General features: G+C 70.1%; 43 protein-coding genes, 1 tRNA gene and 1 rRNA gene. 24 read left to right on the top strand and 21 right to left on the bottom strand.

The window, feature by feature from the left end; genetic code table 11:
• Positions 1 to 46: 46 nt before the first annotated feature.
• From OU415_RS28110 to OU415_RS28100, 3 genes are read left to right on the top strand one after another with little or no spacing between them, the layout of a single operon-like run.
• Positions 47 to 2737 carry a hypothetical protein gene (locus OU415_RS28110; RefSeq protein WP_270952328.1) on the top strand — a complete coding sequence of 897 codons (2691 nt, stop codon included), beginning with the start codon at positions 47 to 49 and terminating at the stop codon, positions 2735 to 2737.
• Between the two features lie 11 nt (positions 2738 to 2748).
• Positions 2749 to 3567, top strand: coding sequence for a hypothetical protein (locus OU415_RS28105; RefSeq protein ID WP_270952327.1), 819 nt, complete (start codon positions 2749 to 2751; stop codon positions 3565 to 3567).
• Positions 3564 to 6575 (top strand): AAA family ATPase, encoded by a 3012-nt coding sequence (locus OU415_RS28100; RefSeq protein WP_270952326.1) that lies wholly within the window; start codon positions 3564 to 3566, stop codon positions 6573 to 6575. The genes OU415_RS28105 and OU415_RS28100 overlap by 4 nt, the downstream gene beginning before the upstream one ends.
• Before the next feature lie 316 nt (positions 6576 to 6891).
• Here OU415_RS28100 and OU415_RS28095 read toward each other — a convergent pair whose 3' ends face one another.
• Positions 6892 to 7134, bottom strand: a complete 243-nt coding sequence (locus OU415_RS28095) for a zinc finger protein (RefSeq protein ID WP_270952324.1) — start codon at positions 7132 to 7134, stop codon at positions 6892 to 6894.
• A 187-nt stretch (positions 7135 to 7321) separates the two neighbouring features.
• On the opposite strand from OU415_RS28095, the gene OU415_RS28090 reads away from it, so the two are divergent.
• Both OU415_RS28090 and OU415_RS28085 read left to right on the top strand, forming a co-directional pair.
• Positions 7322 to 8188, top strand: a complete 867-nt coding sequence (locus OU415_RS28090) for a helix-turn-helix domain-containing protein (RefSeq protein ID WP_270952323.1) — start codon at positions 7322 to 7324, stop codon at positions 8186 to 8188.
• A gap of 13 nt (positions 8189 to 8201) precedes the next feature.
• A complete protein-coding gene (locus tag OU415_RS28085) occupies positions 8202 to 8405 on the top strand; it encodes a DUF397 domain-containing protein (RefSeq protein WP_270952322.1) in 204 nt (67 codons plus the stop codon).
• Positions 8406 to 8732: 327 nt separating this feature from the next.
• Here the strand turns inward: OU415_RS28085 and OU415_RS28080 are convergent, their stop codons facing one another.
• The 3 genes from OU415_RS28080 to OU415_RS28070 all read right to left on the bottom strand — a co-directional run bounded on the left by OU415_RS28080 (position 8733) and on the right by OU415_RS28070 (position 11868).
• Positions 8733 to 9245, bottom strand: a complete 513-nt coding sequence (locus OU415_RS28080; RefSeq protein ID WP_270952321.1) for a GNAT family N-acetyltransferase — start codon at positions 9243 to 9245, stop codon at positions 8733 to 8735.
• A gap of 195 nt (positions 9246 to 9440) precedes the next feature.
• Positions 9441 to 9953, bottom strand: a complete 513-nt coding sequence (locus OU415_RS28075; protein ID WP_270952320.1) for a sigma-70 family RNA polymerase sigma factor — start codon at positions 9951 to 9953, stop codon at positions 9441 to 9443.
• A gap of 121 nt (positions 9954 to 10074) precedes the next feature.
• Positions 10075 to 11868: an Hsp70 family protein gene (locus OU415_RS28070; protein ID WP_270952319.1), complete on the bottom strand. Its 1794-nt coding sequence runs from the start codon at positions 11866 to 11868 to the stop codon at positions 10075 to 10077.
• A gap of 209 nt (positions 11869 to 12077) precedes the next feature.
• Between OU415_RS28070 and OU415_RS28065 the strand changes: the two genes are divergently transcribed.
• From OU415_RS28065 to OU415_RS28055, 3 genes are read left to right on the top strand one after another with little or no spacing between them, the layout of a single operon-like run.
• Positions 12078 to 12626: a histidine kinase gene (locus tag OU415_RS28065; protein ID WP_270952318.1), complete on the top strand. Its 549-nt coding sequence runs from the start codon at positions 12078 to 12080 to the stop codon at positions 12624 to 12626.
• On the top strand, positions 12617 to 13291 hold the full coding sequence (locus OU415_RS28060) for a response regulator transcription factor (protein ID WP_270952317.1): 675 nt from the start codon (positions 12617 to 12619) through the stop codon (positions 13289 to 13291). The genes OU415_RS28065 and OU415_RS28060 overlap by 10 nt, the downstream gene beginning before the upstream one ends.
• A 14-nt stretch (positions 13292 to 13305) precedes the next feature.
• Positions 13306 to 14769 carry a hypothetical protein gene (locus tag OU415_RS28055; protein ID WP_270952316.1) on the top strand — a complete coding sequence of 488 codons (1464 nt, stop codon included), beginning with the start codon at positions 13306 to 13308 and terminating at the stop codon, positions 14767 to 14769.
• A 4-nt stretch (positions 14770 to 14773) separates the two neighbouring features.
• Here OU415_RS28055 and OU415_RS28050 read toward each other — a convergent pair whose 3' ends face one another.
• Together OU415_RS28050 and OU415_RS28045 are read right to left on the bottom strand one after the other, a co-directional pair.
• A complete protein-coding gene (locus OU415_RS28050; RefSeq protein ID WP_270952331.1) occupies positions 14774 to 15709 on the bottom strand; it encodes a sensor histidine kinase in 936 nt (311 codons plus the stop codon).
• Positions 15709 to 16077 (bottom strand): MerR family transcriptional regulator, encoded by a 369-nt coding sequence (locus tag OU415_RS28045; protein ID WP_270952315.1) that lies wholly within the window; start codon positions 16075 to 16077, stop codon positions 15709 to 15711. Before OU415_RS28045 ends, OU415_RS28050 begins: the two co-directional genes overlap by 1 nt.
• Before the next feature lie 62 nt (positions 16078 to 16139).
• On the opposite strand from OU415_RS28045, the gene OU415_RS28040 reads away from it, so the two are divergent.
• From OU415_RS28040 to OU415_RS28025, 4 genes are all read left to right on the top strand, one after another.
• On the top strand, positions 16140 to 17021 hold the full coding sequence (locus OU415_RS28040) for a polysaccharide deacetylase family protein (RefSeq protein WP_270952314.1): 882 nt from the start codon (positions 16140 to 16142) through the stop codon (positions 17019 to 17021).
• 87 nt (positions 17022 to 17108) lie between these two features.
• Positions 17109 to 17552 (top strand): hypothetical protein, encoded by a 444-nt coding sequence (locus OU415_RS28035; protein WP_270952313.1) that lies wholly within the window; start codon positions 17109 to 17111, stop codon positions 17550 to 17552.
• Positions 17553 to 17766: 214 nt separating this feature from the next.
• Positions 17767 to 18030 (top strand): type II toxin-antitoxin system Phd/YefM family antitoxin, encoded by a 264-nt coding sequence (locus tag OU415_RS28030; RefSeq protein WP_270952312.1) that lies wholly within the window; start codon positions 17767 to 17769, stop codon positions 18028 to 18030.
• Positions 18027 to 18407, top strand: coding sequence for a type II toxin-antitoxin system VapC family toxin (locus OU415_RS28025; protein ID WP_270952311.1), 381 nt, complete (start codon positions 18027 to 18029; stop codon positions 18405 to 18407). Before OU415_RS28030 ends, OU415_RS28025 begins: the two co-directional genes overlap by 4 nt.
• 153 nt (positions 18408 to 18560) lie before the next feature.
• Here OU415_RS28025 and OU415_RS28020 read toward each other — a convergent pair.
• Positions 18561 to 18634, bottom strand: a tRNA-Leu gene (locus tag OU415_RS28020).
• 151 nt (positions 18635 to 18785) lie between these two features.
• Here OU415_RS28020 and OU415_RS28015 point away from each other — a divergent pair.
• Positions 18786 to 19007, top strand: coding sequence for a DUF3618 domain-containing protein (locus OU415_RS28015; RefSeq protein ID WP_270952310.1), 222 nt, complete (start codon positions 18786 to 18788; stop codon positions 19005 to 19007).
• 81 nt (positions 19008 to 19088) lie between these two features.
• Here OU415_RS28015 and OU415_RS28010 read toward each other — a convergent pair whose 3' ends face one another.
• The 10 genes from OU415_RS28010 to OU415_RS27965 all read right to left on the bottom strand — a co-directional run bounded on the left by OU415_RS28010 (position 19089) and on the right by OU415_RS27965 (position 29482).
• Positions 19089 to 19805: an MOSC domain-containing protein gene (locus OU415_RS28010; RefSeq protein WP_270952309.1), complete on the bottom strand. Its 717-nt coding sequence runs from the start codon at positions 19803 to 19805 to the stop codon at positions 19089 to 19091.
• Between the two features lie 54 nt (positions 19806 to 19859).
• The gene (locus tag OU415_RS28005) at positions 19860 to 20510 is read right to left on the bottom strand and encodes a TetR/AcrR family transcriptional regulator (protein ID WP_270952308.1); all 651 of its coding nucleotides are present in this window, start codon (positions 20508 to 20510) and stop codon (positions 19860 to 19862) included.
• Between the two features lie 108 nt (positions 20511 to 20618).
• Positions 20619 to 20900 carry a hypothetical protein gene (locus OU415_RS28000; RefSeq protein WP_270952307.1) on the bottom strand — a complete coding sequence of 94 codons (282 nt, stop codon included), beginning with the start codon at positions 20898 to 20900 and terminating at the stop codon, positions 20619 to 20621.
• A 100-nt stretch (positions 20901 to 21000) separates the two neighbouring features.
• Positions 21001 to 21576 (bottom strand): nucleotidyltransferase family protein, encoded by a 576-nt coding sequence (locus OU415_RS27995; RefSeq protein WP_270952306.1) that lies wholly within the window; start codon positions 21574 to 21576, stop codon positions 21001 to 21003.
• A gap of 106 nt (positions 21577 to 21682) precedes the next feature.
• Positions 21683 to 23125: an NCS2 family permease gene (locus OU415_RS27990; RefSeq protein WP_270952305.1), complete on the bottom strand. Its 1443-nt coding sequence runs from the start codon at positions 23123 to 23125 to the stop codon at positions 21683 to 21685.
• A 332-nt stretch (positions 23126 to 23457) separates the two neighbouring features.
• Complete coding sequence (locus OU415_RS27985; RefSeq protein ID WP_270952304.1) at positions 23458 to 23946, bottom strand: nucleoside deaminase; 489 nt, start codon at positions 23944 to 23946, stop codon at positions 23458 to 23460.
• A gap of 176 nt (positions 23947 to 24122) precedes the next feature.
• Positions 24123 to 26426 (bottom strand): xanthine dehydrogenase subunit D, encoded by a 2304-nt coding sequence (pucD, locus tag OU415_RS27980; protein ID WP_270952303.1) that lies wholly within the window; start codon positions 26424 to 26426, stop codon positions 24123 to 24125.
• Between the two features lie 253 nt (positions 26427 to 26679).
• Positions 26680 to 28071: an 8-oxoguanine deaminase gene (locus OU415_RS27975; protein ID WP_408641926.1), complete on the bottom strand. Its 1392-nt coding sequence runs from the start codon at positions 28069 to 28071 to the stop codon at positions 26680 to 26682.
• Positions 28072 to 28151: 80 nt separating this feature from the next.
• Entirely contained in the window at positions 28152 to 28622 is a 471-nt protein-coding gene (locus OU415_RS27970) for a (2Fe-2S)-binding protein (protein ID WP_270952302.1), read from the bottom strand.
• Complete coding sequence (locus OU415_RS27965; protein WP_270952301.1) at positions 28613 to 29482, bottom strand: FAD binding domain-containing protein; 870 nt, start codon at positions 29480 to 29482, stop codon at positions 28613 to 28615. The genes OU415_RS27970 and OU415_RS27965 overlap by 10 nt, the downstream gene beginning before the upstream one ends.
• Before the next feature lie 185 nt (positions 29483 to 29667).
• On the opposite strand from OU415_RS27965, the gene OU415_RS27960 reads away from it, so the two are divergent.
• The 4 genes from OU415_RS27960 (at position 29668) to OU415_RS27945 (ending at position 34495) form a co-directional block, all read left to right on the top strand.
• Positions 29668 to 31176, top strand: coding sequence for a PucR family transcriptional regulator (locus OU415_RS27960; protein ID WP_270952300.1), 1509 nt, complete (start codon positions 29668 to 29670; stop codon positions 31174 to 31176).
• 397 nt (positions 31177 to 31573) lie between these two features.
• Complete coding sequence (locus OU415_RS27955; RefSeq protein ID WP_270952298.1) at positions 31574 to 32788, top strand: type III PLP-dependent enzyme; 1215 nt, start codon at positions 31574 to 31576, stop codon at positions 32786 to 32788.
• A gap of 77 nt (positions 32789 to 32865) precedes the next feature.
• The gene (speD, locus tag OU415_RS27950; protein WP_270952296.1) at positions 32866 to 33258 is read left to right on the top strand and encodes an adenosylmethionine decarboxylase; all 393 of its coding nucleotides are present in this window, start codon (positions 32866 to 32868) and stop codon (positions 33256 to 33258) included.
• A gap of 364 nt (positions 33259 to 33622) precedes the next feature.
• A complete protein-coding gene (locus tag OU415_RS27945) occupies positions 33623 to 34495 on the top strand; it encodes a spermine/spermidine synthase domain-containing protein (protein ID WP_270952294.1) in 873 nt (290 codons plus the stop codon).
• A 53-nt stretch (positions 34496 to 34548) separates the two neighbouring features.
• Here OU415_RS27945 and map read toward each other — a convergent pair whose 3' ends face one another.
• Entirely contained in the window at positions 34549 to 35370 is an 822-nt protein-coding gene (gene map, locus OU415_RS27940; RefSeq protein WP_270952293.1) for a type I methionyl aminopeptidase, read from the bottom strand.
• Positions 35371 to 35481: 111 nt separating this feature from the next.
• Positions 35482 to 36552 (bottom strand): hypothetical protein, encoded by a 1071-nt coding sequence (locus OU415_RS27935; RefSeq protein WP_270952291.1) that lies wholly within the window; start codon positions 36550 to 36552, stop codon positions 35482 to 35484.
• 103 nt (positions 36553 to 36655) lie between these two features.
• On the opposite strand from OU415_RS27935, the gene rbsK reads away from it, so the two are divergent.
• Positions 36656 to 37555 (top strand): ribokinase, encoded by a 900-nt coding sequence (gene rbsK, locus OU415_RS27930; RefSeq protein ID WP_270952290.1) that lies wholly within the window; start codon positions 36656 to 36658, stop codon positions 37553 to 37555.
• A 109-nt stretch (positions 37556 to 37664) separates the two neighbouring features.
• Here the strand turns inward: rbsK and OU415_RS27925 are convergent, their stop codons facing one another.
• Positions 37665 to 38009: a histone-like nucleoid-structuring protein Lsr2 gene (locus OU415_RS27925; RefSeq protein ID WP_270952289.1), complete on the bottom strand. Its 345-nt coding sequence runs from the start codon at positions 38007 to 38009 to the stop codon at positions 37665 to 37667.
• Between the two features lie 363 nt (positions 38010 to 38372).
• Here OU415_RS27925 and OU415_RS27920 point away from each other — a divergent pair, with 363 nt between their 5' ends.
• From OU415_RS27920 to OU415_RS27900, 5 genes are all read left to right on the top strand, one after another.
• Positions 38373 to 38819, top strand: a complete 447-nt coding sequence (locus tag OU415_RS27920; protein WP_270952288.1) for an Lsr2 family protein — start codon at positions 38373 to 38375, stop codon at positions 38817 to 38819.
• 137 nt (positions 38820 to 38956) lie between these two features.
• Positions 38957 to 40570, top strand: coding sequence for an ABC transporter substrate-binding protein (locus OU415_RS27915; protein ID WP_270952287.1), 1614 nt, complete (start codon positions 38957 to 38959; stop codon positions 40568 to 40570).
• Between the two features lies 1 nt (position 40571).
• Positions 40572 to 41531 (top strand): ABC transporter permease, encoded by a 960-nt coding sequence (locus OU415_RS27910; RefSeq protein WP_270952286.1) that lies wholly within the window; start codon positions 40572 to 40574, stop codon positions 41529 to 41531.
• Complete coding sequence (locus OU415_RS27905) at positions 41528 to 42397, top strand: ABC transporter permease (RefSeq protein ID WP_270952285.1); 870 nt, start codon at positions 41528 to 41530, stop codon at positions 42395 to 42397. The genes OU415_RS27910 and OU415_RS27905 overlap by 4 nt, the downstream gene beginning before the upstream one ends.
• The gene (locus OU415_RS27900; protein ID WP_270952283.1) at positions 42394 to 43980 is read left to right on the top strand and encodes an ABC transporter ATP-binding protein; all 1587 of its coding nucleotides are present in this window, start codon (positions 42394 to 42396) and stop codon (positions 43978 to 43980) included. The genes OU415_RS27905 and OU415_RS27900 overlap by 4 nt, the downstream gene beginning before the upstream one ends.
• An 8-nt stretch (positions 43981 to 43988) precedes the next feature.
• Here OU415_RS27900 and OU415_RS27895 read toward each other — a convergent pair whose 3' ends face one another.
• Entirely contained in the window at positions 43989 to 44189 is a 201-nt protein-coding gene (locus OU415_RS27895) for a hypothetical protein (protein WP_270952281.1), read from the bottom strand.
• A gap of 680 nt (positions 44190 to 44869) precedes the next feature.
• On the opposite strand from OU415_RS27895, the gene OU415_RS27890 reads away from it, so the two are divergent.
• Positions 44870 to 45193 (top strand): 16S ribosomal RNA (locus OU415_RS27890); the annotation flags it as partial.

Below are 45193 nucleotides of genomic sequence, written 5' to 3'. Positions count from 1 at the left end.
TTCGAGGGGGGTGGGGACGTGTCTTCCGGGGAACGGAGGAGGCGGAGTGGACGAGTCGATCACCGTGCAGCGCGTTCGGCACGCGCTGGTCGTGGGCCAGCTCGACGCGGATGGTGCCGCCGTCCTGCTGGCGGCGAACCTGCCGCCGAAGCGGGACCGCACCTACGTGGTGGTCGGCGCCTCCGCGCTCGACGGGATGACCAGGCTCGACCCGTGGGTGGTCGCTGATCTCGCCGACGAGGCGCGCGGTGTTCTCTGCGTGGTGGCACCGAACTGCGGCTCGATGGGTCGTAACGGCGCGCTGCCGCCCGCGAAGCGGCGCGCCGAACGCCTCGGCGTGGAGGTGACGGCACCGGACGGTGACCCGGTTGCGCTCGCCGACGGCAGCTTGTTCGTTCCCGGCTCGACGGCGGGCTGGGTGTCGTACCGCCCGGACGGCGCGCGGATACCGATCGGCGCGCGGTTCCCCGCACCGTGGTGGCAGGACGGGCTGCCGGACGCGGCAGACATCACCCACGTGCCCGCAGGTCTCTGGGTGCGCCATCCCGGCGCCCCGACCCGGCCCGACGACCGCCTCCTGCGGCAGGCACCCGACCGCGACCGGATGTACGTGGTGCTCGGCGCCCCGGGAGAGCCGCCACCTGCGGCGACGTCCGTGGCCGGAGTGCTGCGCGCGCTTCCCGACGAGGGCCGGGACCGGGCGGTCCTCGCCTGCTACGGCTTCGGCGGCGACCGGCTGGTCCGCGAGGTGGCCGGCGAGCTGGGCGCACCCGTGCGGGTGGCGCACGGCGTGCCCGATGACGACGGAATCGTGCAGGTCGACGAGACGGGCGAGATCCGCTGGCGGCCGTTCGCCGTGGAGAGCGTGTACCGGCACGATGGCGCGCCGGTGCTGGATCGTTGGGCCGCGCCCGCGTCCCTGGCGATGGTCGAGCCGGGCTCGTACCGGTTGACCGACGGTTGGCGCGTCGACGTGGTGCCGCGTGGACTCGCGGTGCGGCCCGATGAAGCGCCTCGCCCCGAAACCGCCGCGGAGGCAGGGCCGACCGCCGACATCGTTTTCGCAGCCGAGGCTGCTGTGCCGTCGGGTGTGCTGGCCGCGTTCAACCGCCTGGTGCGCGATCTGCCGACTGACGCGCGCGAGAACCTGCGGATCCTCCCGCAGGGCGATCCGTCGGCGCTGACCGGAATCGAGGCATCGGACCGCATCGCGCAGGCCCCCGCACCCGCGCCGATCAGCGCGCAGGAACGCGTGCCGCCGCCGAAGGGCGCGGTGATGGTGGCAACCGACGGTCGAGTTCTGCCCGTCGCACCGATCCTCCCTGTGCCCGGGAAGCACGATCAGTGGAAAGACGTCCGGGAAAGCGCTGGAGCCAGCACCGAAGCCGAGCCCGTGAGCAGCGGAATCCCGAGCGTGGCAGCCGCGAGCGTCGCCCCGGCGGTCGTCCCCGCACCGCCGGTGGTCCCGATGCCGAGCCCGGCTCAGCCCCAGCGAGTCCGGCAGCAAGTGCGCCCGGAACTCCCAGCCGACCCGGTGACACCTGCTCAACCACTGCCCCCGGCCCCGGTGTGGCCGGCGAGCCAGACGGGTCCCATCCCGATGGCTCAGGTGCAGCAGGCGGTTTCGGCTCTGCCGTCGGCAAATCCGCCGCTGTGGGGACATCCGAGGGCAGCCCCGCCGAACGGCCAGCCGCCATGGATCAGCGCCTCCGCCCCACCGGCCGCCGGGCCCGTCGCATCGACCGAGGTGACCATGCCGGGGACGTTGCCCGCCGTGGCCCCGGTGCACCGAGCGCCGGTCAGGGAGTCACCACAGGCGGTCAGCACCGAGTCGGCAGGTGCAACGGCGGTTCGATCGGTCGGTGGCACGGCGGTCAGGGCGGCGACCGCAATGGAATCAGAACCATCGCCGCAGGTCAGCGCGGCAACAAAGCAGGCCGCGGCGCCCAGCCCGGCAGCTGCAGGGCTACCGTCCACAGTGGCGTCCAGCGCTATGGCAGCCCCCGCTAAAGCGGAACCCGAAGCCAAGTCCACAGTGGAACAACCAGTGACCGGACTCCTCCCCGAGCGGCCGCGAGCGGTGGAGGTACCGGAAGACGCGCGCAGCACGGCCACCCAGCGGCGAGCCATGCGAGCAACCCTCGGCTCGCGCTACGACGTCGCCACCAGGGCGGTCACCAAGCTGCTCTCCGAGCGGCCGGGCATGCGCTTCGCCGCCGAGGACCGTGCCGCGCTGCTGGCCGAACTCGCCGTGGTGCGGGTCTTCGCCGACGACCCCACCGGCGAGTACGACGCCGACTTCTACGTCTGCCTGGCCGACGGGCTTCGGCGGTTGCCGACGGTGCGAACCGTCGTGGTGCGCGGAATCCCCGCGGACACCGCGGTCCAGCCGGAAGCACTGCTGCGCCTGCCCACCCCGGTCGTCGCGGCCCCGGCCGCAGGCGCAGGCCCGGTCGGACCCGCCGAGGCCCTGATCTGGACGACCAGCGGCCGCCGCCTGGACGGCCTGCTCGACGACGAGCCCGCCCACCGCGACGACGTCGTGCTCTCCGGCCACACCCGCCTGCGCGTGCTGGCCGTCGAGTCCGCGCCGGTGCCGCGGATCCTCCTCGCCGAGGACGGGACCGCCGGCGACGCCGCGTTGACCAGGTTGCGCGCGGCTGCTGCCGCCCGGTCCGAAGTTCCGGCACGACAGCCCGACACCGACCGGTGGTTCGGCCCGCTTCCCGTGGTGTGAGAGGAGAAACCGTGGAGCACCATGAGCTGCTCGCGCTGGCCGGCCGCGTACCGGACGGCTGGCTGGCCATCGCCCGGGAGGCGCTCGCGGCTGGAGACACCGCCAGGCTCGCCGCTCTGGTCGCCACGCTCGGCGAACCGAAACCTCAAGCGGCCCAGCACAGTTTCACCCCGGAACCGCACGGCCACGAGCAGGCCGACAGCGCGGCGCTCGCTGCGGTCCGAAACGCTGCGCAGGCGTGCTGGGCAACCACGAGGAACGGCGCGGACCGCGTCTACCTGGTCCAAACCGAGGCCGACCCGTCGACCGTGACCGCCGCAGCTCACCGCGCCCTGGCCGGCCTGGTGGACTCCCCGCGGGTGGAGGTCTTCGCCCCCGACCAGCCCCTGCCCGCCTACCACGAACAGGCGCTGCTGGCCGCGACGCTGCTGTGGTCGGAGACCCCGAAACCGCAGGTCAGAGTGGCCCGCGCGTTCGACGGCGCCACCGCCGCCGGGCCGTGGTTCGCCCCCGACCGCGAGCTGGTCGTCGACCCCGCCGAACGCAGGCGGCTGCTGGACTTCCTCACCGCAGGCGAGGTCGTGCTGACCGCGGACGTGCTGATGGCGGACGTGTTCACCGGCGCGACCGCCGTCCCGGCCGACCTGCGCTCCGACGGCACCTGGGTGTGGTCGGACGCCACCAAGTACTACCTCGACCGCTACCAGCTGGCGCCCGACGCGGAGCTGGCCGGGCACGCGCTGGCCCACGCACCGCGCGGCCGTCTGTGCCCGCTCACCCGCCACCACGTGCGCGCGGCCTTGACCCCGAACCAGGGAGGCACTTCGTGACGAGCAGGATGACCGGAGTCCGGTCGGTGCTCGGCGTTTCACCGACCGAGCCCGACTGCTTCCGCACCGTCGGCGACGCGATCAGCTCGGCCCGCGACGGCGACGTGATCGCCGTCCGGCCCGGCGTGTACCCGGAGTCGATCGTGCTGGACCGCAACGTCACGCTGTCCGGCTCCGGCTCGCCGGGAGACGTGCGGATCGAGGCCGCGGGCGAGCCGGTGCTGCGCGTGACCACCGAGCACGCCGAGGTGTCCGGCATCGAGTTCGCGCATTCCGGCGGTGCGGTCGCGGTCGACCTGCAGTCCGGCGAGCTGCACCTGGACGAGTGCGTGGTCGCGGCGAACTCGGAGGTGGCGGTCGTGGCCCGCCGAGGCGTCCAGCTCCGGGTCGACGCCACGACCGTGCGCAACCCCGGGGGCGCCGGGGTGCTGGTCTTCGACGGGGGATCGGCCCAGCTGACCGGCTGCACGCTCACCTCGCTCGGCACGACCGCGGTGGTCGCCCGCTCCGGCGGGGCTCCGGTCCTGGTCGACTGCGCGGTGACCGACGCGAAGGGTGCGGTGCTCGCCGCCGATCGGGGCCGCGGTGAGCTGCGCGGATGCCGGATCAGCGACATCACCGGCACCGCGATCGTCGTCGAGGAGCGCAGCGAGCTGACTGTCTCCGGAACCGAAGTGTCCGTTGTGGACGGTGTGGGAATGCTGTCGGCGAGCGGGTCCCGGCCGGTGCTGCGCGACTGCCGGATCAGCGACACCACCGCGCAGGCCGTCGTCGTGGTGCAGGAATCCGCCGCCGAACTGGAACGGGTCACCGTCGACGGAGCGCGCGGGCACGCCGTGCAGGTGCTGGAGGGATCGTCCGCCGACCTGTCCGAGTGCGTGCTCACCAGCGCAGGCCACGACGCGGTGGTCGCGGGTGCCGACGGCGCGCTTCGACTGGCCGGCTGCGAGATCACCGGCGGATCGGGCAACGGCGTGCTGGTCGAGAGCCGGGCCTCGGCGACGGTGCGGGACACCCGCGTCGTCGGCGCGGCCGAGGCGGGCCTGCTTGCCCAGGACCAGGCGAGACTCGCGGTCGACGGCGGTGAAGTGCGCGAATGCCGGACCGGCGTGGTGTGGCGCGGCCAAGCCGAAGGTTCGATCACCGGCTGCGCGGTGCGGGACAACCTCGGCGACGGCATCGCGGTGCAGTCCGAGCAGCCGGTGGAAGTGACCGGCTGCACCGCCGAACGCAACCTCGGCACGGACATCCGGCTGCCCGGCGGGGAGATCCCGGCGCTGAACGAATCCGCTGAGGACGATCCGCGACCGGAGCCCGCCGACACCGGGGACACCGAGGAACTCGACGACCTGCTCGCGGAACTGGCCGAACTGGTCGGCCTGGACGGCGTGAAGCGCGAGGTGGAGACGCTGGTGCGGTTGCACCAGATGTCCGAGCGCCGCGCCGCCGCCGGACTCCCGTCGCCGCCGCTGTCCCGGCACCTGGTCTTCACCGGCGCACCCGGCACCGGCAAGACCACGGTGGCCAGGCTCTACGGCCGGATCCTCACCGCGCTCGGAGTCCTGCGCTCCGGCCAGCTGGTCGAGGTGGCGCGGCCGGACCTGGTCGCCTCGGTGGTCGGCGGCACCGCGATCAAGACCACCGAGATGTTCAACAAGGCGATCGGCGGCGTGCTGTTCATCGACGAGGCCTACACCCTGTCGGCGGGCAGCAGCGGCGGTGGCCCGGACTTCGGGCAGGAGGCGATCGACACGCTGGTGAAGCTGATGGAGGACCACCGCGACGAGGTCGTGGTGATCGTCGCGGGCTACACCAACGACATGCGCTCGTTCCTGGCCGCGAACCCGGGCCTGTCCTCGCGCTTCTCCCGCACCATCGAGTTCGCGGACTACTCGTCGGCGGAGCTGGTCACCATCGTCGAGGGCCTGTGCCGCAGCCACGACTACCGGCTGGAGTTCGAAACCAGGTCGGCGCTGCACGCGTACTTCACGAACCTGCCGCGCGACGCGGCGTTCGGCAACGGCCGCACGGCCCGCAAGGTGTTCGAGGAGATGCTCGGCAGGCAGGCCTACCGCCTGGCCGACGACCCGACCGCCGGCCACGTCGCGCTGACCAGGCTCCTCCCGGACGACCTCGGCCCGCTGCCCGGCTCGTCGGTCGGCGCGGGCGCCGGCCGGGTGGACGAGGAACGCATCGAGCAGCTGCTCGGAACGTTGCAGGGCCTGGTCGGGCTGGACGAGGTGAAGTCCGAGGTGTCGGCCATGGTCGACCTGCTCACGTCGGCGCGGCGCAGGCAGGCGGCGGGCCTCCCGGTCCCGTCGGTGAGCCGGCACCTGATCTTCGCGGGCCCGCCCGGTACCGGTAAGACGACCGTGGCACGCCTCTACGGCTCACTGCTCGCGGCGCTCGGCGTCCTCGCGCAGGGGCAGGTCACCGAGGTCGCGCGCGCGGACCTGGTCGGCGAGTACGTCGGCCACACCGCCCGCCGGACCACCGAGGCGTTCGACCGGGCCCGAGGCGGTGTGCTGTTCATCGACGAGGCCTACACGTTGTCGTCGAGCCAGGGCAGCGGCCACGACTTCGGGCGGGAAGCGATCGACACGCTGGTGAAGCTGATGGAGGACCACCGCGACGAGGTCGTGGTCATCGCGGCCGGCTACGAGCGGGAGATGCAGGGCTTCCTAGCCGCGAACCCCGGCCTCTCGTCCCGCTTCTCGCACCGGGTCCGCTTCGCCGACTACACCCCGGACGAACTGGTCACCATCGTCAACCAGCACGCCACCGACACCGGCTACGAGTGCACCGGCCCAGCGGTAGCGGCCCTGCGAACCCACTTCGCGACGATGACCCGAGGCGATTCCTTCGGAAACGGCCGCTACGCCCGCCAAGTCCTCGACGAGGCGATCGCCAACCACGCCCGCCGAACCCGCGCCCTCACCAACCCGACGATGGACGACCTCTGCCTCCTCCACCCAGAAGACGTCCCCACCCCGGTCGTGAGTGCGTAACAGTGTTCGAACACTGTTACGCACTCACGACCGCACTCTCACGCCCGCGGCAACAGCCAATGACGACCGACGTAGTCCTCCGTTGGCCACTCGATGGATTCCGGGGGATGGGAGTCGGGAGGCTCGGGATCTCGGGGTTCGGGCGCTGCCGCGTCGACGAGTTGCCACACCATCAAGGATCCCGGTCCTGAACCCGAGTGCTGGCCCTGACCACCGCGCACCGGCAGCAGCGCGACCACTGCGAACGCAGCTGCGGCAACTCCCAGAAACGCCAACAGGTTTCCTGCTGCGTGCACCAAGACGAGAACGGTTGCAATCACTGGGCATCCGCCTCCCGTTCCACTGCGTCGCGGCGCGCCCGGGCTTCGTCCCAGCAGGTTGCGCAGGTCGGGGAGAGCCAGTCCAGCTCGGTCGGCATCATGATGGTTACCGTTGTGCCGCAAAGGGTTTCCCGTTCTTGACCGGGATACGGAGGTTCGGTGTGCGACAACCCGTGCCGCACACCGTCGACCGGCCGCCAGTACGCAACCAACCCCGCGGGCTGGAACATGTCGCGCATCGCTTCTCCTGACTGTCGAAGGAGGGAGAAGCGGTGGCCTCGGGTCGGGGAGGGGGAACCACCGAGGCCACCGCCACGTGATGACGGACAGTGCTGATACCGTCACCGACAGCAGCAACGCTAGCGACATTGGAAGCTATATAGCTAGCTCGTAAACCCAAAGGTGTGATCAGCAAGGAGTCCCGAAATGCCGCCAAACTCCCCGACGGTCGCCAGCTGGGCTTTGGGTCGCCGTCTTCGGGAAGTCCGCGAGGAGAACGGTCTGACCAGCGGCGCAGCATCCAAGCTCATCGGCGTGACCTCGGCGTACCTATCCGAGGCCGAGCACGGGAAGAAGACGCTGGCGCCGGAAAAACTCGACGCACTGATGGTGGAGTACGGCATCGAGGATTCCGAAGCCCAGGAGCTTCGCGTGTTGCGGGAGCAAGCGGTCCAACGCGGATGGTGGGCCAAGTACTCCGGCATCTTCGGCAACGATCTGCTGCGCTTCTTCGGTTTCGAGTACGGCGCGGAAGAAGTGCACGCCTACGACAGCGGAGTCATGAACGGCTTGCTGCAGACCGAGGACTACGCCAGAGCGATTAGCGAGGCGAGCACCGGGAATCTCCGCCTGGCCGAAGTCGACCGACGGGTCACTTGCCGGATGACGAGGCAGCGGAGGCTTACCGGTGACGACCCGCTTCGGCTCAACATCGTCATGTCGGAAGCCGTGCTGCGCCAGGAGATCGGTGGGCCGGATGTGCTCAAAGCTCAACTCGAGCACATCCTCGCTCTCATCGACGAACACTCCGACACGTTGGATCTGCGCATCGTTCCGTTCTCGGCCAGAGGGCACGAGGCAATGGGCGGATCGGCCTTCTATCTCATGACCTTCCCGAACGGCAGGCTGCCCACCGTTCTCTGGCAGGAGACCGTGACCTCAACGAACCTGATCATCGATGCCATGACGGTGAGGGAGTACGCCATCGCGCACACCGCTGCTACGCAGGCTGCGCTCGATCGCGAGGAGTCCCAAGCGGTCATCAAGAAGATCTCGACAGAGGTGTCGCGCTAGCTAGAGTTGATTCATGAACACTTTCCGTACCTCGAAGCCTTTAGGTGGGGCGAGCTGGCGGAAGTCCAGCCGTAGCGCCAGTAACACGCACTGCGTGGAGGTGGCGCTGTTGACGGATGTCGTCGGTGTGCGCGACACGAAGGACCGCGATGGCGGCACGCTCGTTTTCACGCCCGGGCAGTGGGCGTCGTTCACCGCCGGTTTGAAGCGGGGCTGAGTTCCCGTGAGTCTTTTGGGCCGCTATAGCAGCCCAAAGTACTCACGGTTCCCACTCGGCGGCCAAGCTGCATTTGGGCTGTTCAACAAGGCTTTGCATGAGGCAGGGCTGCGGCGTTCACTGCCGGTTTGAAGCTGGGCTGGGTCTCGTGAGTGGTTTGGGGTGCTATGGCGCCCCAAAGTGCTCACGAACGGAAGCCGCTGGTCAGGCCGCGGTCGGTTCGCTCCAAACGGGGAGCACGACCTGGGTGGGGCAGTTGCGGAGCATCGATCGCGGCTCATGGGTCCTGATCTGCTCAGGCAGGTTCATTTCGTGCGGCGGTAGTCGTCATTCGCCGACCGGCCGTCCAACGAAGACGACGTCTTGGACCACACCGTCGAGGTCGGCCACGCGTGGGAGTCGGCCCCATTCCTCGAACCCGTGGGCCCGGAAGAGCCGGATGCTGGGCTCGTTGCTGGCGAAGATCGTTGTGGCGATGTTCCGGATTCCGAGCTTCGGGGCGTGGGCGATCGCTTCGCGCAGCAGGTACGTGCCCTGCCCTCGACCACGGTGATCGCGGTGCAGGTACACGGCCAAGTCGGCTGTTGTGTCGTATCCCCGGCGTCCGTTCAGAAACGGTTCGAAGGACAGGTATCCGGTCACCGTGTGCGGGGCGTCCGTTTCGTGGCCAACCCAGATGGGCCGCCGTCGGGGGTCCGAGGCTTCGAACCATTCCTTCCGGGAGGCCACGGTCACCGGTTCGATATCGCAGGTTGCCGCTTTGCTCGGGATCGCGGAGTTGTAGATTTCGACGATCGCGGGCAGGTCTTCCGACGTGGCCAGGCGATGGCTGTACGCCAAGATCTCACTCCCGTCTTCCGGCGAGGCTGCGCATCTCCGGCTCTGAGCGCGCTTTAGCGGTCAGCCTGCCACGGCACGCGCGTTTTCACGGCCGGGCAGTGGGCGTCGTTCACCGCCGGTTTGGAGCGGGGCTGGGTTCGTGAGTGGTTTGGGGTGCCACGACGCCCCAAACCACTCACGAAGCGGTAGCCGCGGTCAGGCTGCGATGGGTTGGGTCGGGACGGTTTCCCGGAGGGTTCGGAGGGCGTTGTGGAGGCGGCTCTTCACCGTGCCCGGGGGGACTCCGAGGGCCTTGGCCGCTGAGGCCGCCGTTCGGTCCGCGTAGTAGACCTCGACGACGGTCGCCCGGTGGACGGGGGAGAGGTTCTCGAGCATTTGCCGGACGACGAGCTTCGTCTCGACCTGGTCGTTGGCGCTGGGCGCGATCGCCGCGTACTCCAGGTCCCGTTCTGGGAGGCCGACTTCGGTGGGGCGGGCGCGGCGGCTCCGGTGCTGGTCGACGGCGATGTTGTGCGCGACCCGCAGGAGCCAGCCGCGGACCGAGCCCAGGTTCTCGGTGAGGCGGTCGAGGTTCCGCCAGGCCCGCACCCACGTCTCCTGCACGACGTCCTCCGCGGCGAACCGATCGCCGTTGGTGAGCCGTGTGACGTACGAGTGCAGGGCATCGCCGTGGGCGCGCATCACGTCTTCGAGCTGAACACTGGGCATTTCCGCTCCCGCCGATTCGCCTGCTGCCTACGACGGCAAGCCTCGCGTTCGGGAGCGCAGCGGTCTGTGGGCTTATCCCTCCACTTCGGGGGATGCCCCGCGTTCCGGGGTAGGGATGTCCCTACGACAGCGCCGAGCAGGGCGTCACGTCCGGGCCGTTGGCCGCGCCGGGGACCCAGGCGATGTTGCGGAACGTGGCGTCGAACGGGCCCTGCGCGTAGACCAGGAACGAGGTGTTGACCCGCTTCGGGTCGAGGCCCTTCTCGGTGAAGCAGCGCAGCGGGATGGCGACCTTCGACTGCTGGCCGACCGGCAGGCCGCGGAACAGCTCGCTGGCCTCCAGCGAAGCGCCGCACGGGTAGCCGCAGTGCGTGGCGATCGTGGCCGAGCCGGCCAGCGGCCGGTTCACCACCACGTCGAACACCAGCGCACCCTGGCTGTCCACGTAGGACGACAGGTCGCGGGTGTTGTTGCCGGTCTGCAGGTAGACCTGGGCGGGGGACTCGTCCTTCCAGTCCACGCGCAGCCCGTCGCCGGTGCTGGCGGTGATCGCCGAGTGCTTCGCGTTGTGCCCGACGACCTCGGTGCCGTCCCACTTGTCCTGCGACGCGATGTAGGCGTGGTACGGATCGACGGTGTCGTCGTCGAGCACCATGAGCGGGCCGGGCGCCTGAGCCGCAGCACCGTCCGAAAGGGACGAGGCCGGGGCTTCCGCCGCGGTGTTCGCCTCGTTCCCGCCGCCGAACAGGAACAGCCCGCCGGCCACCGCGGCGACGCCCACGACTGCGGCCGCGACGGCCGGAACCAGCCACCGTCGGCGCTTCGGTTCAGGAGCCGGAGGTTCCGGAACCGAAGCGGGCGGCTGGGCGAGCGCGCGCGTCCCGATCGTGGCCGCGCCGAGCGCGACGGTGAACTTCGGGTGGTGCGCCATCCGCACCGGCTTGTCGAACTGCTCGAAGACCATCTGCGTGACCAGCGGAACCCGCGACGACCCGCCCGCCAGCAGCACCGCCGACAGGTCGTCACCGCGGAGCCCGGCCGAGGCCACGGTGCGGCGCAGCGCGTCGACCGCGACCTCCACCGACGGCCGGATCGCCGCGTCGAACTCCCGGCGCGTGACCGTCAGCTCGCGCGGCCCCGACGGCAGCGGCACGGTCAGCGCCACGTCCGGCTCGGTGGACAGGTCGATCTTCGCGCGCACGCACAAGGCCCGGATCTGCCCGAGAACGTCGGCCGCAGCGGGGTCCAACCGGCTGATCTCGCCGTCGAGCCGCTCGTCGACGAGAGCCAGCATCGCGTCGTCGAAGTCCATGCCGCCGAGGTGCTCGACGCCCTCCGGCGTGCCGAGGATCTCCATGCCGTCGGCGCACATCCGCAGCACCGTGGTGTCCAGCGTGCCGCCGCCGAGGTCGAACACCGCGACGACCTCGCCCTCGCCGAGCGTGCGCTCGCGGCTGTAGTGCGTGGCCGCGGCCTCCGGCTCGGTGATGACCCGCACGTCGTCGATGCCGGCGAGCCTCGGCACCTCGGCGAACTGCTCGCGGCGGTAGGGGCCCCAGATCGCCGGGCAGGTCAGCACCACCGATCCGGGCGGCCCGCCCATGTCGGCGCGGACCCGGTCCAGGACGTCCCGCAGCTGCGCGGCCATCAACGCGCTCGGCGAGTAGGTGGACCCGCCGAGGACCAGGGGCGTCGGGTCGCCGAGCCGGCGCTTGAAACCGCGGCCGAGCCGCGCCGGGTCGGCTTCGCTCTCCGCCGCGGCGAGGCCGGTCAGCAGCGTGCCGTCCGGCGCGCGGTAGGCCAGCGACGGGACGACGATCTCCCGCGACAACGGCACCATTCGCGTCCCCGCAGCGTCACCGACGGCCGCGGATGTGAACGTCGTGCCAAGGTCGATCCCGATCGCGTACGACACGCCACCTCCTGTGAAACCCGGTGCTGCTTACCAATCAACCACACGCAGGTTGGACGATCCGACCCGAATCTAGGTTGTCCGCGCAAGCCGCAGGTTGATCCATCGAGGCGACTTGGTTGCAGTTCGGGACACGGGGGTAGGGATATCCCTACCCCCGCCGAGGGGTCGCACCCTTGTCGTCGCGGCGGTCGTCGACAACGCTGGCAACGGTGCACCGCTTCGTTCGTTGGATCCGCCGGTCGGGGGCAGTGCTGCCGACACCGCTCCGGCCGCCCGACCGCGCCACTGCGCGGCAGCGCTACCGGCTGGAGCGGATGCTGCACGACGGCGCGGTCGCCGAGATCTCCGCGCTGGCCCTGGAACTCGGGATGATCTACGACACAACGCGCGACGAAGCGGTGGCCGGGCAGGTCGAGACGGCGCAGCGCCGGGTCAACGGGATCCTGGACGACCTGCGCAGCGTCGAGTCGTGGATCTACCCGCCGGTGCTGGCCAGCGCCGGCCTCGGCCCCGGGCTGCGGGCCGTCGCCGAGCGGTGCGACCTGCGGCTCCTCCTCGACTTGCCGCAGGTCGAACTCGGTTCCCAGACCAGGGCGCGGGTCGGGCTGCTCATCGCCGACCACTTCCATACCTTGCCGCCCGGTAGCGTGGTGCGGGTGCGCGTGAAGGGACGTCGGATCATCCGGGTGAGCATCACCGACCAGAAACCAGGCGGCGAGGCCCGCCGCGCCCACCGGGCGGTGCTGCGGTGCGCGTAGCGATCGCCGAGGACGGCGCCCTGTTCCGGGAAGGCCTGGTGCTGCTGCTGGAAGCCGCCGGGCACGAGGTCGCGGGCTGCTTCAGCGACGGCGAGCAGCTGATCGCCGCGGTGGCCACCGATCCGGTCGACGTCGCGATCCTGGACATCCGGATGCCGCCGGGCCCCAACGGCGGGCTCGTCGCGGCCGAACGCGTGCGCGCGCTGCACCCGGACATCGGCCTGCTGCTGCTGTCGCACTACGCGGAGACGCACTACCTGATGCGCGTGCTGGAGATCGGCGCCGAGCGGATCGGCTACCGGCTCAAGGAGCGCGTCGCCGGGGTGCAGGTCCTCGGCGACACGCTGGACCGGATCGCCGCAGGTGAGATCGTCATCGAACCCGCGCTCGCCCGGCGGTTGGTGCAGGGCAGCGCGGGTCAGGACGACGGCGCGATCGGCAAGCTCACCGAGCGGGAGACCGACGTGCTGCGGCTGATGGCCGAGGGCCGCGCCAACAACGCGATCGCGCAGGAGCTGTTCATCTCGGCCAAGGCCGTGGAGAAGAACATCGCCTCGATCTTCACCAAGCTCGGCCTGCCCGGTGACGCGACCGTGCACCACCGCCGCGTGCTCGCCGTGCTGGCCTACCTCCAGGCGCAGCGGATCGACGGGTCGGTGCGTTGAGGGTTCGGCGTTGGTTGTCCTCCGCGGGACGGCCGCCGCACGAGGTCGCCGCCGCCGAACCACCGGAGCGGCTGGCCGCGGCCCTGGTCCGCAACCTGGCGGAAAGCACTGGTGGGAAGGCTGTTCACGCGGTCCCGACCGAGCGCAGCCACGTCGTCGTCGAGTCCTGGCCTGCCGGGTTGTCCGGTGTCGCCGACGCGGTGGGGGAGGAGCCGGTCGGATCGACGGGCGGTTCGCTGTTCCTCATCGCGCCGACCAAGTGGGACGACGCGGCGCGCTCGTTGCTGCGCGACACGGCGGCCTGGCTCGGGGTGGCGGTCCAGCTGTCGCGCCTGCACGTCGACCACTCCGCAGCGGACCTGCGGGCACAACGCCTGAGCGCGGAGCTGAGCAACGCCCGCGCGCGCCTCGCGCAGGTCCGCGACCTGGAACGGCACCGGCTGGTCCGGGCGATCACCGAGACGACCCTGCGCGATCTCGACGAGGTGCGCACGTCGCTGCGGGCCGCCGATGAAGGCCGGGGGCTCGCCGGGGCCGAGAACGCGCTGGAGGAGCTGATCGACGACTTCCGGTCGGTGGTGCGCGGGGTGTTCCCGTCGATGCTGCCCGACCGCGGTCCGCGCGCGGCGCTGGAGGAGCTGGCGGCGACCCTGCCGCGCCCGGTGACCTTCGCCGGCGACCTCGGCCGTCGAGCCGGCTGGCAGCTGGAATCCGGCTTCTACCACGCGGTTTCGGCTGTGCTGAACCTCATGGCCGACCACCCGGTGACGGTCACCTTCAGCCGGGACGACGCGCTGCGGGCCAGGATCGAGGCACCTGCCGAAGTGGACCTGCGGCTCAGCCAGGACGTGGAACGGCTCGCGGTGCTCGGCGGCGAGATGGAAGCGGTCGTCGACGGCACGACCGTCGTCGCGGTGCGGCTCCCGGAGCGGGTCGAGCCGGTCACGCCCGCGGTCGACCCCGCTGAGCTGGAGCGCAGCGCGATCTACCGGAAGGTGCGCGACCTGGTGCGGCGCGGCCAGGACGGGTCGCCGGAGTGGGACGCGATCGCGGAGCAGCTGACCGCGCCACCGCCCGCCGCGAACGCCCCGGTGATCGCCGCGCGCCGGGCGATGGTCGCGATGCGCGACCTCGTCGGCAAGCTGCCCGCCGACCACGAGCTGCGCTGGGCCGTCGAGCAGGTGGCCGCCGACGCGCACGAGTTCGCCGAACTGGACCTGCTCGACGAGCTCGAGAGCGGCCGAGTGCTGCGCGGCGTGAGCGGTGCTGCGGCCCGGCTGCTCGGTGCCGACGGCATCGACCCGCGCAGCCGCCTGGGCCTGCCCGCCGACGCAACCGATGAGGACGTGCTGGTCGCGGCCCGCGCAGCGGTGTCCGGCTGGCGCGCGCACGCCGAGCACCCGGTGGTCGGGAGACGCGATCGCGCAGCCTGCGAGGTGCTCGTCCGCACCGCGGAAGGCCTGCTCGTCCCGTCCTGACCAGTCAGAACGGGACGACGCCGCGGACGGCGGTGCCCGCGCCGGGAGCGGAGCGGACCTCCACGACACCGCCGACCGACTCGGCCCGCGCGGTGAGGTTGGGCAGGCCCAGCGATGCGTCGAAGCCCGGCCCGTCGTCGGCGACGGAGAACATCAGGCCCTCGTAGCTGTCCCACGCGGTCACGGTGATGCGCGCGCCCGTCGCGTGCTTGCGCGCGTTGTTCACGGCTTCGAGGAGGATGTAGTAGACGGCCGATTCGACCGGCGTCGGATAGCGGCGCCGCAGCCCCGAGAGGTCGAGCGCGACGGTGTCGTGCCGGTCCAGCTCGGTGCGCAGCGCCGCTGCGAGGCCTTCGGAGGCGAGGACGTCGGGCAGGATCCCGGCGGCGGTCTCGACCAGCACCCGCTCGGCGTCGTCCAACTGCGCCATCAGCTTCGCGACGTGCTCGCTCCCGGCGCCCGCGTGCTCGGCGAGCGCCAAGGACATGCGCAGCGCGACCAGCTGGTGCTGCGCGCCGTCGTGCAGATCGCGCTCCAGCCCGCGGCGCTCGGCTTCCATCTCGGCGGCGGCCCGCCACCGGTCGTCGACCAGCGCACGAGCGGCCCGGTCGCCGACGCGGCGCAGGCGATCGGTCTCCCGAGCGAGCCCGATCATCGCGACCGGTGCGCCGAGCACGGCAGCGACGCCGGGCAGCGGCCCGACGGATTCCGGTGCCAGGGCGAGCTTTCCGCACACCGAGCCGCCGTGTTCGACGTCCTGCTCCACCCACGACTCGCCGTCGCCCCACTGGAACCGCTGCTCCCCGATGACGAGCGCACAACCGGTTGCGCCCACGGCGCCACCCACGGCTTCGGCGAGCGCACGCGGGTCCGGAGGTCCGCCTCGGGCCAGCTGAGCGGTGATCGCCTCGGCTGCCCGCCGCTCGCGGTTCCGCAGCATCACGCGCCCGTCTGCTCCGAGGCGGCCTCGATCACCTCGTCGAGGACGTCGCGGGAGTTGTTCAGCTCGCCGATCATCCGCTCGATGCGATCCCGCTCGGCGGAGAGCTCGGCGACCAGCTTCGGCGTGGCGATCTCGGACGGCCTGCCGTCGGCGTCCCGCATGCACGGCAGCAGCTGCGCGATCTTCTTGCTGTGCAGGCCCGCCGCGAACAGCTCCTGGATGCGGATCACCCGGTCCACGGCCCGCTCCGGGTAGTCGCGCTGGCCGCCGGGCGTGCGGTCCGCCGCGAGCAGTCCCTGCTGCTCGTAGTAGCGCAGCGACCGCTCGCTGACCCCGGTGCGCCGGGCGAGCTCACCGATCCGCATCTCGACCCCCGCGTGAATCCGGACTTGAACCTGACATCGATGTTAACTCTTACCGTGCCGGCATGACGAACACCGAGAGCATCCCCTTCGACTACAGCCCGATCACCGAGCGCCCGAAGATCACCTGGCCCGGTGGCGCCAGGGTCGCCGCCTACGTCGGGCTCAACATCGAGCACTTCCTCGTCGGCCGCCCGTCCACCAGCATCTGGCCCGGCGCGGCGAACCTGGTCCCCGACGCCCTCAACCACGGCTGGCGCGACTACGGCGTCCGGGTCGGCATCTGGCGCACCATCGAGAGCCTGGACCGCCACGGCATCCGGGCGAGCGCGCTGCTGAACTCCGACGTCGCCGAGCACTACCCGCAGATCATCAAGGCTGGTCTGGAGCGGAACTGGGCCTGGCTCGCGCACGGGCGGACCAACTCGATCCTGCACACCGACATGGGCCTGGACGAAGAACGCGACGTCCTCACCGACATCGTCGACACCATCCGCGCGGCGACGGGCCAGCAGCCGCGCGGCTGGATGGGGCCTGGGCTGACCGAGACCTTCAACACCCCGTCGCTGCTCGCCGAGCTCGGCCTGGACTACGTCCTGGACTGGACGAACGACGACCAGCCGTACCGCCTGAACGTGCCCGGCATGCTCAGCGTCCCGTACTCGGTCGAGCTCAACGACCTGATCCTGTTCGGCCGGGGCCTCACCGGCCCGGACTTCCTGCAGATGGTCAAGGACCAGTACGAGCAGCTGCGCGACGACTCCGAGCACAGCGGCCGGGTGATGGCGCTGGCCCTGCACCCGTTCGTGATCGGCCAGCCGTTCCGCCACAAGTACCTGGACCAGGCCCTGGAGTACCTCGCCGCGCAGCCCGACGTCTGGCTGACCACCAGCGACGAGATCGCCGAGCACTACCTGCGCGCGGATTCCCAGGTTCGTCCCAGCTAGGCCGCACGAACCTCCCAGCCGGCGTGGGCAGCCTGCGATCACCGGTCACCGACGGACCGGTCACCCCGAAGATCGGAGAGGAAATCCATGATCAGCAAGACTGCCCGCCGCGCCGGACTCGTCGCAGGCATCGCACTGCTCCCCGCCGTGGCCTTCGGCTCCGCCGCCAACGCGGCGACGACCGACGCCCCGCAGCAGCCCGCCGCCCAGCAGCAGGCCCAGCACCCGCACGAGGGCCAGCACGACAGGCACAAGGGCCAGCACGTCGAGCTCACCGGCACGATCACGAAGGTCGGGACGAAGAAGGTCCGGGGCCACGACGTCCAGCTCATCACCGTGGCGGGCAAGGCCAAGGACGGCAAGCAGCAGGAGATCACCTTCGCGGTCCCGAAGAAGGCGACCGTGCGGGACGAGGCGGGCAAGCCGGTCGCGGCTGACCAGCTCACCCAGGGCAAGAAGGTGACCGTCAAGGGAATGCAGCTGCCCGAGAAGCACGAGGGCATCGCCCACCACATCACGATCAACGCCTGACCAAAACCGTGCGCGGGCGGCCGCCCGAACGACCGCCCGCGCACGTCTCCCTGCAGGAGCGATGCTCGAAATCCTGCAGATGTGCTGGTCAGGCGCAAGCAGAAGGTTCGATGCTTGGCGTCGGCCTATGGATAGCGCCTCGTCGGCAGGTGTCAGGATCGGGCCGGCCCGCTACCCGAGACGCTGATGTAGCACTTGCGCTACCATGGAACTCATGACAGCAGACGCCACAACGGTCGGACTGCGTGAACTGCGGCAACACGCCTCTGACCTCGTCCGCCAAGTCGAAGCGGGCGACGAGATCACCATCACCGTCGCCGGTCGTCCGAGTGCGCGACTGGTGCCGATCGCAGGCCCCCGGCGTTGGCAGAGCTTCGATGAGATTGCCGACATCTTCGTGGGCGCCCCGGATCGTGGCTGGGAAACGGACCGCGATCTCATTGACCAGCAGCTTCGCGACCCATGGGGCGAAACGTGAGGGCAATCCTTGACACCAGCATCGTCATCGCCACCGACGCGGCGCCCATCCCCGGCAAATTGGCGATCAGCGCCGCGACTATGGCCGAGCTCCATTTCGGTGTGCTGATCGCCAAGGACGAGCAGGCGAGAGCCGACCGGCTCCGTCGTCTGTCCGCTCTCGCCAAACGATTTGATCCGCTGCCGGTCGACGACGCGGTTGCGGCGAGTTACGGCGAACTCGCCGCCGCAGTAGCTAGATCGGGCAGAAAACCGCGCGCTCGCACAATGGATCTTTTGATCGCGGCAACCGCCCATGCCCACGACGCCCGCCTCTACACCCGAAACATCAAGGACTTCATCCCTCTCCAAGACTTCATCGAGATCGACGAAGCCTGAGGTCCGGGAGCAGGTCGGGAACGAACGACGGGTGCGGAGCCGACGAAAGGCGACCACCGCGCCGTGGGGGTCTGCGGGGGCTCGGCCCCCGCAATGAAAAGGCGGGCACCGGCGAAATCGACCGCAGGTCGATGAGCAGCGTGAGCCGCCTCGTGGGGCCGGAGGGACTCGAACCCTCACTGGCTAGGACCTAAACCTAGTGCCTCTGCCAATTGGGCTACGGCCCCCGTCGTGCTGCCCAGCCTAACGCGTGGTGCGATCTTGGTCGGCGGGGTGTGTCCGTTCCAGCACCGCGCGCGACACGCCAACCGCTGGTGCGGTGCCGGTTCGCCGGTGCTCTACGGTGGTCAGCAGCCAGGTGAAGGGTGAGGAGGACACGTGGCTCGTGATCCGGACGCCATCGAGCGCGACATCGAGCAGGCGCGTGAAGCGCTGGCCAACACTCTGGACGAGCTGAGCGTCAAGGCGAACCCGCAGCGGTTCGTCGAGGCCGGCAAGGCCAGCGTGCAGGAGAAGCTCAACGATCCGCGGGTGCGCTACGCGTTGATCGGGGTTGGTGCCCTGGTCGCCGTCGTGGTGGTGCGCAAGCTGTTCCGGTGAGACCCGTGGGCCTTCTTCGCCGAGGGCCCGCGGGTTTCCACCGCACTTCCCCCGAACCCTGCCAGGTGTTCCCGGCAGGGTTCATCTCGTCGTGACCGGGTCGCCGAGGCGGATCTCGCCGGGCTTGGTGACTCGCATGATGACGCCGAACTTGTTGTCGTGGCGGTCGATCAGGTGGGTTTGCAGGTCTCGCCAGCGTTCCCGGCCTTCGGCGTCCCAGCTCGGCACCGCGCAGCGGATGCACGGCCCGGCGTTCTCGCCGGTGACTTCCAGTTCCACGTCGCCCGCGGTGATCGTCGCTCCGGTTTCCCACTGCTCTTCGGCGAAGGCGGGCAGGTCCGCGTCGATGTGCAGGTTCGTGCGGAACCGGCGCAGGTCGACTTCGACGCCCAGTTCTTCGCCGAGTCCGGTGCGCGATGCTTCGAAGGTGACGAGCACTGTCGGGCCGCGGTCCTGCTGGCCGTCGGCGGCCCGCAGGCTCAGCGGGATGCCGAAGGAGTCGGCGAGCACGTCGCCGAGTTTCGGGTCTTCCCAGGTCCAGGTCGTGCCGTCCGGACCGCGCAGCTGCGGTGGTTCCGACGGGTCGGTGGTCTCGCCGTAGGTGGCGCCCCAGCTGAGCATGCCCGGGTTCTGCCGGACGGTCAGCACCTTGCCCGCGCGCTTCGGGCGTTCGTCGCGCAGGGCGTAAGCCCGGTCTCCCGCCATGCCGCGGTCGTCGAACCGGGCGGCCCGGACCGGTTCGCCGCGCAACGACTTCACCGGCCACCGTGTGAGCTCTGAAACCGTTCCCCGCGCCACGCGATCCTCCGTTCCCGAGTCCGGGCTTCACCCTATCTCGCGACGGGGAGTGGATCAGCCGTGCAGGAGGGGCATCAGGGCTTCGGTGACCAGGCGGTCCACGAATCCGGTGTCGAGGGGCTCGTCGGTGAGCATCAGCCGGTAGATCAGGCAGGCCCCGGTGATCTCGACGACCGTGTCGATGGGGGCGTCCGGGCGGATCTCGCCGCGCTGCACTCCGCGTTCGATGAGGCGGCGCAGGACGTCGCGCTGCGGCAGCAGGAAGGACTCGCGGAACGCGGCGGCCAGCTCCGGCTCGTGCGGCAGCTCGCCGACCAGCGCCTGGGCGGCCTTGCCGACCGGGCCGGTGAGGAACGAGGCGAAGCTGCGCAGGAAGTCGCCGAGGTCGTCCCGGATGGAGCCCCGGTCCGGTTCCGGGATGTTGCGCTGGACCAGCTGGGTGCAGGTGTCGATGACCAGGTCCAGCTTGGAGTCCCAGCGCCGGTAGATGGTGGCCTTGCCGGCCCGCGCGTGCGCGGCGACGGCATCCATGGTCAGCGCCCGGTAGCCGACCTGGGAGAGGACTTCCATCGCGGCTTGGCGCAGCGCGGCGTCGCGGGAGGCGTCCCGCGGCCGTCCCCGGCCGCTGGTCGGCCGGGCCTGCTCAGCGCTGGACACCTGCTCCTCCTCGCGGGCACTGCTCGTCGGCGCGTTCACGACCGCCATCTTAAGCTCCGAGCCGGGTCGTCGTTTTGGTTCACGATCTGCGCGTGCCCTGGTGAGCGGGCCGAGCTGTGGGTCCACTGTGCACGGGTCCGGATCGTCCCGCGAGCCTCAGCCGCTCCGCTTCGCCGTGCCGGCGGCCGGTTCGGCGGACACCCCGTGCCGGGCCTGCAGGTATGCGGTGGTGAAGGCGAAGCCGTCGCCGTCGAGCAGGTGGATCACGATCCGGCCGACCGCGCTGGGCGCGAGCTGCTCGATGAGCTGGTCGGCCTGGTCGCGCGCGGCGATGAGGCCCGGCGCGCGGGCGCTGCGCTCGTCGGTGCCGGTGGTGACGGTGACCAGCCAGTCGTCACCTTCGGGCAGGTAGTTGGCGGTGATGTGTCCGCTTGCCATGGACGCCTCCGGCTCTGGCTCTCGTGGGCGCTGGTGTGACGTCGAGGTCCGGGAGCGATGACGGAGGTTTCCGGACCGGTCACGCGTGGGGCCGTCGACTCTACGTGCCGTCGGCGGGCAGGTCCTCGGGACGGTCCACGTCGAATCCGGCGGACACGTCGTCGCACGGGACCAGCACCACCTCGCGGTCCCGCAGGTATCCGCGGGCCCCGGCGTCCCCGGTCGCGGAGGCCCGGGCCCCGGCCCAGTGCTCCCGCCCGAGCAGCACCGGGTGGCTCCGCCTCCCGTCGTGCGCGGCGGCGGCGAGGGCGGACGGTACGGCCAGCTCGGCGACCCGCCTCACGGCCTCGGCCCCGATCCCCGGCATGTCGACCGGGAGCACCACGGCCGCATCTGCATCAGTGCTGGTCAGCGCATCGATTCCGACCCGCAGCGAGGACCCCATCCCGCTGTCCCAGTCGGGGTTCACCACCACCGAGACCCCGGCCAGCTCAGCCTGCTCGCGCACCTCGTCCGCGGCGGCACCGAGCACCACGACGACCGGTGAGCACCCGCCCTCGGCGAGCACCCGAGCGGCCCGATCCACCAGCAGCGAACCCCGGTGCTCGACCAGCGCCTTGGGCATCCCGAACCGCCGCCCGGCCCCAGCCGCCAGAACCACGCCCGCAACCCTCATCGCACCCACGCTACCCACCCCACCAGAACACCCGATTCCACCTGATCCGGTGAACGACGAAGGACGCCTCCAGGCTTCCTGAAGGCGTCCTGCATCGCGGAACGGATCACTCGACGAGGGCTTCGATCCCTTCGATTCCGAAGTAGGCGGCGAAGACCAGGGCGAGGCCGCCGACCAGCCAGCCGATCTCGCGGACCTTGCCCCGGGCCACCTTGATCAGGGCGTAGGCGATCAGACCGGCGCCGATGCCGTTGGTGATCATGTAGGTGAACGGGATGACCGCGATGGTCAGGAACGCCGGGATGACGTACTCCGGGTCGTCCCAGGGGATGTGGCGGACCTGGGACATCATCAGCGCGCCGACGATCACCAGCGCGGGCGCGGCGGCCTGGGCGGGCACCACGGCGGCGAGCGGGGTGAACAGCAGCGTCGCGCAGAACAGGAGACCCGTGACGACGCTGGCCAGCCCGGTGCGCGCGCCTTCGGCGACACCGGTGGCCGACTCCAGGAACACGGTGTTCGGCGACGCACCGGTCAGACCACCGGCCGCGGCGGCGATGCCGTCGACGGCCAGGATCCGGCCCATGCCCTCGACCTTGCCGTTCTTCACCAGCCCGGCCTCCGAGGAGACGCTGGTGATGGTGCCCATGGCGTCGAAGAACCCGGACAGCACCAGGGTGAACAGGAAGACGGTGGCCGCGATGCCACCGGCCGCGGCGAACCCGCCGAACAGGTCGACCTGGCCGAACATGCTGAAGTCCGGACTGCCGATGACGTGGTCGGGCAGCTCCGGCACGATCGTGCCCCACTGCTTCGGCGCGATGCCGAAGGCGGCGTTGGCCGCGATCGCGACGACGGTGCTGACGGCGATGCCGATCAGGATCGCGCCGGGGACCTTGCGGGCCAGCAGCACCAGCATCAGCAGCAGGCTCAGGCAGAAGATCGCGATGGGCAGGCCGACCAGGTGCCCCTCGGTTCCCTGGCCCATCTGGACCGGCACGGTGGTTTCGGCCGCGTCCGGCTTGCGGGTCACGAACCCGGCGCTGACCAGGCCGATCAGCGCGATGTAGAGGCCGATGCCGACGGTCAGCGCGGTCTTGAGCGGCGCCGGGATGGCGTTGATGATCTTCTCCCGGATGCCGCTGACCGCCAGGACGATGATGACGATGCCCTCGAGCACCACCAGCCCGAACGCTTGGGCCCAGGTCATCGCCGGGGCGATGGTGAAGGCGACCACCGCGTTGACGCCGAGCCCGGAGGCCAGGGCCAGCGGGGCGTTGCCGACCAGGCCCATCACGATGGTCATCACGCCGGCGGTCGCCGCCGTGGCGGTGGTCAGCTGCTCTGAGGTGAGCTGTGCTCCGGTGGCGTCGGCGGACGAGCCGAGGATGAGCGGGTTGAGCATCACGATGTAGGCCATCGCGACGAACGTGGTGAGACCGCCGCGCAGTTCGCGGGAGATCGTGGAGCCGCGGATGCCGATGCGGAAAAATCTGTCCACTATGGACGGGTCCGGATCGGTTCTTTCCGGTTGCAGCTGCTGGGTCATATGAGTCCTCCCATGCCGGTGGGCGCCCCCGTGCGGCGCGTGTGCGCCGCCCGGACTGTTTCCTTCGGCGGGGTTTTCCGGGCAGGGGAAGGCCCGACGGGAATGCCGCCGAATTAGCTGTGGGGCGTTTGTCGAATGGTTTCCGCTGTCGCGGTGGTGTTTTCAACGGCGGGTCGGCTGAGCTGACCCGCGGGGTTCCGGAGCGACCCGGTCGTCGCGATCGGAACCGCAGGGCTGGTGGTGCCAGGAACTAGCGGAATTCCCGGGAAATCGGGCGGAATTCCGGGAGGCCGCAGTGGGGTTCCGAATTCAGACCACCGCGGCGGGAGCGGTCAGTAGTCGATGCGGTCGGTCTTGCCGCGCCAGGCGTCGAAGGCCGCGTTGCGGTTGGGCATCACCACCCGGTCCACCGGGGCCGGCGATGCGGTGCCCGAATCCTCGAACACGTCGTAGAAGGCCCGGTCGTCGAATCCCGCGTCGGCGGCGTCGTCGCGGTCGGCGGCGAACAGCACCCGGTCCACCCGCGCCCACAGCGCGGAGGCCAAGCACATCGGGCACGGCTCGCAGGAGGTCACCAGCACGCAGCCGTCCAGCTTGAAGGTGCCCAGCGCGCGGCAGGCGTTGCGGATCGCGGTGACCTCGGCGTGCGCGGTCGGATCGAGGTCGACGGTCACCTTGTTGGTCCCGGTGGCGATGACCTCGCCGTCCCGCACGACCAGCGCGCCGAACGGCCCGCCACCAGCGGCGACGTTGGTGGTGGCCAGATCGATGGCCTGCGCCATCCAGTCCTGCTCGGCGCTCGTCGCGACGTCCACGGACATTGTCGTACTCCTAGATCTCTGTGTGCTTGCCTTTGACTTCTTGTTTTGATTCGCCGCCAGGCGAATAGCCCACCCCCGGTGCTTGCACCGCTATGCAAAACGACCACCGGAGACAGTTCTGGAGGGGGTGCTGCGGCGGCGGGCCCGGCCCCGCCGCCGCAGCGGCTTCTGGGTGTTCAGATGATGTGTTCTGGTGCCACCGGGGTGTGCGGCAGTTCCTTGCCGGTGGCCGCTCGGATCGCGGCGACCACCGCCGGGGTGGTGGAGATCGTCGGCGGCTCGCCGACACCGCGGACCCCGTAGGCCGCGTTCGGGTCGGCGCGCTCGACGACGTCGATCTCCATGGGCGGGGTGTCGAGGATGGTCGGGATCAGGTAGTCGGTGAAGGACGGGTTGCGGATCCGGCCGTCGACGACCTTGATCTCCTCCATCACCGCCAAACCCATGCCCTGCGTGGAGCCGCCCTGGATCTGGCCGATCACCGCGTCCGGGTTGATCGCCTTGCCGACGTCCTGGGAGCAGGCCAGCTGCACCACCTTGACCAGCCCGAGGTCCAGGTCGACGTCGACCACCGCGCGGTGCGCGGAGAACGCGTGCTGGACGTGCACCCGATCGCTGCGGCCCTGCTCGTCCAGCGGGAACGTCTCGCGGTGGTGGTACTCGCGGGTCTGCTCGACGACGTCGTCGCCGAGCACCTCCACGAGATCGGCCAGCACCCCGCGGGTCTCCGAGGTGATCTTCCCGCCGTGCAGCGACAGCTCCGCCGGATCCACGTCGTAGCGCTGCGCGGCCAGCGCGAACACCTCGTCGCGCACCGCCTCGCAGGCGGCCTTGACCGCGCTGCCGGTCACCAGCGTCTGCCGCGAGGCGGAGCTGGAGCCGGCCGGGCCGACGCTGGTGTCGTTCGGGTGGATGGTGACCCGCTCGACGCCGAGCTCGGACCGCGCGATCTGCTGCTGCACGGTCACCAGGCCCTGGCCGACCTCGGCGGCCGCGGTGTGCACCATCGCGGCCGGTTCACCACCGATGACCTGCAGCCGGACCCGCGCGGTGGAGAAGTCGTCGGCGCCTTCGGCGTAGCAGATGTTCTTGATCGTCACGCCGTAGCCGACGCCGCGCACCACGCCTTCGCCGTGCGTGGTGTTCGACGCGCCGCCCGGCAGGTTCCGGATGTCGACCGGCCCGGTGCGCTCCTCCGGCATCGGCAGCGCGCGCACCCGTTCCAGCAGCTCGGCGACCGGAGCCGGGTAGTCCAGCACCTGCCCGGTCGGGATCGAGTCGCCCTGCTCGATGGCGTTGCGGATGCGCAGGTCGACGGGGTCCATGCCGAGCGCGTCGGCGAGCTTGTCCATCTGGGACTCGTAGGCGAAAGTCGGCTGCACCGCGCCCAGTCCGCGCATCGCACCGCACGGCGGGTTGTTGGTGTAGACGCCCCAGCCCTCGACGTCGACGTTGGGCACCTTGTACGGCCCGGCGCCGAGCGTGGTGCCGTTTCCGACGACGACCGGCGTCTTCGAGGCGTACGCGCCGCCGTCGAAGTACTGCCGCGCCTTGACGTAGACGAGCTCGCCGTCGCGGGTCGCGCCGTGCTCGTAGTACATCTTGGCCGGGTGCCGGTGCACGTGGCCGTAGAACGACTCCTCGCGGTTGTAGACCATCTTCACCGGTTTGCCCAGGTGCAGCGCCAGCATGCAGACGTGCACCTGGATGGACAGGTCCTCCCGGCCGCCGAACGCGCCGCCGACGCCGGACATGGTCATCCGCACCTTCTCCGGCGGCAGCCCGAGCGCCCGCGCGGTCTGCCGCAGGTCGGAGTGCAGGTCCTGGGTGGCCAGGTACAGGTCGACGCCGCCGTCCTCGGCGGGGATGGCCAGCCCGGATTCCGGGCCGAGGAACGCCTGGTCCTGCATGCCGACCGTGTAGACGCCGGAGACGACCACGTCGGCCTTCGCGTGCGGATCGCCCTTGACGATCTTCTGGTGCCGCACCACGTTGCCGTCCGGGTGCAGCTTCGGCAGCGCCTCGTCGTGCGCGACGCGCTCGGCGTCGAGCACCGGCTCCAGCACCTCGTACTCGACGACGATCTTCTCCAGCGCGCGCCGCGCGGTCTCCGGGTGATCGGCGGCCACCAGCGCCACGGCTTCGCCGACGTAGCGCACCACGTCGGAGGCCAGCACCGGCTGGTCGGCGTACTTCAGGCCGAAGCAGTTGTCGCCGGGCACGTCCTCGGCGGTGAGCACCGTCTGCACCCCGGCCATGGCCATCGCCGCGCCGAAGTCGATGGACCGGATCCGCGCGTGCGGGTGCGGGCTGCGCAGCGTGGCGCCCCACAGCATGTCTTCGGCCCACAGGTCGGAGGAGTAGGCGAACTCGCCGCGCACCTTGATGGTGCCGTCGGGCCGCAGCGGCGATTCGCCGATGCCGCCGCCGATGGCGTCGTTGAGCTCCTGCGGACTGCGAGCAGGCGAGTGGCTGCTCATGCGGACACCTCCGGTGTTCCCGTGACCCGATCAGTGCTTTCTGCTGCGGAGGGGAACCGCAGTTTCAATTGAAACTGTGATCCCACGGCGTGTCGGGCGCCCGACACACCGGCGCTTGTGGACAAGTTCCGGGTCCTGTGGACGACTTCCGCAATTTCAATGGAAATTGGACGTCTGATTTCAATGGAATTTGCGTGGCCGGGGACGGAACCCGGGGACCGGTCCGGACGGCGGAGCGCCGGGTGCGAGGTGGTCATGGCGCCACCTCCCGGAGCCGGGTGCTGGCCGCGGTGAGTTCTGCTGTGAGGTCGGGGACCGACATCAGCCGGCCGTCGTCGACGACGACGGAGCCGCCGCGCAGCAGCCGTTCCAGCTTCGGCAGCTGACCGAGCACCAGCGCGGCCACCGGATCGGCGATGCCCGCGTGGTCCAGGTCGCGCAGCTGCCAGATCGCGATGTCGGCGAGCTTGCCGGGCTCCAGCGAGCCGAGCTCGCCGTCGCGACCGAGGCAGCGCGCACCGCCGCGGGTGGCCAGCCACAGCGCATCGCGCACCGACAGGGCCTGCGGCCCGTAGCGGGCCCGCGCCGTCAGCAGCGCCTGCCGCATCTCCTCGCCGAGCCCACCCGCCTCGTTGGAGGCGACCCCGTCGACCCCCAGCCCGACGGGGGCACCGGCGTCCAGCAGCGGCCGCACCGGTGCGATCCCGGCGCCGAGCCGGCCGTTGGAGCTGGGGCAGTGCGCCGCCCCGGTGCCGGTTTCGCCGAGCCGAGAGATGCCCTTCTCGGACAGGTGGATCGTGTGCGCCAACCACACGTCCGGGCCAAGCCAGCCCAGGTCGTCCGCGTACTCGACCGGCGTCCGGCCGAACTCGGCCCGGCACTGCTCCTCCTCGTCGAGCGTTTCGGCGAGGTGGGTGTGCAGCCGGACTCCGTTGCGGCGGGCCAGTTCCGCAGCCTCGCGCATCAGCTGGGTGCTGACCGAGAACGGCGAGCAGGGCCCGACCGCGACCTGCACCCGAGCACCGGGCGACGGGTCGTGGAACCGGTCGATGGCGTCCTGCGTGCCGGACAGCGCCTCGTCGAGGGACTCGACCACGGAGTCCGGCGGCAGCCCGCCGTGCGCGCGACCGCGGTCCATCGAGCCGCGCACCGCGTGCAGCCGGACCCCGACCCGCTCCGCGGCGCTGACCACGGCGCCGAACACGTCGCCACCGCTGCGCGGGAAGACGTAGTGGTGGTCGGCCGCCGTGGTGCAGCCCGACAGCGCCATCCGGGCCAGGCCCGCCGACGCCGCGGCGTGGGTGATCTCCTCGTCGATCCCGGCCCACACCGGGTAGAGCTCGGTCAGCCAGCCGAACAGCGTCGCGTCGGCGGCGTAACCGCGGGTGGCCCACTGGTACAGGTGGTGGTGGGTGTTGATCAGTCCGGGCGTGACCAGGCAGCCGGACGCATCGATGCGCCGCACCGCGCCCTCTTGCGGTGGTGCGGAGCCGGGGCCGACCGAGAGGATGCGGTCGCCCTCCACGACGACGTGGCCCTCGACGAACTCGGTGCCCGAGTCGTCCACAGTGGCCACGGCGCCGCCTTCGATGACGACAGTACCGCCTCTCCGCGATTCACAGTGGTGGTTGCGTTCGGGATCGATCTCGCGTTTCGCGGTTTCTTGTGGCTGGTTTGCGTCACGGTCCCCTGAGGTGCGGTTGAGTGGGACTGATCCAGGGCTGTTCATGTCCGGGCCTTCCGCTGCGCGGCGAGGCGGACGGCGTCCATGATCTTCTCGTAGCCGGTGCAGCGGCACAGGTTCCCGGCCAGCGACTCGCGGATCTCCGCGTCGGAGGGCTTCGGCTTGCGCTCGAGCAGGTCGTGGGTCTGCACCAGCAGGCCCGGCGTGCAGAAACCGCACTGCACGGCGCCCGCTTCGACGAACGCCTCCTGGACCGGGTCCAGCTTCTCGCCGTCGGCCAGGCCCTCGACGGTCCGCACCTCGCGGCCTTCGGCCTGCCCCGCGGCCACCAGGCACGCGCAGGCCGGCACACCGTCGAGGTAGACCGTGCAGGAACCGCATTCGCCCTGTTCGCAGGCGTTCTTCGACCCGGGCAGGCCGAGCCGCTCGCGCAGGACGTACAGCAGGCTCTCGCCCTCCCACACGTCGTCGGCCTCGTGCGGCTGTCCGTTGACGGTGAACTTCAGGCGCATTCCTGCCTCCCGGAACAGTGCTCTTGCCAAACCCAGGACAGGGTCCGGCGGGCCATCACGGCCAGTGCGTGGCGGCGGTAGTCGGCGGTCCCGCGCACGTCGTCGATGGGGGAGGAGGCCTGCGCGACCAGCTCGCCGAAGCGGCGGGCCACCGAGTCCTCCAGCGGTCGCCGCCCCGCCCAGTCGAGCTCGGCGGACAGGAACTCCTCGGCGTCGGTCGCCCGCCGCGGCGTCGGGGCGGCCGAGCCGATCCCGGTGCCGACCCGCTGCTGCTCGGGGTGCAGGGCGATGGCGAAGGTGCACACCGCGATGACCATCGCGTTGCGGGTGCCGACCTTGGAGAACTGCTGCGGTCCGGTCGCCGGGGCGATGTGCACCGCGGAGATCAGCTCGTCGGCGGCCAGCGCGTTGCGCTTGACCCCGGTGTAGAACTCCGCGGCCGGGATCAGCCGGGTGCCGCGCACCGACTCGACCTCGATCTGCGCGTCGGAGGCCAGCAGCGGCGGGTGGCCGTCCCCGGCGGGGGAGGCGGAGCCGAGGTTGCCGCCGAGCGTGCCGCGGTTGCGGATCTGCGGCGAGCCGACCGTGCGGCTGGCGATGGCCAGGCCGGGCACCCGCTCGCCGAGCTCGTCGATCAGGCGGGAGTAGGGCAGCCCGGCGCCGATGCGCAGCGCGCCGTCGGCTTCCGACCAGCCGGTCAGCTCGGGGACGCCGGTCAGGTCCAGCAGCACGTCGGGACGCCGGTGGTCGAAGTTGATCTCGACCATCACGTCGGTGCCGCCGGCGATGGGTGTCGCGTCGGGGTGCGCTGCCTTGGCCTCGAGCGCTTCCCGCCACGTCGCGGGGCGGAGGAAATCCACGGTGAACTCCTAGTCACGGCCGGTGAAAAGGTGTGAGTCAGTACACAGCCGGGTGGTGCGCGCTGACTAGCGGCGGAAACCCCGAAAAAGCCTTCCGGGTGGCGAGCGCGAGTTGTATGTTTCTCCAAATACGTGCTGCCGACCGCTGCCGCCGGGGGCAGCGGGGCCGTGTCAGGGGTGTGCGGGTGCTGCTGGGCGATCTCCTCTCCGATCCGGAGCTCGGGCTGGTGCTGCTGCACGGCGCCGACCAGGTGGACCGGCAGGTCCGGGGCGTCTACATCACCGACCTGATCGACCCGCGCCGCTACCTCGGCGGAGGGGAGCTGGTGCTCAGCGGCCTGATGTGGCACAGCGGACCGGACGATTCCGAGCGGTTCGTGTCCGCGCTGGTCGACGCCGGGGTGGCCGCGCTGGCCGCTGGGACGGCGCGCCTCGGGCACGCCCCGCCGGACCTGGTCGAGGCCTGCCGCAGCCACGACCTGCCGATCGTCGAAGTACCCCTGACGGTCAGCTTCAACACGCTCGCCGACCGCGTCCAACGCCGCTCCGCCCCACGCCGGGAGCTGGTCGCCGCGGTGGCCGCGGGCGCGGACCTGGACCAGGCGCTGCGGATGGCGGCCGACGAGCTGGGCGCGGACTGCTGGGTGCTGTCCGCGGCGGGCTGGGTCGTCGGCGGAACCGCCGAACTGCCCGATGCCGCCCGCTGCGCGGCGCTGCGCGAGTTCGCGACCGGCCGCCTGCCCAACACCGTCCGATCGGACGACGACGTGCACGTGCTGTGGCCGGTGGAGTCCGACGTCGACCCGCGGGCCGCTCGCTGGTTCGTGCTCGCCAGGGGTGCCTTCGACGACTGGGACGCGGAGCGGGTGGCCATCGCCACCGACCTCGGCACCGTGGTGGCCCTGCTGCGCGCGCGGGTCGACGAAGCTCGGAGCATCGCGGGGCGCTCGGTGGAGGCGGCCCTGCGGCGCCTGCTCGACGGGACGTCCAGCCCGGAGGAGGTCGCCGCCCGGCTGGAGACGGCCGGACTGCCGACGGGGGAGCCGTTGCGCGCGGTCGCGCTCGACATCGGCGACCCGGTGGAATCCACGACGCTGCTGCGCGAGATCGCGGCCGCCACCGGCATGGCCTCGGTGACCGCGTCGCTGGGCGGCAGCGCGACCGCGCTGTTCGTCGGCGACGAAGCGCACCTGGTTCAGCTGGACGCCCAGCTCGGCCGGATCGCCGGTGACGTCGAACCGTGCTTGGAGGGGCGGAACCTGGCGGTCGGCGTGAGCGACGTCACCCGGGCCACCGCGCTGCGCGGCACCCTGGAGGAGGCCGGCTACGCGCTGCGCCTCGCTCAGCGCAGGCGTGGCCGGGCGGAGGTGGTCGCGGCGGCGGAGCTGGCGTCGCACGAAGTGCTCCTCGCCTCGACCCCGGACGAGCTGCGCCGCTCCTACCGCGAACGCCTGCTGGCCGACCTGATCGCCTACGACGACGCGCACCACTCGGAGCTGGTCCGCACCCTGCGGACGTTCCTGGATTGCTCGGGATCGTGGTCCCGCTGCGCCAAGCAGCTCCACGTCCACGTGAACACGCTGCGCTACCGGATCCAGCGCGTGGAGGAGATCACCGGACGGGACCTGTCCGAGTTCCCGTCCAGAGTGGACTTCTACCTGGCCCTGGAGCTCGACCACCCCACCTCGACCTGAGCTCGACCGCAGTTTCCATTGAAACTGCGGACTCCGGCCACGGCGGATCACAGTTTCAATTGAAACTGCGGTTTCCCGTGACCGCCGCCACGGACAATTCCTCGCGAATGCGACGTGCCCGGCGGGTGAACACGTCGATTTTGCCGGCGAAACAGCCCGGCGGCGGATCACGTGACGTCGGTGTTCGGACACGCAACGCAACGTCCCGGCCGGCAATTCGTGGGTGTGCTCACACCACGTTCGGCTTTCCGGGGGAACAGGTGGGCACGGTTCGAAATCTCTCCGTGAGCGCGGTACGGTTCTTGGTCGCAGTTGAGCTCCACGGGCACCCGCCCTCGGCGGGCATTCGGCCCGGCGAAAACCCCAACCCCAGCATTCCGAGACGGAGGTACCGGGATTGACCGATCTGTCCGCCACCACCGGTGTGACGGACCGCCCCAGCGGCACCGCGCAGCAGACCGGCGCAACTCCGGATGCGATCCAGCAGTTCCTGGACCGGCAAAGACCTGAAACCCCTTGCCTGGTCGTGGATCTGGCGCAGGTGCGCAACCGTTACCGGCAGTTGCGGACCGCCCTGCCCGACGCTCGCATCTGCTACGCGGTCAAGGCCAATCCCACCCCTGAAGTGGTCGGCGCGCTCGTCGGCCTCGGTTCCTCCTTCGACGTCGCGAGCCCCGGCGAGATCGATCTGTGCCTGGCCAGGGGCGCGGCGCCGGAGTCGATCTCCTACGGCAACACGATCAAGAAGCGCCGCGACATCGCCCGCGCCCACGAGCAGGGCGTCCGGCTGTTCGCCACGGACAGCGCCGCCGACCTGGTCAACATCGCCGAGGTCGCGCCGGGTTCGCAGGTGTTCTGCCGGGTCCTGGTGGACAACACCGGATCCCGGACCCCGTTCGGCCGCAAGTTCGGCTGCCCGCCCGAAACGGCGGTGGAACTGCTGACGCGGGCGAACGAACTCGGTCTGGACGCCTATGGCGTTTCGTTCCACATTGGATCCCAGCAGCTCGAGCCCGACGCCTGGGAGCACGGGATCAGCGCTGCCAGCGAGGTTTTCGCCGCCTGCGCCGAGCGCGGCGTGCAGCTGCGGATGGTGAACCTCGGTGGTGGACTGCCCGCTGCCTACACCGAGTCCGCGCCGCCGCTGGCCGACTACGTGCGCCGCATCGAGCAGTCGCTGGACCAGCACTTCGGCGCCGAGCGCCCGGAGCTGCTGATCGAACCCGGCCGGTTCATCGCCGCCGACGCGGGCGTGCTGCGCAGCGAGGTGGTGCTGGTCACCGACTCCAGCGACGGCGAATCCCGCTGGGTCTACCTGGACATCGGCCGCTACAACGGGCTGGCCGAGACCGAGGGCGAGGCCATCACCTACCGGCTGCGCACCTCCCGCGACGGCGACGAGGTCGGCCCGGTCGTGCTGGCCGGTCCGACTTGCGACGGCGACGACGTGCTGTACCAGCGGACCCGCTACGAGCTGCCGCGCACGCTGCGTGGCGGCGACTGGGTCGACCTGCTCAGCGCAGGTGCCTACACCGCGAGCTACTCCTCCGTGAGCTTCAACGGGTTCACCCCGCTGCCCACGTACTGCGTCGACGGCGATCAGCAGCCGTGATGTCCGGATTCGCCGGCGAGCGGGTCGGGGAAGACGTGAAGCACCAGAAATTCTGCGAAACGATGGGAGGTCGATAGATGTCCGTTGACACCGGAACGCCACCGGTCGGTTTGTTCACCGGCCAGCATGTCCTCGCCGAGCTGGAGGGCGTGGATCCGGAACTGCTGGACGACGAGCAGTTCCTGCGCGAGACCCTGCACAACGCGTTGAGCCAGTCGCACGCCACGGTGTGCCAGATGATCGCCAAGCGGTTCGAGCCGCAGGGCGTCACGGTGCTGGCGCTGCTGTCGGAGTCCCACGCTTCGCTGCACACCTACCCGGAGGACGGCTCGATCTTCATCGACGTCTTCACCTGCGGGCACACCGCGAAGCCGGAGCTGGCGGTCCAACTGCTGGCCGACGCCCTGCGCCCGCAAGCGCAGAACGTCCAGACCATCCAACGCGGCCACGACTACGAAACCCACAGCTGAGCATCCACGACCAGCGGAATCAGCAAGAAGTTGAGCTGGTCAGGACCTGCGGATGAGCAGCGAGGCCCACGCGCGAACCAGCCATCGTCAGGCAAGCGGCGAGCCGCTTCCAGCGGTAAACAGTTACTGCGACGCATGGCCGGCACCGCGCGGCGAGGGTCGCATGCGCCGCCAGGCGCATAGCCCGCCCTCGGCGCTTGCACCGCCGCGGGTTCTCAGACGTCGTCTGGCGAGGACAGCCCGTTTGCCGTGTATTGGCCATACATAAAAACGGGCTCCCGGAGCCCAGACGGCGTCTGAGGTTCCGCTACTCGCACCGCCACGCAAAATGAGCCTGGAATACCCAGAACGAGGAGGAGCACCGTTGATCGAGCTCGACGGGCACCGGTGGATCAAGGAACCCGTGGGCGCCGGCATGGAGCGCCTGTGGAAGGTCGACGAGGTGCTGTGGGAGGGCGACACGCCCTACCAGCACGTCGTGATCGGTCGCACCAGCCAGGGCGTCTCGCTGTTCTGCGACGACGACCGGCAGAGCACCGAGTTCTCCCAGCTGGTCTACCACGAAGCGATGATGGTGCCGGCGTTCCTGCTGGCCGCGCAGGTGGAGCGGGTGCTGATCATCGGCTCCAGCGAGGGCGTGGCCAGCCAGATGTCGGTGGCCGCCGGGGCGACCCGCGTGGACCACGTGGACATCGACGAGCTGTGCGTGCGCAAGTGCGCGGAGCACCTGCCCTACGGCTACACCCCCGAGGACGTGGCCGCCGCCGAGCGGGGTGACGGGCCGATCAAGCTGCACTTCGCCGACGGGTGGGGCTTCCTCGACCAGGCGCCGCCGGAGGGCTACGACATCGTGGTCGTCGACCTGCCGGACGAGCGGGCCGACGACGAGGACGGGCAGCACAACCGGCTGTACGGCATGGAGTTCATCCAGCGCTGCCAGTCGGTGCTGTCGGCGGGTGGTGTGGTCGCGTTCCAGGCGGGTTGCCCGACGGTGTGGCGCAACGAGACGCTGATCCGCGCCTACAACCGGTTCAACTCGACGTTCGAGACGGTGGCCTACTTCGGTTCCGACGAGCACGAGTGGGCGTTCATCTTCGGTCGCGTGGAGCCGATCGACGACCCGACGAACGTGCTGCTCGAGTCGTTCCCGAAGTCGTCCTACCGCCCGCAGACGATCGACGAGGCGACCATCATCGGCGCCACCGTCGCGCCGTACTCGGTCCGCAACCAGGGCTGACACCAACGCAGAAGGGCGCTCCGACCGGTGTGTCGGGGCGCCCTTCCCGCGTCTCAGGAGTCCTCTGTGGACTTGCCGCGCGTGGAAGTCCCTTCCGCCACAACGGGTTCTTCGCGTCGGGTGAGCACCAGCGCCTCGTCCTCCGTGATGGCCACGGTGTGCTCGGAGTGGGCCGTGCGCGAGCCGTCGGCGGAACGGATCGTCCAGCCGTCGGGGTCGAACGCGATCTGGTCGGTGGTGCGGGCGAACCACGGTTCGAGCGCGAGGGTCATGCCCGGTCGCAGCTCGATGCCGCGTCCGGCCTTGCCGCGGTTCGGCACGTGCGGCTCCTCGTGCATGGTGCGGCCGATGCCGTGCCCGCCGAACTCGGTGTTGACCGGGTAGCCGTAGCTGCGGGCCACCTCCCAGATGGCCGCAGAGATGTCGCCCAGCTTGTTGCCCGCGCGGGAGGCCGAGATCGCCGCTTCCAGCGCTTCTTCGGTGGCCCGGACGAGCCGCTGGTCCTCCTGGGCGGGGGTGCCGACGATGACCGTGCGCGCCGAGTCGGCCGACCAGCCGTCGACGCTGACCGCGATGTCGGCGGTGAGCACGTCGCCGTCCTGCAGCACGTAGTCGTGCGGCAGGCCGTGCAGGACCGCGTCGTTGACGGACAGGCAGATGACGTTGCGGAACGGGCCCTTGCCGAAGGACGGCGAGTAGTCCCAGTAGCAGGACTCGGCGCCGCGCTGCCGGATCATGCCGCGCACGTGGTGCTCGAGGTCCATCAGGTTGACGCCCACGTCGGCGAGCCGGCCGACCTCGGTGAGCACGTCGGCCACGAAACGGCCGGTGACGTGCATGCGCTGGACCTCGGTGGGCGTCTTCAGCTCGATCACGGATACCTCGCGTGCGATTGGTGCCGGTATAAGAATACCGCGACACTAGCACCGGGCGGTATAGAAATACCACTCGCCGGCGCAGGGCATCGCTGAACTGCGAAAACAAGCTCAGAGCGAGTCGAGGTAGGGGTGCTGGGCCGGGTTCCCGTCGCGCGGCGAGAACCACTGGTCGAACGCCAGCCCGCGCGAGTGCAGCTCCGCCTCCACCTTCGCGACCTGCGCCGCCGTCTCCGGCTCCACCTCGCCGGCCAGCGGCAGGTCGACCTCGTACAGCTCGTCGTGGTCGAGACCGCCGAACGCCCGCTCGGTGAACACCGCGAACACCGATTCGCTGTCGTCCCAGGTCATCAGCTCAGCGGCCTCCAGGGCCACCCGGGCCTCGTTGATGAACAACCGCAGCGCCAGCTCCTCGGCCACCGAGCGCGGCGGCGTCCACGACGTGCCGGTCAGCCGCTCCGCGACCGGCGTCGAGGCCAGCACGAAAGCGCGGGCGAAGAACGCGTCGTAGCGGTGGTCGTAGCAGGGCGGCAGCTCCTCCAGGACCAGCAGGCCGACCGCGTCGGCGACCGTCGCGTTGTTCACCGCCAGCGCCAGCTCGTCGTAGAAGACCTCGTCGGTGACCACCCGGACCGCGTGGACCAACGCCCCGGCCGCCAGCGCCACGGCCTCGCCCTCGGCGCCGAACGCGTCCGGACCGAAGGCCCGCAGCCGCGGCGCGAGCCCGAGGAACCGGCTCCGCCACTGCTCGACGTCCATGGCCGGCTCAGCCGAGGTCTCCAACGCCTCCTCGACGGCGGCTTCCAGCTCGTCGACCACGTCGGACCCGTCGCTGGCCGCCAGCAGGTTGAACTCGTCCTCGGTGATGCGCACCTCCGAGTGCGCGACCGACCAGCCCGCCAGCACGTCGCTCTCGCTGATCAGCTCGTCGAGCACCGACGCGGCGGCGTCCTCGGCGGCCAGCAGCGACGGCGCGTCGAGCGCCAGCACCACGCTGGCCCCGGCCGGATGCACGGTGATGCGGTAGTCCAGGACGTCGATGTCGGATTCGCCCGGCCCCGAGACCCCCTCGACCAGCGCGAGGTGGCGGTCCAGCACGGCCGCGATCCCCTCCTGCTGCAGCGGGTCGAGCTCCACCACGCCGGTCGGCGGTCCGAGCTCCGCTGTCACCGCATAGTCCACCGCGTCTCGCCCTCTCCTCGCCGGTTGGTCGGCATGGTACGTCGTCGGGGCGGCCCGGACCCGTCAGCCGGTCGGGGGTCCCTCATCAGCCATGATGAACCACGTGACGACGACTGTGGCCGTATTCGGCAGCTGCAACATGGACCTGGTGGCGTACGTGGGCACCGCCCCGAAGCGCGGCGAGACGGTGCTCGGCCGGGAGTTCCACACCGTGCCGGGCGGCAAGGGCGCCAACCAGGCGCTGGCCGCGGCGAAGGCGGGTGCGGCGGTGCACATGATCGGTGCGGTCGGCGAGGACGAGTTCGGCACCGAGATCCGCGAGGTCCTGCGCAAGTCCGATGTGGACGTCGCGGGGCTGCGGACGATGCCGGGGCGCAGCGGCACCGCGCACATCGTGGTGGACGACCAGGCCGGCAACTCGATCATCGTGATCCCGGCCGCCAACGGCACCGTCGACGGCCTGGTGGCGGGCGACGAGGAGATCATCGCCGGATCGCAGATCTTGTTGCTGCAACTGGAGATCCCGTTCTCCGGCGTGGCCGCGGCCGCAGCCGCGGGACGTCGCAACGGGGTGCGCGTGGTGCTCACCCCGGCGCCCGCCGCGGAGCTGTCCGAGGACATCCTGGCGAACGTGGACCTGCTGGTGCCCAACGAGCACGAGGCGGCGATCCTGGCCGGCGACGACGATCCGGAACGGGCGATGGCGAAGCTGCTCGAACTGGTCCCGGAAGTGGTGATCACCCTGGGTTCGCGCGGTTCGCTCTACGGCAACCGCGACGGCGAGCGGGTGGAGGTGCCGAGCTTCCCGGTGGACGCGGTGGACACCACGGCGGCCGGCGACACCTACGTCGGGGTGCTGAGCGCGGCGCTGGGCGAGGGAGCCGACATGCCCGAGGCGATGCGGCTGGCCTCGGCGGGCTCCGCGGTGTCGGTGCAGCGCAACGGCGCCAGCAGTTCGATGCCGACCCGAGCGGAAATCACCGACTTCCTCGCCGGTCGATAAGGCACGCGCCTTCAAATGGTGGAGTCCGGCGCTCGGCACGAGGAGCCGTCGGACGATTCACGGACGGCCGGTTTTGTCCCGACTTCTTACCGGCCGTCCGTGCGGGCGCTCACTGAGCGTTGTCGAAGGCCTCGACGATCTCGGCCGGAATGCGGCCCCGGTCGGAAACCTGCATGCCCTGATTCCGGGCCCATTCGCGAATGGCCTGGTTGCGTTCCCGGTCCGCGGTGCTCGGAGTGCTGGACGCCTTGCCCGGCTTGGCGGCGGTCCGCTTGCGGCCGCCCGTCTTGCGGGCGTTGGCCACGAAAGACGCCAGGGAGTCGCGCAGTTTCGCGGCATTGTCCGCGGACAGGTCAATTGCGTAGCTCACCCCGTCCAAGGCGAACTCGACGGTGGTCTCGGCTTGCGTGCCGTCGACATCGTCGACGAGCTGAACGGTGACTTTCTGCGCCACGGTAACCCTCGATTCCGGCTCGATTCCCCTCCTTCTCCGCACCGCAGGTGCGGAGAAGAGCGAGCGAACAATAAACTACCGCGCGAAGAATGTTCCACCCGCCGCCGGAGTCTTTCCGGATGTGCGATGCATTACTTTCCCGGATTGGCCCCGGATCGGTTACGGTGCGTTCGGCGTTCGTCGCGCAACCCGCACGATCGCAACACCGACCCGCCTGGCGGTTATCGGCAGATGGGGCCGCTGTTCTATGGTTGAGTACGAGACAACTGAGATGCCACGTGCTACAACGTGGGCGGGACTCCGAAGTGGTCCTGCCTGCAAGTCACGCGGATCGAGGCGGGCACGTTCCCGAGACAGGTGATCATGGCCGAGCGGATTCAGGTCGAACTCGTCGACGACATCGACGGGTCCCCAGCCAACCACACCGTTACCTTCGCGTTGGATGGTGTGACGTACGAAATCGACCTGAACGACGAGCACGCGCAGGAGTTGCGCGCGATCATCACGCGGTACATCGAGGCGGCCCGCAAGCCGAAGCCGGCACCCGCGCGCACCGCTCGTCAGCAGGAGCGCGAGGAGGAGCAGACCCGGCGCGCCAACAAGCAGCTGACCGAGCAGATCCGCGGCGCCGCCCAGCGCACCCGCGAGGCCCTCAACAAGAAGGCCGTCGAGCAGCCCGAGCAGCCGGAGCCCGAGGTCGTCGAATCCGAGCCGCGCTTCGACCCGGCCCCGCCGGAGCAGGTGGAGGCGAAGGAACCGGCCCAGGCCCCCTCGGTCTCGCTGCCGCTGTTCTCCTCCGCCGTCGACTGATCGCGCCCGCGCGGCGGTTCGGCGAACCGCCGCCGCACCGATGGCTTTCGGTGCCGGAATGATCACGGACTGTGGACACGGCACCGACGGACTAATACGGTTTCCGCGTTTTGCCCCTCTTGCCGGCGGGAGGCGCGGTGACGACGCGGTTCGGACGTTGTGCCCCGGTGGTCCTGCTGGCCTTGGCGGTGAGCGCGACCGGGTGCAGTCCGCTGGTCGACGTCGAGCAGACCGCCGGTCAGCTGCGATCTTCGGTGCAGGCGCCCACGGTGCGCGGCGGCGAAGCCGTCATCGCGCTGGACCAGGAGCCGGACAAGCTGGACCCGACGCTGGCCACCACGCTGGCCGGCCGGCAGGTCTTCAGCAGCATGTGCGAGAAGCTCTACGACGTCGACCCGGCCGGTCGGGCCGTTCCGCAGCTCGCCGCTGAACTCCCGCGCAGCTCCCCGGACGGCCGCGAGCTGACCATCCCGCTGCGCCCCGGCGTGCTGTTCAACGACGGCACCGAGTTCGACGCGGCAGCGGTGAAGAAAAGCCTGGACCGGCACCGCGAACTGCCGTCCTCGGGGCGCCGCTCCGAGCTCACCGCGATCGACTCCGTCGAGGTCGTCGACCCGGCCACCGTGCGGCTGAAGCTCAAGCGGCCCTCCGCCCCGCTGCCCACCGTCCTCGCCGACCGCGCGGGCATGATCATGTCCCCGGCGAAGCTGGACGAGCTCGGCGAGAACTTCTCCGACGACCCGGTCTGCGTCGGCCCGTTCCGCTTCGTCGAACGCGTCGCCCAGGACCGGATCGTGTTGCAGCGCAGCGAGTTCTACTACGACCGCGACCGGGTGCGGCTGGACCGGCTGATCTACAAGGCGGTCTCCGACGACAACATCCGCATCGCCAACCTGCGCTCCGGCGAGTTCGACGTGGTCTGGGAGGTCGGCCCGCCGGACGTGCCGATCGTGTCCCGCGAGGACGACCTGGTGCTGCTCAACCAGCCGTCGATCCAGTACATGGGCATCACCGTCAACATCGGCAACGTCGACGGCAAACCCGGCCACGTCGACGGACCGCTGGCCGACGACCCGCGAGTGCGCGAAGCGCTGTCGCTGTCCATCGACCGCAACACGCTCAACCGCATCGCCTTCAACGGCCTCTACCAACCGGCGTGCGGCCCCATCCCGCCGACCAGCGAATTCGCCACTCCCGCAACGCAGGCCTGCCCACCGCACGACGTGAACCGCGCCCGCCGGCTGCTCGCCGAAGCGGGCGTGCAGACCCCGCTGCGCGTCGAGCTGCTGCTGCAGAACGACTCCACCACCAGCCGCGTCGGCCAGGTCATCCAGGCCATGGCCGCCGAAGCCGGTTTCGACGTGGTGCTGCGGCCCAGCGAATCCACCAGCGCCATCTCCGCGGGCAAGAAGGGCCGCTTCCAGACCTTCCTGATCGGCTGGTCCGGCCGCCCCGACCCGGACGGCAACATCACCGTCATGCACCAGGCGGGAGCCGCGCAGAACTACAGCGGCTACTCGACGCCGGAGACCGACGCGCTGATCGAGCAGGCCGCCGCCGAGCGGAACACCGACCGCCGCCGCCAGCTCTACGAGCAGGTCGTCCAGCAGCTGCAGCAGCGCAACAACGTCATCTACCTCTACCGCCAGCAGTACTACACCGCGCACACCAAAGGCATGGCCGGTGTCGAGGTCTACCCCGACGGGATCATGCGGCTGAAGACCGCGGGTCGCGTCGAGTCCGGGAGTTGAGATGCTGCGCAGCTACGCGCTCAACCGCGTCCTGCAGTCCCTGGTGACGCTGGTGCTCGTTTCCCTCGTCGTGTTCGCGGGCCTGCGCGCGCTCCCGGGCGACCCGGCCGTCGCGCTGGCCGGAGCCGAAGCCGACGACGCCGCGATCGAGCAGATCCGCCAGTCCTACCTGCTCGACGAACCGATCTACGTGCAGTACGCGACCTGGATCGGCCGCGCGCTGCAGGGCGACTTCGGCGACTCGGCGCAAACCGGACTGCCGATCGGCGAAACCATCCTCAGCCGACTGCCGGTCACCCTCGAACTGGCGCTGCTGAGCATGCTTTTCGCCGCGCTGATCGGTCTGACCACCGGAGTGCTCGCGGCGGTCCGCCGCGGGGGACCGCTGGACTGGCTGGGCAACGGGGTGTCGCTGTTCGGCCTGTCCATCCCGAACTTCTGGCTCGGCCTGATGTGCGTGCTCGTCTTCGCCGTCGGCCTCGGCGTGCTGCCCGCCTCGGGGTTCGTCCCGTTCACCGAGTCACCGCTGGGCAACCTGGAACGGCTGATCATGCCGGCGTTCGTGCTGGGCAGCGGCCTGGCCGCGGTGCTGATGCGGCAGATGCGATCGTCCATGTTGGACGCCCTGAACTCCGACTACGTGCGCACCGCACGCGCGAAGGGAGCGGGGGAGCGGCGCGTCGTCGCCATCCACGGCCTGCGCAACAGCCTGATCACCGTGCTGACCATCCTCGGCCTGCAGCTGGGCACGCTGATCTCCGGCGCGGTGGTCACCGAGCAGATCTTCGTGCTGCCGGGCTTCGGCAAATTGATGGTCGATGCCGTGTTCACCCGCGACTACCCGGTCGTCCAGGCCGCGGTGCTGGTCAGCGCGGTCGGCTACATCGCGGTGAACCTGCTGGTCGACCTGCTCTATTCGGTGGTGGATCCGCGAATCAGGGTCCGTGGAGGTGCGGCATGACCCAGCCGGTCGCAGACCTGCCCCGCGTGAGCGGATCCCGCCGCGTGCTGAGCCGCCTCCTGCGGCACCGCACCGGTGTCGTCGGCCTCGTCCTGTCGGTGCTGTTCGTGCTGGTCGCGCTGGCCGCGCCGCTGATCGCACCGGCCGACCCGGCCGCGGTGAACTTCGACCACGTCCTGCAGCAGCCGTCGCTGGCCGCGCCGCTGGGCAGCGACGAGCTCGGCCGCGACCAGCTCGCCCGCGTCTTCTACGGCATCCGCGCGTCGATCGTGGTGGGCGTGCTGTCGGTGCTGCTCGCGGTCGTGGTGGCGGTGCCGCTGGGCCTGGTCGCCGGGTACTTCCGCGGCATCGTCGACTCCGTCGTCTCCCGCATCACCGACACCCTGCTGGCCTTCCCGTTCCTGGTCCTGGCCGTCGGGCTCGCCGCGGTGCTCGGCGCGTCGATGCTGAACGCGGCCATCGCGATCGGCCTGTCCCAGGTGCCGAACCTGATCAGGGTGGTGCGCGGCGAAACCCTGCGGTTGGCGGGCGAGGACTACGTGACCGCCAGCGTCGCGGCCGGCGCTCGCGGCACCACGGCGATGTTCCGGCACATCCTGCCGAACTCGGTCAACGCGCTGCTCGTGCAGATCACCGTGGCGATCCCGCAGGCCATCATCGGCGAAGCGCTGCTGTCCTTCCTGGGCCTCGGCGTCCAACCGCCCACCCCGTCGCTGGGCGTGATGCTCTCGTCCGCGCAGACCTACTTCGCGCAGGCCCCGTGGCTGGTGGTCTTCCCCGGCATCGCGGTCGTGCTCGCCACCCTCGGCTTCAACCTGCTCGGCGACGGCCTGCGGGACGCCCTGGACCCGAAGGGGAACCGATGAGCGACGTCCTTTCCTTCACCGACCTCCGGGTGCGCTTCCGCACCGAGGACGGCACGACCGACGCGGTGCGCGGCGTCAGCTTCGGCATCGCGCCCGGTGAGGTCCTGGCCGTGGTCGGCGAATCGGGCTCGGGCAAGAGCGTGACCGCGATGTCCGCGCTCGGCCTGCTCCCGCGCACCGCCGAGATCACCGGCCGCATCGAGCTCGACGGTGTCGAGCTGGGCGAGCAGGACCTGCGCCGAGCCCGCGGCAAGGACATCGCGATGATCTTCCAGGAGCCGATGACCTCGCTGAACCCGGTGTTCACCATCGGTTGGCAGCTCGTCGAAGCCATCCGCCTGCACAGCGATCCCGACGTGAACGCCCGCGAGCGCGCGGTGGAACTGCTCGACCTGGTCGGCATCCCGGAACCGTCGCGGCGTCTGAAGCACTACCCGCACCAGCTCTCCGGCGGGCAGCGGCAGCGCGTGATGATCGCGATGGCGCTGGCCTGCGAACCGAAGGTGCTGATCGCCGACGAACCGACCACCGCCCTGGACGTGACCGTGCAGGCCGAGATCCTGGCCCTGCTCCGAGACCTGCGCGAACGCTTGGGCACGACGATCCTGCTGATCACCCACGACATGGGCGTCGTCGCCGACCTCGCGGACCGGGTGGTCGTGATGTACCGGGGCGAGGTGGTCGAGCAGGCCGCAGTCGACGACCTCTTCCGCGCGCCCCAGCACGAGTACACCGGAGCACTGCTCGCCGCGGTGCCCAAGCTCGAGGTGGGGGAGTCGCAGGAGCCCGCACCCGCCGATCCGGTGCTCGCCGTCGAAGACCTGGTGGTCAGCTACGGCGACCAGCGAGCGGTGGACGGCGTCTCCCTGCACATCGACCGCGGCGAGGTCCTGGCCCTGGTCGGCGAGTCCGGCTCCGGGAAGTCGACCGTGGGGAAGTGCGCGGCCCGCCTGCTGACCCCGACCGAAGGTCGCGTCGTGCTCAACGGCCAGGACATCAGCACCCTGTCCGCCCGCCGCCTGCGCCCGCTCCGCCGGAACATCGGCATCGTCTTCCAAGACCCGGGCTCGTCCCTGGATCCGCGGATGACCATCGCCGCGAGCATTGCCGAACCACTCCGCCTGCATCGCGCCGCGAGAGGCCGGGAACTCGACAAACGCGTCGACGAACTCCTGGACGCGGTCGAACTCGGGGCTTCCAAGCGCCAGCGCTATCCGCACGAACTCTCCGGAGGACAGCGGCAGCGCGTGAGCATCGCCCGAGCGCTGGCCCTCGAACCGGAACTCCTGATCGCCGACGAACCGACCAGCGCCCTCGACGTATCAGTGCAGGACGCGGTGCTGGAGCTGTTCCAGTCCCTGCAGGCCAGGCTGAACTTCAGCTGCCTGTTCATCAGCCACGACCTGGCGGTGGTCAACCTGCTCGCGCGCCGCGTGGCGGTGATGCACCGGGGAAAGGTCGTGGAACGAGGAGACCGGGCACGAGTGCTGGGGGCCCCGCAGCACGAGTACACCCGCCGACTCCTGGCGGCGGCCCCGGTCCCGGACCCGGTCCGACAGCGCGAACGCCGCCTGGCCGGCTGACGCCGAGCTCAGTCCTCGGCCCGGTGACGACGGGAACGAGCGCGCTGAGCGGGACCCGTGCGCGCAGCCTTCTTCGACTCGGCCTTGGGGCGCTCGACGCGTTCGGTCAGCGCAGCCGCGAACTCCGGCGGGGAACTAGGACCCCAGTTGCGGTCCTCCGGGTCCACCAGAGTCTTCTGCAGCTCGGTGTAGATCGGCGTCGAGTCCACTGCGTACCCCCGTTCTGACGATCGCCTGGCAGGCTACCTGCGCGAACGAGGGGAATCGCGGCAAAGAAGCAGGACCACACGAACGTGGACATCGACCCCGGTCCGCGCCGATCCGGCCGACGAGTCCGGAAAACCGCCCTTGACCAGCGATGATGACCTTTGAGGGGGGTGGTGTTCAGGGGGTGTTTCGGGGTGTGTAAAGTTATCCAGGTCAGCGCGACACGGGCCGGGAAAACCGGACCGGGCCTGGCGCGGGGTCAAAACCCGGTCTCCACAATCGAGTGGTAGCCTGGTGTGGCTTCGGAAATGAAGACTTTGAAAATGCGATTCGCTTCGCGGTTGATAACTTCAGAGCTGGTTCGGTATCCGGGTGATAACGAAACGGGATCGGGACAACGGAAGTTGACCCCCCTGATTCACCGGGAAAACGGGCCTGCTAGAGTTACCGGCACAAGAAAGCGAACAGAGGAAATGCTCCCCGGAGCTTCACGGCCTGGAATTGGTTGTGGGTGATGGTGTGGGTGTGTTCTTTGAGAACTCAACAGCGGACTGTTTTGGTTAGTGTTCTTTTATGCCCCCGACCATGACCTGTGTGTTGTGGTTGGTGGTTTCTTTGAGTATGACGCTCCAAACCCTGTGGGGTTTGTGTGAGTGTCTGCTGGGATTGTTTCAACAAAGCATTGTTGGAGAGTTTGATCCTGGCTCAGGACGAACGCTGGCGGCGTGCTTAACACATGCAAGTCGAACGCTGAAGCACCTTCGGGTGTGGATGAGTGGCGAACGGGTGAGTAACACGTGGGCAATCTGCCCTGCACTCTGGGATAAGCCTTGGAAACGGGGTCTAATACCGGATACGACATCGGACCGCATGGTTTGGTGTGGAAAGTTCCGGCGGTGCAGGATGAGCCCGCGGCCTATCAGCTTGTTGGTGGGGTAATGGCCTACCAAGGCGACGACGGGTAGCCGGCCTGAGAGGGTGACCGGCCACACTGGGACTGAGACAC

It is taken from the genome of Saccharopolyspora oryzae (assembly GCF_027853915.1).
GTDB classification, from domain to species: Bacteria; Actinomycetota; Actinomycetes; order Mycobacteriales; family Pseudonocardiaceae; genus Saccharopolyspora; species Saccharopolyspora oryzae.
Note: the sequence above shows the minus strand (reverse complement) of the source record. Positions and strands in the feature narration are given on the sequence as shown.

Excerpts from the sequence above, each read along its gene's own strand:
- OU415_RS28095 (WP_270952324.1), bottom strand. The coding sequence starts at position 7,134 with ATGCGCGACATGTTCCAGCCCGCGGGGTTGGTTGCGTACTGGCGGCCG.
- OU415_RS28090 (WP_270952323.1), top strand. The coding sequence starts at position 7,322 with ATGCCGCCAAACTCCCCGACGGTCGCCAGCTGGGCTTTGGGTCGCCGT.
- OU415_RS28085 (WP_270952322.1), top strand. The coding sequence starts at position 8,202 with ATGAACACTTTCCGTACCTCGAAGCCTTTAGGTGGGGCGAGCTGGCGG.
- OU415_RS28075 (WP_270952320.1), bottom strand. The coding sequence starts at position 9,953 with ATGCCCAGTGTTCAGCTCGAAGACGTGATGCGCGCCCACGGCGATGCC.
- OU415_RS28050 (WP_270952331.1), bottom strand. The coding sequence starts at position 15,709 with ATGCTGCGGAACCGCGAGCGGCGGGCAGCCGAGGCGATCACCGCTCAG.
- OU415_RS28045 (WP_270952315.1), bottom strand. The coding sequence starts at position 16,077 with ATGCGGATCGGTGAGCTCGCCCGGCGCACCGGGGTCAGCGAGCGGTCG.
- OU415_RS28040 (WP_270952314.1), top strand. The coding sequence starts at position 16,140 with ATGACGAACACCGAGAGCATCCCCTTCGACTACAGCCCGATCACCGAG.
- OU415_RS28035 (WP_270952313.1), top strand. The coding sequence starts at position 17,109 with ATGATCAGCAAGACTGCCCGCCGCGCCGGACTCGTCGCAGGCATCGCA.
- OU415_RS28030 (WP_270952312.1), top strand. The coding sequence starts at position 17,767 with ATGACAGCAGACGCCACAACGGTCGGACTGCGTGAACTGCGGCAACAC.
- OU415_RS28005 (WP_270952308.1), bottom strand. The coding sequence starts at position 20,510 with ATGGCGGTCGTGAACGCGCCGACGAGCAGTGCCCGCGAGGAGGAGCAG.
- OU415_RS28000 (WP_270952307.1), bottom strand. The coding sequence starts at position 20,900 with ATGGCAAGCGGACACATCACCGCCAACTACCTGCCCGAAGGTGACGAC.
- OU415_RS27995 (WP_270952306.1), bottom strand. The coding sequence starts at position 21,576 with ATGAGGGTTGCGGGCGTGGTTCTGGCGGCTGGGGCCGGGCGGCGGTTC.
- OU415_RS27990 (WP_270952305.1), bottom strand. The coding sequence starts at position 23,125 with ATGACCCAGCAGCTGCAACCGGAAAGAACCGATCCGGACCCGTCCATA.
- OU415_RS27985 (WP_270952304.1), bottom strand. The coding sequence starts at position 23,946 with ATGTCCGTGGACGTCGCGACGAGCGCCGAGCAGGACTGGATGGCGCAG.
- pucD (WP_270952303.1), bottom strand. The coding sequence starts at position 26,426 with ATGAGCAGCCACTCGCCTGCTCGCAGTCCGCAGGAGCTCAACGACGCC.
- OU415_RS27970 (WP_270952302.1), bottom strand. The coding sequence starts at position 28,622 with ATGCGCCTGAAGTTCACCGTCAACGGACAGCCGCACGAGGCCGACGAC.
- speD (WP_270952296.1), top strand. The coding sequence starts at position 32,866 with ATGTCCGTTGACACCGGAACGCCACCGGTCGGTTTGTTCACCGGCCAG.
- OU415_RS27920 (WP_270952288.1), top strand. The coding sequence starts at position 38,373 with ATGGCCGAGCGGATTCAGGTCGAACTCGTCGACGACATCGACGGGTCC.
- OU415_RS27910 (WP_270952286.1), top strand. The coding sequence starts at position 40,572 with ATGCTGCGCAGCTACGCGCTCAACCGCGTCCTGCAGTCCCTGGTGACG.
- OU415_RS27905 (WP_270952285.1), top strand. The coding sequence starts at position 41,528 with ATGACCCAGCCGGTCGCAGACCTGCCCCGCGTGAGCGGATCCCGCCGC.
- OU415_RS27900 (WP_270952283.1), top strand. The coding sequence starts at position 42,394 with ATGAGCGACGTCCTTTCCTTCACCGACCTCCGGGTGCGCTTCCGCACC.